The organism is Neolewinella aquimaris, from assembly GCF_014197245.1.
In the GTDB taxonomy this organism is placed as follows: Bacteria; Bacteroidota; Bacteroidia; order Chitinophagales; family Saprospiraceae; genus Neolewinella; species Neolewinella aquimaris.
In genome coordinates, this window is the sequence record NZ_JACIFF010000001.1 from 631,972 (window position 1) to 689,642 (window position 57,671).

Sequence of the window (57,671 nt, forward strand, 5' to 3'; positions counted from 1 at the left end):
AGCCTTGAATGCAAGCTTTTTACTCAGGCGGAAATTCCGTGGGAGGAAATCGCCTTTACCTCCTCCGCCTTCACGATCCGCAACTACTTCCGTGACCGCGAGCGGGGAACCACGACGCTGTACCAGGGATCCTACCCGGATCGGGGATTGATCAATCCGTAACCCGGCGAATAGCTTCTTCCAGGTCCGCAGGCGTGTCTACTCCGATCGACGGCAAGTCCGTGAGTCCGACGTAAATGCGGTAACCGGCACTGAGCCAGCGCAGTTGTTCCAGCGATTCGTCTAGCTCGAGTGGGGCCGTGGGTAGTACCGTGAGCTGCTGCAGTACCTCCGCCCGGTAGGCGTACAGACCGATGTGCTGGAGGTGCTTTTGCTGGTCGATCCACCGGCCGATGGGTACTTCGCGTAGAAACGGAATGGCGTGTCGGCTGAAGTAAAGGGCCCGCCCCGCTTCGTCCCGTACCACCTTCACCACATTGGGAGAAAGCAGGGCATGCTCGTCCCGCATGGGTGTGGCCAGGGTGCAAATCGATAGTTTCTCGTCCCGGAAGGGATCGACTACCGCCGCGATCTGCTCGGGTTGGATGAACGGTTCGTCGCCCTGGACATTCACCACAATCGATGCTTCCGGGAAATTCCTTGCCGCTTCCGCTACCCGGTCCGTACCCGAGGGATGAGTAGCCGCGGTCATGACGACCGCTCCACCAAAGTCCTCGACGTGGCGAAAAATGCGTTCGTCGTCCGTTGCCACGACTACCTGATCTAAAGACTCGCACTTGACTACGGCGGCATATACCCGTTGAATGAGGGTTTGTCCTCCAATATCCACCAGCGGTTTACCGGGTAGGCGGGCACTGGCGTAGCGGGCGGGGATTACGGCAAGTACCACTAATCAAGCTGCATTTCCGGAACGTCTCCCTCCACGATCAATCTGCCCAGAGTAGCGTCTTGTATTTCCCGGACGGTGACCCCGGGTGCGCGTTCCAGCAACCGGAACCCACGGTCTGAGGTGACTTCCAGCATGGCCATATTGGTTACAATCTTCTTCACGCAGTTGACACCGGTAAGCGGTAGCGAGCACTCGGGCAACAGCTTCGATTCGCCGGCCCGGTTGGTGTGCATCATGGCGACGATGATGTTCTCCGCCGAGGCAACTAGATCCATGGCGCCGCCCATTCCCTTCACGAGCTTCCCCGGTATTTTCCAGTTGGCGATGTCGCCCGTGTCCGACACCTCCATTGCTCCGAGGACGGTCAGTTGAATATGCTGTCCGCGAATCATCGCAAAACTGGTGGCACTGTCGAAGATGGCCGCACCCGGCAGGGCGGTGATGGTCTGTTTTCCGGCGTTGATCAGGTCGGCATCCTCCTCTCCCTCGTAGGGAAACGGCCCCATTCCGAGAATGCCGTTTTCGGATTGAAAGGTCACGTCTACGCCTTCGGGAACGAAGTTGGCCACCAGGGTAGGAATGCCAATACCGAGATTGACGTACCAGCCGTCGCGTAGTTCACGGGAGATTCTGCGGGCGATTCCGGTCTTATCTAGCATGGGGTCGGGTTGTGCGCTGTTCGATGCGTTTTTCGTACTGATCGCCCTGGAAAATGCGCTGTACGAACACTCCGGGCGTATGAATGTGGTTGGGGTCGAGCTCGCCGGACTCGACGAGTTCCTCTACTTCGGCGATGGTTATCCTGCCGGCGGTAGCCATCACGGGATTGAAGTTGCGAGCCGTACCCTTATAGATAAGGTTACCGTCCGTATCACCCTTCCAGGCCTTTACGATGGCGAAATCGGCGGTCAGGGCGGTTTCCAGGATGTGGGGTTTGCCGTTGAACTCCCGCACTTCCTTGCCTTCGCCGACCTCCGTTCCGTAACCGGCCGGAGTGAAGAAAGCGGGAATACCGGCGCCACCGGCCCGGCAACGTTCAGCCAGGCTGCCCTGCGGGATCAGGTCTACCTCGAGGTCGCCGCTCAGCATCTGCCGCTCGAACTCGGCGTTCTCCCCGACGTAGCTCGCGATCATCTTGCGGATCTGACGGCTTTGCAGTAGTAATCCCAGCCCGAAATCGTCGACCCCGGCGTTGTTGGAAATACAGGTGAGGTCGGTGATGTCGGAATCGGCGAGGGCGTTGATGCACTTTTCCGGTATGCCACAGAGGCCGAACCCTCCCAGCATGAGGGTCATGCCACTCTCGATGCCGGCGATGGCGTCCCGGGCACTGGCTACGCGTTTATTCATGGTTGCAAGATCGTTATTCCTCCTCAAGGAGGCGGTTGTCAATTCGTTTTTTCGTTTTGGCTCCGAGTTTACGCAGCTTCTCGGCCCGACCGATCAGGGTAGCCCCGTACTTGCCGCCGGTGCTGAGCTTCCCCAGCGCGGAATGGTAGGAGTGCTGGGCCTGGTCCAGCCGGTGGCCGATCTTCTTCAACTCCTCGGTAAAGGATACGAAGCCGTCGTAGAGCAATCCACTCTGCCGCGCGATCTCCAGCACGTTCTTCTTCTGGTTTTCCTGCTTCCAAATGTAGCTTACGGTGCGCAGGGTAGCAAGGAGGGTGCTCGGCGTGACCAGTACGATGTTTCGCTCGAGCGCCTCGATGAAAAGATTCTTGTCCGTCGTCAGCGCGAGTCCGAGGGCCGGCTCGATGGGTACGAATAAAAGCAGGTAATCGGGTGAGTTGATCTGGTACAGGCGGGTGTAGTTTTTTGACGCCAAGTCGATGACGTGCTGCCGTACACTGCGCAGGTGGGCAGCGGCCTCTACCCGACGTTCCGCCACGGCGTCGGTAGAATGGGTACAGTACCTTTCGTAGGCCGTCAGCGAAACTTTGCTGTCGACGACCAAGTGCTTGTTGTCCGGTAAGTTTATGATGAAGTCCGGGCGCTTCTGCCGGCCGTTTTCGTCCGTGAAGCTCGACTGTGCCGTAAAGTGTACTCCGCTCTCCAGCCCACTGGCCTCAAGTAGGGTAAGTAACTGCCACTCGCCCCAGTCGCCCTGGGTTTTGGTGTTGCCGCGCAGGGCCCCGGCCAGGTTATTCGCCTCGGCACTGATGCGCTGGTTGAGCAGTTGGAGGTGCTTGATCTCCTCCCGCAGGGAAATGCGGTCGCGGGTTTCTTCCAGGAACCGGCGCTCGATTTGCTGCTCGAATCCGTGGATGCGTTCCTTGAGCGGACTGAGCAGTCCGTCGAGTTGGTTGGCGTTCTGGGTTACGAACCGTTCGCTTTTCTCCTGGAAGAGTCGCTCCGCCGTGCGTTCGAACTGGGCAACGGAGGCCGCCTGCAGTCGGACCATTTCGGCCTGCTGTCCCGACAAGCGTTCGTTCAGGGCACGGTGCTCGGCACGCAGGGTAGCCAGGTCGCTGCGCAGGGTAGTCTCGACCGCGAGTTTTTCCTGCAGGTTTTCGTAGTGGAGGTCCGCATCGCTCCTTAGCTGCTCATATACTTCACGCAGAACGTACCCGGCCTCGACCCGGTCCCGCTCCAGGTGGGTGCTGCCTAAGCGGTAACGGGTATATAACCAGGCAACTACCCCGCCGATGACCATGCCGGTCAGCAGCGAAAGAAAGTAGGGTAGGGCGGGGGCTGTATCCATGGCGACAAGGTAGTGAGCGGCCGGGGAGGTGACATAATTTCGGCGGAGAAAGGCCGTTTGATTAGGGTCATGAAGAAAACCCTGTTCGCCCTATTGTGCGCCACCGCCCTGCTTTCCGCCGCTCCCACGGAATCGGAAAGTTGGACGGACCAACTCTTTTCCTGGTTCACCGAATTGTTTGTCGCCGCCTACGCAGAGCCGTTACCGAATGTGCAGGCCGTGCCCGTGGAGGCAACCGAAACCGTTTCACCGGATGCCGTCGCGCTGCTATCCGCCATTCCTCGTTCCGACACCGTCGCCATCACCTCCAACTGGCCTTACCTAAGTGCGGATGCCGGCCAGGATGTGGCCCGTCGGGAACGGCTGCTTGAGCAAACCGTACTGCTGACCAATCCTACGGGATCCCTGCCGTTTAGCGGCCTTTCCGCCATTCGCATCGTCTACCCCAGTGGCAAACGACCCGATCGGCTCATCGAGATGGCCCGGCGGTTTACGTCGGTTCAGGCCGTTGCTTTTACCGATGTCCTTGCTCCCGCGCTCGCCGCCGCCCCTTCCATTCCTACCGTTGTGATAGCGGACGACCCGCTGGGCGGGGTGGATGCCGGCGACCTTTGGTACCGCTCGCTGTACGGATATGCGGGTATGACCCTGGTCCACTTCGGAGACGTTTCCCTGATTGACCGGGTGCCGGCTAGCTGGTCTGTATTGGTTTGCCCCGTGCGCGCGAAGGAAAGCGAGGCCTTTGTGGCCCAGGTGCTCTTCGGCGCTCAGGCCATTACCGGCCGTTCCGACCGCCCCATACTTGATTTTGGTGTCGATAGCGGAATATCCCTGCCGCAGCAACGACCCGGATTTCGTGAACCGGAGCTACTCAAGGTAGACCGGGAGCAACTGGAGCAGCTGGACCAGACCATCAACCGCGCCATTCGCTACCGGGCCACTCCCGGAGCCCAGCTTGCGGTCTTGCGGGGCGGGCAGGTGATCTACGAACGGGCGTACGGCAAACAGTCCTACGGCTCCGGTAGACCCGTCACTCCCGGTGATCTGTACGACCTCGCCTCCGTGACGAAGGTGGCCGCTACCTCGCTGGCAATCATGAAATTGTACGATGAGGGAAGGATCGATTTGACCGCAAAACTCAGCGAATACCTGCCGGAATTTAAACGGACCGCACCCGGTAGGTACACCATTGCCCAGTTGCTCGCTCACCATACCGGCATGCAGGCGAACCTGCCGTTGTATCCCTACGTAGGTGCGAATTACCTGGTACCTGGAGGACAGGAAGGTTCCGTTCGCCTTAGCACCAATCGTTGGCTCGACGGAAGCGTACCGGGCCACATTCGGCGCGATCTGCGCAAGATCGACCGCACCCGCCGTCCGATGTACCGCTACAGTGATGTAAATTATGTATTGTTACAATTTGTGGTTGAGGCGATTACGGGTACTGGCCTGGATGCTTACGTTAAGGAGACGTTTTACGAACCGCTAGGTCTTACCCACCTTACGTTTAATCCGATTGCGGATCACCCGGCGCGGCAGCTCGTACCGACCATCACCGATAAGTGGATGGACAGGGGAGTGCTGCGGGGATTTGTACACGACGAGGGGGCGGCCATGATGGGGGGAGTTGCCGGTCATGCGGGACTGTTCGGCAATGCCCGCGATCTCGGGATACTCTTCCAGTTCTTACTCGACGGGGGTGAATTTAACGGCCGGCAGATTATTTCGCGGGAGGCGGTTGCGCTGTTCACGGCCCGCAATCCCTTCAACCACCGGGCCCTCGGTTTCGACCGCCTGAGCAGCGGGTATAAAAGCGTCATCGCTGCCGGGGCCTCCGAAGCCAGCTTCGGTCATACCGGATTTACCGGCACCTGCGTCTGGGCCGATCCGGAGAACAACCTAGTTTTCGTCTTACTGACCAACCGCATCCACCCGGATCCGGCAAACAAGAAATTGCTGAAGTACGGCACCCGCAGTAAAATGCAGCGGGACCTGTACCGCGCCCTTAACTCTTTCGGCAACGAGCCGGCTTGATCAGGCCAGTCCCTCGCGGAAGGGCACGAACCGGCAGTAGCCCAGCATTTCTTCTTTGTGCTTGCCGTTCGCACCTTTGGTAATGCGCAGCAGTTCCTGGTCTTCTTCCTCCGGACCGACGGGAATCACCATGATGCCACCCACCTCTAGTTGTTCCAGCAGCGCTTCGGGCACTTTGGGTGCGCCGGCCGTCACCAATATGCGACTGAACGGTGCCATTTCCGGAACACCCCGGTAGCCATCGCGCAGGAAAAACCGAATGCCGCGGTCCAGGCGCAGCTTTTTCAGGGTAAGTTTTGCCTTGCGGTACAGCGGTTTGTGCCGCTCGACGGTGAAGACCCGCCCGCCCAGGAGGGACAGAATGGCCGCCTGGTAGCCAGAACCGGTGCCAATTTCGAGGACCTTTTGCCGCGGCAGGAGTTGCAGGGCGGTGGACTGCCACGCTACGGTCGAGGGTTGACTGATCGTCTGTTCGCAATCGATGGGGAAGGGCTCATCGCGGTAGGCCCACTCGCTGAAGCTGCTGTCGAGAAAGGCGTGCCGGGGCACATTGGCCATTACTTCCAACACCTTCGGGTCGAATTCATTGCGGCTGGTCAACCGCTCGATGAGTCGCTTGCGCTGTCCCCGGTGACGAAATCCGTCGTCCATGCTACTTTAGTTGGCCGGCCAGGTTGGCCGGGGAGTAATTTACGTTTTTCAGCACCTTATTATCGTCGGTCCGGTACACCAGGTACACGTCGCCCGAGCTTTCTACGCGACCCTCCTGGTTCAGCGACCGGTAGTGGGCCAGCGTAGCTTCCGCTTCTTCCCGGCTCGCACAGGTTTTGCTCATGTTCGAACGGTGAACTTCCCCGAAGAGCGCGGGAAATTTGTCGCCGAGCCCGAACTCGAGCACCGCTCCGCTGAGCACGTACTGAAGGTCGGCCAGTGCATCCGCCACCTCCACAATATCCCGCTGCGCGATCGCTTCGCGTAGTTCGTCGAGCTCCTCCTGCAACAGATTTACGCGCAAACGGCAACGATCTTCGGGCGGGATCGCGGGAGCGGAGAGAATGGGTAACCGAAAGGTGCGGTGAAACTCGGCTACGTCACCAAGTGAGTCGGGGCTTTTCATGAAGTGGGTTTGTCCACGGGCAAATATAGCCACAACGGCGTTGGCGTGACCCCGGTTACCACAATCTGAATGCCCGTGGAACATTATTAAAACTGCTGAGTAGATGCGTCGGCGTGATTTTATTGTACTTGCAAATAATACATGAATGCGCTATCCCAATCGGGCTACCTTAAATGAAATTCTAAAATACGGCAGAATTTAGAATTAAAATTGTGTTTTTACCGGTATTGCGGTACTAAAAATGACGATATTAAAATGCGTGGCGGTTTTGACGGCCCGTCGTCGATCAAATAGGTTTAAGATAAAGGTGCGTGGAACATTGGTATACTACACAGTTGCCTGTATCTTGTGATGCGGCTGAACGCAGGAAGGCCTTTCGATTTAGGACTTCCCATCGCCACCGCTAACCCCTTCTGACGTATGCAATACCAACACGAAACCCCCCACCATCCCGGCCTTTACCGTCCTCACCTGGAATCGGATGCCTGTGGAACCGGATTCATCGCCAACCTGGATGGGGAGCCGAAGCACAGTATAGTAAAGGACGCCCTGGCCATGCTGGCCAATATGGAACACCGGGGTGCCTGCGGCTGTGAACCGAATTCGGGCGACGGCGCCGGTATTCTGACCCAGGTCCCGGATGAGTTTTTCCGCCGCAAGTTGTCCGAGATGGGCAAGGTCCTGCCGGAATTCGGCAAGTATGGCGTAGGCCAACTGTTCCTGCCCGCCGAGAAGGAACTCAGCCAGCGCTGTCGGTTTCTCTTCGAAGACTACTGCGACGAACTGGGCTTCGACGTGATCGCCTACCGCAAGAATCCCTTCGATGCCGATGAGGTAGGCGTGACCAGCAACAGCGCGAAGCCCCGGATGGAACAGATTTTCGTCAAGCCGCGCACCCACCTCGAGCCCGCCGACCTGGAGCGCAAGTTGTACGTACTCCGCAAGTTCGCTACCCACCGCATCCACGTCACTTACCCCGAGACCCGGGATCAGTTTTACCTCTGCTCGTTCAGCTACAAGACCATCGTATATAAAGGACAGCTGACCACCTGGCAGCTGCCCGGCTTTTACGGCGACCTACAGGACCTCGGCTACAAAAGCGCCATCGCCCTGGTGCACAGCCGCTTCTCCACCAACACCGTACCGAAGTGGAAATTGGCCCAACCCTTCCGGATGATCGCCCACAACGGGGAGATTAACACCGTACAGGGCAACGTGAACTGGTGGCGATCGAAGGAGAGCATCATCCGTAAGACCTCGAAGTTTTCGGAGGACGAGCTCAATATGATCTTCCCCGTTTGCGGCACCAGCCTGTCGGATTCCGCGAATTTCGACAACGTGCTGGAGTTCCTGACCATGAACGGTATGAGCATTCCCCATGCCCTCATGATGATGATCCCGGAAGCTTGGCAGCACGACGACGCCATGCCCGACTTCAAGAAAGCCTTCTACGAGTACAGCAAAGCCCTCATGGAGCCCTGGGACGGTCCGGCTTCGATCTGCTTCACCGACGGTATTCTGGTGGGGGCAACCCTCGACCGTAACGGCCTGCGACCGAGCCGCTACTGCCTCCTGAACGACAATACCCTCATCGTAGCCTCGGAGGCCGGCGCCCTAAAGGTGGACCAGCGCAAGGTGATCAAAAAGGGCCGGCTACAGCCCGGACGCATCCTGGTGGCCGATCTCCAGGAGCACCGCGTCATCGGCGACGAAGAACTAAAGGAAATCATTTGTAAGCGGCTTCCCTACCGCGACTGGCTCGACGAGTACCGTCAGGACATCAAAAACCTCCCGCTCTCGCGTAAGGCGGAGATCCGGATGGACCAGAAAACGCTCTTCCGTCGCCTGCAGCTCTTCGGCTACACCAAGGAGGACCTCACGGTGATGCTCGAGCCCATGATCAAGGAGGGAAAGGATCCGATCGGATCTATGGGCAGCGATACTCCCCTGGCCGTGCTCTCCCTCCAGAGCCAGCACATCGCCAACTACTTTAAGCAGCTCTTTGCCCAGGTGACCAACCCGCCGATCGACCCCATCCGGGAGCGCAGCGTCATGTCTGCCTACGCCATGCTCGGTAGCTCGGAGAACGTGATGGAACCCTCGGCCAAAAACGCCCGCTACATTCACCTGGATTCGCCCATCCTCACCAACGACGATGTGGCGAAGCTCCGTGAATTGCACCACCGCGATTTCCGGGCAACGGCAATCAATATTGTCTTTCCGGCCGACGGTCAGGAAGGAAGGCTACACGCCGCCGTCGAGCACATCAAGGCACAGGCGGAGTCGATGGTCCGCAGTGGATACAACATTCTCATCCTCAGCGACCGCGATGCCGACAGCCACAATGCGCCCGTACCCAGCCTGCTCGCAATGGGAGCAGTCCACCACCACCTTGTGGAACTCGGCCTACGCGCCAAGACCAGCGTCGTGGTAGAAAGCGGAGACATCCGCGAAACCCACCACGTGGCTACCTTAATCGGTTACGGAGCCAGCGCAGTAAATCCCTACATGGCGTACGCAGCACTAGCCGACCTTCACGCCCGTAATGTCTTTGAAGACGAAGGCTACGAGCTGAAGGAGGTGATCAAGATCTACCGCAAGGCCGTCACGAAGGGCCTGCTCAAGATCATGTCCAAGATCGGTATCTCGACCCTCCAGTCTTACCAGGGAGCGCAAATCTTCGAAATTCTCGGACTAAACCGCAAGGTAGTGGACGATTGTTTCCGGGGATCGATCAGCCGGATCGAGGGCATCGGCTACGACGGCCTGGCCAGCGAAGTGATCGTCCGCCACGAACTTGCCTACCCGAAAGAATTTGTCGCTAATCCGAAGTTGGAAGTAGGCGGCGTCTACCAGTGGAAGCGCCGCGGAGAGGCGCATACCTTCAACCCGAAGAGCATTCACTACCTGCAGATCGCCGCCCGCAAGAACGACGAGGAGGCTTACGGGAAGTACCGCGACGAGATCAACAATCAGACCAAAAAAGCACTTACCCTCCGCGGGCTACTCGCCTTCCGGAAGGGAGATCCCATTCCCATCGAGGAAGTGGAACCGGCCGATGAAATCATGAAGCGCTTCGCCACCGGGGCGATGTCGTTCGGCTCCATTAGCTGGGAGGCCCACACTACGCTGGCCATCGCGATGAATAAGATCGGCGCCCGCTCCAATTCGGGTGAAGGCGGAGAAGACGAAGTGCGCTTCGAGCTCGACGACCAGGGCCGCAATATGCGCTCGGCCATCAAGCAGGTCGCTTCCGGACGCTTCGGGGTGACGAGCCACTACCTGACCAACGCCGACGAGCTGCAAATCAAAATGGCCCAGGGCGCGAAACCCGGCGAGGGCGGCCAGCTGCCCGGACATAAGGTGGACGACTGGATCGGTCGCGTGCGCAACAGTACGCCTGGTGTCGGACTGATCTCTCCTCCGCCCCACCACGACATTTACAGCATCGAGGACTTGGCACAGCTGATCTTCGACCTCAAGAACGCCAACCGTCGCGCGCGCATCAACGTGAAACTGGTCTCCAAGGCCGGAGTAGGAATCATCGCCTCGGGTGTAGCAAAGGCCCACGCCGACGCCATCCTGATCAGCGGTCACGACGGAGGCACGGGGGCCAGTCCCCTGAGCTCCATTCGCCACGCCGGACTTCCCTGGGAGTTGGGCCTCGCGGAAAGTCACCAGACGCTGGTCAGAAACAAGCTCCGCGACCGGGTGACCCTACAGACCGATGGACAGCTCCGCACCGGCCGCGACCTGGTCATCGCTACGCTATTGGGGGCTGAAGAATACGGGGTCGCTACCGCCGCCTTGATCGTCGAGGGCTGCATCATGATGCGCAAGTGCCACGTGAACACCTGTCCCGTCGGCATCGCCACCCAGAACCCGGAACTGCGCAAACGCTTCACCGGCGATCCGGATCACGTCATCAACTTCTTCCGCTTCCTCGCCGAGGACATGCGCTCCATCATGGCCGAACTCGGCTTCCGTACCGTGAACGAAATGGTCGGTAAGGTGGAGCACCTGAAAATGAACAGCGAGGTAGAACACTGGAAGTACCGCAGCCTTGATTTGAGTCCTATTCTGTACAAGGAAGTGGCCGACGACTCCGTCGGGCTTTACAAACGGGTCGAGCAGGACCACGGCATCAGTGACGTGCTGGACCGCCGCCTCATCACTTCGGCCAAGTTCGCACTGGAAGAAATGGAAGCGGTGACGGGAAGCTTCGACATCAAGAATACCGACCGCAGCGTCGGCACCATGCTCTCCAACGAGATCAGCCGCCGCTTTCACGGTGAGGGACTGCCGGACGGCGCCATCAAGTTCCGCTTCCGGGGATCGGCGGGGCAGAGTTTCGGCGCCTTTGGTGCCAAGGGCCTACAGTTCCTGCTGGAGGGAGAGGCCAACGACTACTTCGGAAAGGGACTCTCGGGCGGCCGCCTGATCGTTGTACCCGACCGGGTATCGACCTTCGATCCCCACGAAAACATCATCATAGGCAACGTCGCGTTCTACGGGGCAACCTCCGGTGAAGCCTACATCAAGGGGATGGCCGGCGAACGATTTGCGGTAAGAAATTCCGGTGTCAAGGCCGTCGTCGAAGGACTCGGCGATCACGGCTGTGAGTACATGACCGGAGGCGTCGTCGTCGCACTCGGTGACACGGGCAAGAACTTCGGTGCGGGAATGAGCGGCGGCATGGCCTACGTCTACGACCGGGAAAAGACCTTCAGTGAGAAGCTCAATACCGAAATGGTGGACATGGAAGCCCTCACGCCCTTCGACAAGAATCTGCTGCAACAGATGGTCCGGAACCACTTCACGTACACGAGCTCCAAACGTGCGCTGGACATGCTCAACAACTGGGACGAGCATCTGGCCCACTTCGTCAAGGTGATGCCGCGCGACTACAAAGCGGTGCTCGCCAAAAAGGGGGAAGAACCCAACGTACAGGTCAAAATCGCCGAACTCGTCTGATCGATTGCCCCCCCCTTCCGTGGCGCCGTCCGAGGTCGATCGCCACGACACCATTAGCTAACCATTCCGGTCCGTCCGGAAGCTGAAAAAACCTTTACCATGGCTGATCCAGCTGGATTTCTAAAGTACGACCGCGAACTCCCCGACAAGCGGCCCGTCGAAGTACGTAAGACCGACTGGCAGGAACTCTACGTAGAAATGTCCGAAGAGCGTACCGTCACCCAGGCGGCTCGCTGTATGGATTGCGGCGTGCCCTTCTGCCACAGCGGTTGTCCCCTCGGCAACATCATTCCCGAGTTTAATGACGCGGTTTACGAGGAAGACTGGCGCGAAGCCTTCGAAATCCTCAGTTCGACCAACAACTTTCCGGAATTTACCGGCCGTATCTGCCCCGCACCCTGTGAGACGGCCTGCGTACTGGGCATCAATCAGCCGCCGGTAGCCATCGAGCACATCGAGAAGTCGATTGCCGAAGAGGCGTTCAAGCGGGGGTACGCCCGTCCCAATCCTCCCGGAAGCCGAACGGGGAAGAACGTTGCCGTAGTGGGTTCGGGTCCTGCGGGACTGGCCGCCGCCGCTCAGCTCAACAAAGCCGGGCACAACGTCACGGTTTACGAGAGAAACTCGCGAATCGGTGGACTCCTTCGCTACGGAATCCCCGACTTCAAACTGGAAAAGTGGGTGATCGACCGGCGGGCAGAACTTATGGAAGCCGAGGGCGTCAAGTTTCGTACCAATGCCAATGTCGGAGAGAACGTCGACGCAAAGAAACTGGTCGATGACCACGACGCCGTCGTACTGGCGGGTGGATCGACCATTCCCCGCGATATCCCCAGTCCCGGCCGGGAAGCACAGGGCGTCTACTTTGCCATGCAGTTCCTCGAGCAGAACAACAAGCGGGTAGCCGGGGACGACCTGAGCGACCTGTTTGAAATCCACGCACGCGACAAGGACGTAATCGTGATCGGCGGTGGCGACACCGGTGCCGACTGTGTGGGAACCAGCAACCGCCACGGCGCGCGCTCGGTCACCCAGATCGAAATCATGCCCATGCCGCCCACCCAGCGTTCGGAAGACAGCTGGCCCAACTGGCCGATGATCCTGCGCACCTCTACCAGTCACGAGGAAGGTTGCGAGCGCGAGTGGGCCGTGCTTACCGAAGAATTCCTCAAGGACGAGGAGGGCAAGCTGCGTGCCGTCAAGACCGTAAACATTCGCTGGGCCAGGGACCAGACGGGCCGCAACACCTTCGTAAAGATCGCCGGTACGGAACGCGAACTGCCCTGTCAGCTGCTCCTCATCGCGGCCGGCTTCGTCCACCCCCAGCACGAGGGCCTCGTCAACGACCTGGGCATCGGTCTCGACGAGCGCAAGAACGTCGCGGCCAACCCGACCAAGGGCTACCAGACCTCCGTACAGAAAGTCTTTGCCGCCGGCGATATGCGCCGGGGTCAGAGCCTGGTCGTGTGGGCAATTGCCGAAGGGCGTGAGTGCGCTCGCTCCGTCGACTCCTTCCTGCGGGGAGGCGAATCGGTACTGGAAAGTCGCGACGAGGGGAGGCTCGAACTGGATTTTGCCTAGGTACGCTGCTTTTATTCCGGTTTTCATTGCACCTGCGCGCCGCCGCCCGGTTGAACGGGTAAAACAACGAAGCAATGAAGTACCGAAAACTCGGAAAAACGAATGTTGAAGTAAGCGAGATCAGCCTCGGCACCTGGCAGGTCGGTGGAAAGTGGGGCGACCCCTTCGACGATAAAGTCGCCGATCGCATCATCAACGAAGCCATCGACCGGGGCGTAAATTTTATCGATACGGCCGACGTCTATTCCGACGGCCTCAGCGAAACGGCCGTCGGTAGGGTAGTGCGCAGCCGCTCGGAATACATCTACGTGGCGACCAAGTGCGGACGGCAGATCAATCCCCATACGGCGGAAAACTACACCGTAAAGGCACTCCGGGGGTACGTTGAGGACAGCCTGCGCCGCATGAAAATCGACCGCATCGACCTGATCCAGTTGCACTCCATACCCAACGATGTCTACTACCGCCCGGAAATCTTCGGCCTGTTCGAGCGACTGAAGGAAGAAGGAAAGATCCAGCACCTCGGCGTGAGCGTGGAGAAGGTGGAGGAAGCGATCAAGGCGATGGAGTACGAAAATGTTGCTACGGTGCAGATCATTTTCAATCTCTTCCGGCAACGGCCCGCGGAACTCTTTTTCGACTTAGTAAAGAAGCACGACATCGGCGTGATCGCCCGGGTGCCGTTGGCCAGCGGGCTCCTGACCGGACGCTTCGACAAACAGACCACCTTCGGGGAGGGGGACCACCGCAACTTTAACCGGGAGGGGGAAGCATTCGACCGGGGCGAGACCTTCAGCGGGGTGAATTACGAAGAGGGGCTTAAGGCCGTCGAGGAACTAAAACAATTGTTTCCCGGGGAAGACAACCTGGCCCCCGTGGCCCTGCAGTGGATCCTGAGTTTCCCCGAGGTCAGCTGCATCATCCCCGGGGCGTCGAAGGTCGAACACCTCACGTCCAACATTTCGGCCGCCGAGCGTGAGCCGCTGACCGACGAACAGCTTGCGGCCATGAATGATATTTACAATCGTATGGTGCGACCGTCGGTCCACCAACTCTGGTAAAGAGAAAGGGTCCTGCTGACATCAGCAGGACCCTTTTCAATTACAGGTGGCTTAATACTTAGCTGATCAACAGCAGGGTGATAAGCAGTACGACGAGGCTGCCGGTGATGGCGATGGCGACATCCTGGCGGCGGGCCGGGGGAAGCGCGGAGCGACGGGAAGCCAGGCGGAGGCCGTTGGGATTGCCCAGTTGGTGTGCCTTTACCGCACGGTTTACGCGACGGTTCAGGAGGGTACTGCGGGTCGGGCGGGGTGTTTCGAATTGGTTCATGCGATGGTAATTTTCCGGGGTTTCTGAATTCGCCCGCAAAGGTCGCGGTATTCCCGGACCCTTACAACCCCATGGGCGAACATTATTCGGCTGGACGGGTCATCATATCCACCAAGCCCAATAAAATACTGATTACCACAAAAAGTAGGATGTTGTCGTTGACTTCCGCGCCCGGGACGGATTTAAATATCAAGCAAGAAGGTGTTATTTTTTCTTCTTTTTCTTGCCGAGTACGCGTTCCGCTTCCTGCATAAGATCTTCCAACCCCATGGCATCGCCACGACTGAAGGCCAGGGTCTCGCGGTATTCGTTGCGATCGAGTTTCACTACCCGGATTTCGTTGCCGGTATAGTCCTCGATGCGCCGCAGCAAATCGTGTTCGGCGGGTGCGCAGAATGAGTAGGCCACCCCCCGTAATCTGCCGCGTCCGGTTCGTCCCACCCGGTGCACGTAGTAGTCCGGCTGTTCGGGCAGGTCGTAGTTGATGACGTGGGTTACGTCGGGGATGTCGATGCCCCGGGCGCTCACGTCGGTCGCCACCAGGATGCGCTCATCGCCGTTGCGAAATGCCTCCAGGGCCGCCTCTCGCTCCGCCTGTTGCAGGTCGCCGTGCAGCGTCAGGGTGGTCAGCCCAACGCGTTCCATGGCTTTCGAGACCCGTTCGGCCCTTACGCGGGTGCGGGTGAAGACCAGGATTTTTGCTTCCGGGCGTTCCTTTACGAAGCGCTCGAGGAAGAAGCGTTTGTCGTCCATTTCCACGAATACGACGGAGTGGTCGACGTTTTTACTCACCGGATCTTTCGGCGAGATTTGGATGCGGATGGGGTTACGTACCAGCGAATAGGCCAACTTTTTGATCTTTTCGTCGATGGTAGCGGAGAAGAACAGCGTCTGGTGCTTGCGCTTCAGGTGACCGATCACGCCGCGGATGTCGTCGATGAAACCCAGGTCGAGCATCAGGTCGGCCTCGTCCAGCACGAGAATATCGACCCGTTCCAGTCGCAGCAGCTTGCGTCCGAGCAGGTCGTACATCCTACCCGGCGTGGTGATGAGGACGTCAAGTTCCTTGGTCAACTGCGCAATCTGGGGCTCGATCTCGACACCTCCCGTGAGTCCCAGCACCTTCACCGGCATCCCGCTCGCTAGAGCGGTGAATACTTCCGTCAGCTGCAGGGCGAGTTCGCGGGTAGGTACCATCACGAGACAACCGATGCCCGATTCCCGCCACTGGCTCTCCTTCCGTTCGTGCAATTTTTGCAGTATGGGGATGGCGAAGGCGGCTGTTTTGCCGGTGCCCGTTTGCGCGATGGCCAGCACGTCTTCCCCCTCCAGGATCGGCCGGATGGCCCGGTACTGGATGTCGGTCGGCCGCTTCCACCCCTGCTGGGCGATGCTGCGTTTTAACTCGGGCGACAGGGGGTAATCGGTAAATTTCATCGTAACGTGTTTGGCGGGGCCGCGGGTGCAGGGCAATTCGAACGGAGCCGTGCGAAATGGTTTGGCGCACCGTGCCGGCCAGGTATATCTTTGTCCCTAACCGCCGCCCAATGTACGACAACGCCACCGCCCTCCTCCTGGTCGACCTTCAGGTAGATTTTATGCCCACCGGCATGCTGCCGGTGGGCGATGGCGACGCGGTAGTCCCCCTGGCCAACGCCCTCATGCCGAAGTACCGGACTGTCGTAGCCACCCAGGACTGGCACCCCGCAAACCATAAATCCTTCGCCGCCAATCACCCCTGGCGCAAACCCGGTCAGGTGATCGACCTCAACGGACTGCCCCAGGTGCTCTGGCCCATCCACTGCGTACAGGACAGCTGGGGCGCGGAATTCGTATCCACCCTAGACACTTCGGCGATCACCGAGGTCTTCCGGAAGGGGACCGATCCCGAGATCGACAGCTACTCCGGATTCTACGATAACGGCCAACGAAAATCCACCGGACTGGCCGATTGGTTGAGGGGCCGGGGCATCGAGGAAGTGCACGTCATGGGCCTGGCGACCGATTACTGCGTGAAGTACACTGTGCTGGATGCCCTTCGCGAAGGCTTTCGTACGCTGTTGATCGAAGATGGATGTCGGGAAGTGGAACTGGTACCGGGTGATGGTGAACGGGCGGTGCAGGAAATGCGGGAGGCCGGGGCCAAAATTGCCCGCCACGCCGAATTGGGGTAATTACTTACTTTGGGAGCGCACAACCTGTAGATCATGATATCGCGCTTTTTTCCCCTGCTTCTGTCTCTTCTAATTTACGCGTGTGGCTCAGATGCCACCCCCACCACCGAAGCTACCGTAGTGGAGCATACCGAGGAAGTTGCCGGTTTCCGAGCCAACCCCCAGGCCCTCGAAAAACGCGAGGTGCCCACCATCGCCGTCGGAGAAAAAGCGCCTGACTTCGAATTGCCCGGAAGCGACGGTGAAATGCACCGACTTGCCGACTACAGCGATGCCGAAATCATCGTGCTGGCTTTCACTTCTAACCACTGCCCGACCGCCCAGGCTTACGAGCAGCGGCTGATCGATTTTCAGCGTGATTACCAGGACAAGGGCGTACAACTCATTGCCATCAGTCCCAACAGTCCCCTTGGACTTCTTTACGAGGAACTCGGGTATACCGACCTTAACGACGACTACGACGTAATGGAGGAAAGGGCCGAGTACGCCGGCTTCAACTTTCCCTACCTCTACGATGGAGATGACCACCGAACGTCGCTTGCGTACGGTCCGGTGGCTACCCCCCACTTATTTATTCTGGATCAAGAACGCGTAGTCCGCTACACCGGTCGCATCGATCGCAGCGAGAAACCGGGCAGTGCCCACGCCGAGGACCTCCGTGCCGCTACCGACGCTCTTTTGGCCGGCAACCCCGTACCGGAACCCACGACCAAAACCTTCGGTTGCTCCACCAAATGGTCCTGGAAAACGGAATACAACGAGCAGGCGCGGGAAACCTGGGAAGCCCGGCCGGTAACCCTCGAAACGGCCGACGTAGCGAAGATCAAGGAATTGGTGGCCAACGAAGGTGGCGATAAACTGCGGTTGATCAACGTCTGGGCCACCTGGTGCGGTCCCTGCGTACTTGAGTACCCGGAATTTCTAGTGTTGCAGCGAATGTATGGGGCCCGCGATTTCGAGTTCATTTCCGTTTCTGCCGATAAACCGGCCGCCGAAGAGCGGGCGCTCGCGTTTCTGGAAAAAGTCCATTCCGGCGTACCTAACTACCTCTTCGCTGGCAAGGACATCTACGAACTGGTCGAAGCCATCGACCCGGACTGGAACGGTGCCCTCCCGTATACTTTACTGGTTGCTCCGGACGGAGAAGTGGTCTACCGCCACCAGGCCGAGGTAGACTTCCTCGAACTAAAGCGGGCCATCGTGGAGCACGAAATGATGGGCCGGGTATACTAGCCACGAATGCACCAAAGGATTACGTACCTTTGCGGCCGCTAAGCGCAAGTGCATGAAAACCAAAACACTGAGGCCGGACAAGGTCAACGTCGTCACCCTGGGCTGTTCGAAGAATCTAGTCGATTCGGAGAACATCATGACCCAACTGAAGGCCAACGACTACGACGTCAAACACGACAGCAACGAGGCGGCCAATATCGTCATCGTCAACACCTGCGGCTTCATCGACCTGGCTAAGGAGGAAAGCATCAATACCATTCTCGATTACGCCGACCGGAAGACCCGCGGCGAGATCGACCGGCTCTACGTCACCGGCTGCCTTTCGCAGCGCTACAAGGATAACCTGGAACAGGCCATTCCGGAGGTCGACGACTACTTCGGTACCATGGAGTTGCCCGGATTGCTCAGTCGCCTGGAAGCCGATTACCAGCACGATCTGATCGGGGAGCGCTTCATCACCACCCCCGAGCACTACGCTTACCTTAAGATCAGTGAAGGTTGTAACCGTACCTGCTCCTTCTGCGCTATTCCGCTGATGCGGGGAGATCACGTTAGCCGGCCCATCGAGGAGCTGGTCCGCCAGGCAGAGCACTTCGCGCGCACCGGGGTAAAGGAACTGATGCTGATCGCCCAGGAACTCACCTACTACGGTCTCGACCTCTACAAGCGCCGCATGCTGCCTACGCTACTCGAGGCGCTGGCCGCCGTAGACGGCATCGAGTGGATCCGTTTGCACTACGCATACCCCTCCAAGTTTCCCCGGGAAATCTTCGAGGTGATGGCCGCCCAGCCGAAGGTGTGCAACTACCTGGACATTCCCCTGCAGCACGGGTCCGATGCCGTCCTGCAACGGATGCGCCGTCAGGTCACCCGCCGGGATACTACCGAACTCATTCGCTACGCCCGTGAGGCCGTTCCCGGCATCGCCATTCGTACCACCTTCCTGGTCGGCTACCCCGGCGAGACGGAAGCCGAGTTTGAGGAGATGTGCGACTTCGTGCGGGAGATGCGTTTCGAGCGACTCGGAGTGTTTCAGTATTCCCACGAGGAAGATACCCGCGCCTACGAAGTGGAGGACGACGTACCCGCGGAGGTAAAGGCGCGGCGCGCCAGCCAACTGATGGAGATCCAGCAGGAGATCAGTTACGAACTGAATCAGGCGAGGGTAGGGGAGATCACCCGCGTGCTGATCGACCGCAAGGATGGGGAAAATTACGTCGGCCGTACCCAGTACGACAGCCCCGACGTAGACAACGAAGTGCACATCGATGCCGGCACCGCTTACCTGCGCACCGGCGATATGGTTACGGCGCGCATCGTTTCGGCGACCGAGTATGATTTAATCGCCGAACTGGTTGCGGGCTAATATTCGGTGACCTACTTTTGCCTCCGCTTGAATGAGTACCGGCCGCTATGGCGGAATTGGTAGACGCGCTGGATTCAAAATCCAGTTCCTCCGGGAGTGTGGGTTCGATTCCCACTGGCGGTACTTTTTACGGACCGGCAAAAAAGTTTGTCGCCCTAGTTGTAAATTCTTCCCGGCCGTATATCTTTGCGGCCCCGTTACTCGCCGGAGTGATGAAACTGGTAGACATGCACGTTTCAGAGGCGTGTGCTTTTACGAGCGTGGGGGTTCGACTCCCCCCTCCGGCACAGAACTTCCTAAGTTCTTTCTGGCCTCGATCCTTCACCGGATCGGGGCTTTTTTATTGGGGCCGACGCTCCTCGCCGTTGACGCGCATCACAAAGGCATCTTCGGTGTAGCGGGACCGAATGTCGGCCAACGCCCGATTCAGTTCCGCATCCTCCCGGTAGGTGATCCGTACGCCCACGCGGGTGTTTCTGCCCTCCTTGTCGGTATAGGGCGTATAGCCCGCTTCCCGGAGACGGCCCGTCTGTTTGTCGACATTGCGTTGCCGACCGTATAGTCCGATGGCGATGATGGCCTCATTCATTACGGGCGCGGCGGGCGGCGGGGTCGCAGGAGCAATTTTCGTAGGGGATTCATTGTGTTTCGGTGGGGCTTGCGGACGGATCTGATTGGCGTCGACGGTCGGTGGGGGCACCGCCGGGATGGTAGGTCCCGGAGAAACGTTCAGCCTTTCCGCGGGAATATCCCGACTGACTTGGGCATCCGATCCGCCAACCAGTGTACCGAAGAGTCCGGCGATCCGAAACAGCAGGAAAATTGCCAGGACCAGTCCGACCAGGCCGGTGGTGTACCAGATGATGCGTCGGGTGCGGTCGGAAAGCTCGGTACCGGCGGTCTTGGACCGGCGGGGCAAGCGGGGCGTCCGGCGTTTGCGTTCGTTTGCCGGTCGCTTTTCCTTCCGTAGGATCGGCTTCAGAGCGACTGCCGGTAGCCCAAAACTGTCCTTGCTGAAGTTTTCGGCCATCGGTGAAAATCGTATTTCACCGTCGGACAGCCTGTATAGTCTACCGATGCCTTCCAGCACGACCGTGCCGCCCGCTTCGAGCTTGTGGCGGGTAGACTCAAGGAAGGCCTTCAGGTCCGGCAGGTGGGGTACTTCCCGTTCGAGCCTGCCGTCGTCGACGACCAGATTTGCGTTGAAGTCGACCCGGGCCGAGGGGGGCTTGGCCTTCCCTTCGATCAAACTTACCAGGGCGGGTTGGCCCACCACCAGCAGGGTCCCAATGCCCGGTAGGCATACCCTTCCCTCTTCGATGAGGATGGATCTGAGCGCGGTAAGTACGTCTCCGTTCATGGAGCAAAAGTAGTGATTAAGCCAGTACCCGCCCGGGACCGAACTGCCCTAGTTGTAGCTGGGCTCCTCGCGCATTGAGGCGATTACCGAGAAGGTATCGCCCTTGTTCTCCATAACCTGCGACCACAGTTTCTCCGGGTCACTCTTGAATAAGTAATTCGGATCCATGCGGGCAGTGACCCAGCTCCCTCCTTCCAGTTCCTCCTGCAGCTGGCTGTCCGACCACCCGCTGTACCCGACGAAAAAGCGAATGTCGTAGGGCGTGATCAACTTCTGGTCGATCAGGAAGCGCAGCTTTTCGTAGTTGCCGCCCCAGAATATGCCTTCCATGACCTCGTCGCTTCCCTCCAGCAGATCCCCCTTGCGGTGGAGGTAGTGTACGGTGTCGGTGCCGACCGGACCGCCGAAGTACACCGGCGCATCGAACTCCGGGAATTCCTTTGCCAGGGCGTCGACGCGCATATTGACCCGCCGGTTCATGATGAAGCCGAGGCTACCCTCGGGGTTGTGCTCTACGACCAGGACGGTGCTGCGTTTGAAGTTCGGATCGAGCATAAAGGGTTCGGCGAGGAGAATCGTACCGTTCTTGATCTGTGCGGACATGGGAGGCGGGTTGGTATCGCTAATTTAACGATCAGTCGGCGGACTTGGTTTGTTAAGCAAAATTTACCGTTCGTATCACGCAACTGTCTGTTTTTGGGCTGCTGTCCCGACAATTACCTTCCGGGCTCAGCGGCCTGCGTAACTTTGTCCCATGGAAAAACTTATGCGGCAGCACTGGTGGAAACTCCTTGCGGTGCTGATCCTGGTTTACGCGCTCGTTGCCGGCCTCCTCGTCCCCCTAAAACCCAATCTGCTTTCGGTAACCCCGAATGCGGCGACTCCCGGATCGATCCAGTCGTTCGACCTGCTCGGCTACAATACCCGCTTTCAGGAGGACGGCGGTAGCAGTCGCGCTTGGTTGAACTACGGCGAGGGCTACGCCATCGAGGCTACCGAGGTGAAGGTCACGGACGACCGACGCGCGACCGCCACCTTTGTCGTGCCGGATTACCTGCCCACCACCGAGACGGGCAGCAAGAAGCTCTCGCTCATCGTATCCGGAGCGGCCAATGGTGCCTTTGTAGTGCCGGACGCCGTGATCGTCCGTCAGCAACAACCCCCCGGCGACCTTGCCGCCGTACGGGCGGAGTGGGAGCGTACGGCCATGCAGAAGGGCGACCTGATCGCCAATCCCTCCATGACCTTCCCCTACCGGGGCCTGCTGAGCGAGACCATCCGCAACACCTACTTCCACGTGAGCCTGTGGTTTGCCATGATGTTCCTCTTCATCGCGGCCGTGGTGTACGCCATCCGCTACCTGGTCATCAAGTCGCGGCGGGGTACGCATACGTTGGATACCACGGTGGGGTTAACCGATCTGAGTCCCCTGGAGCGGACCGATCAGTGGTCGGTCGTATTCACCGGCGTGGGAATGCTGTTTGGTATTCTGGGCCTACTCACCGGGGCGGTGTGGGCAAAATACACTTGGGGCAGCTACTGGAACTGGGACATCAAGCAGTTCACTACCCTCATCGCACTGCTGATCTACGCCGGCTACTTCGTGTTGCGAGCAGCCTTTCCCGATCCGGAGCAACGCGCAAGGCTGGGTGCCGTGTACAATATTTTCGCCTTCGCCTGTCTGATCCCGCTGATCTACATCCTGCCCCGCCTGAGCGCGACCAGCCTGCATCCGGGGGCGGAAGGCAATCCGGCAATGGGCGGTGAAGACCTCGACAGCACCATGCGCATGGTATTTTATCCCACCATCATCGGCTGGACCCTCTTCGGCGGCTGGATGGCGGGAGTGGCCTACCGCGCGCGCATCGTCGGCGAAAAACTGCTGCGGCGGCAAGAATCGTTGTAGCATGAGGAGTGTGCCCCTAATCAGTCTGCTGCTGCTCTTTGCCCTCCAGCTCTCCGGGCAGCGCATCGAAACGGAACTGATCTGCGAATGGGTGCCGTCCAACCAGCAACCGGCGGGGCGGGGGAAACTGTACTCCGGCAAGCGAATGCTGGCGAAGGGCGTCTACCTGCTGGTTTTTGCCGACTCCATTGCCACCGCCCAAGCCTTTGATCGCCTGCGTGCCGATCCGGCAGTACGTAACGTCCAGTACAATTGGCAGGTCAGTCCACGCAGCCTGCCGGACGACCCCCTGTACGTTCAGCAATCCAACCTGGCGCGCGCCGGCTTCGAGGAAGCCTGGGAGGTGACCGTTGGCGGATCCTCCCCGAATGGTGTTCCCATCGTGACCGCCGTCCTCGACGGAGGGTTTGATGTCGGTCACGAGGACCTCCGCAACAGCCTCTGGAACAACCGAAGTGAGGTGGCCGGAGACGGCATCGACAACGACGGGAACGGATTTATCGACGACGTCCACGGGTGGAATTTTGTCGCGAATGCCGGAGAGTACGGCTCCGATACTCACGGCACCCAGGTTGCCGGCCTCATCGGGGCGGAGGGCGACAACGGAATCGGTGTAGCGGGCACAAACTGGAGGAGCGAACTCATGCTTTTCTCCATCACGACGGTTGCGGATATAGTGGCGGCGTACGAATATGTGATCAGTCAAAAATCATTGCACCTGCGCACCGCCGGCCAGATGGGCGCCAATGTGGTAGTCACGAACGCAAGTTTCGGCATTGAAGGAGCGACGTGTGCGGACTTTCCGGTGTGGGGCGGGATGTACGATAAGCTCGGTGCGGTCGGCGTACTTACGGCGGCCAGCGCAGTCAATGCCGCCCGTGATGTAGATCTGGCGGGAGACATGCCGACCGACTGCCCCAGCGAATATCTGATTGGCGTGACCAACCTCGATCAAGACGACCGCCTGTTTTCATCCGCAGGATTTGGCAGCGAGCACGTAGACCTCGGCGCGCCGGGAGAGGGCAGCTACACGACGCGTCCCAACAATCGATACGGGAACTTCGGAAGTACGAGTGCGGCCGCACCCTACGTTACGGGGGCCGTCGCCCTGCTGTACGCAACTCCCTGTGCGTCCTTTCAGAACTTGGTTGCAACCGACCCTTCCGCGGCCGCGCTGGCAATCCGGCAGGCCATTCTCGCTTCGGTCGACGCAAATCCGTCCCTGCAGTTCAGGTCCAGCAGTGGCGGTGCCCTCAACGTCGCTGCCGCACAACAATTCTTGCTCACCCGCTGCGTGGAGGAAAACCCGACGGAGCTGATTCTGCAGAGTGTGTACCCAAATCCGAGCAGCGGCCGGGTCAACCTGATCACCAATTATCCCGTCCCGGACGGGGCACAACTGGAGGTGATCGAGATCCTCGGGAAAGAAGTGGGCCTGTCCCCCATGATGCGTTCCGCCCTGTTTCCCGCCTCCCTCGAAGTCGATTTATCGGACTGGCCGGCGGGCTGGTACCTACTACGGCTAAGGGACGGAGACCGTACGGCTACGGCTACACTTCTTCGGCAATAGCCGCTTTTGCGAGATATATTTACGGCCTGAAAATAAAATAGCAATATTTGTAGTCCGATTCGCTGCGACGAACATGATTAGCCAGCCATTGTTTTATGGCCTACTTCCGGTAACGCACCGGCGGTTTAAATCTCTCAACCTTATACTATGCAAAAGATTACCCTTCTCCTTCTCGTTCTTGCCGTTGGACTCTCGTCCTGCGTAAGCAAGAAAAAGTACGAATCCCTACAGACCGATCTTGCCTCCCGCGATTCACTCCTCTCCCAACGCGACCAGGAGCTTAACCGCTACGCGCAGCAACTGGCCGAGTGCGAACGCCGCGAGACCCAGATCAAGAACCAGTACGACAACGCCCAGGCCCAGGCCCAGATTCGCCAGGAGCAAATCGAAGACCTGCGTAAGCAACGCGACGCCCAGATCGAGCAGGTCGGCGACCTAACCGTCCTCAGCCAGGGAGCCAACCAGAACATCGGCAAGACGCTGGAGCAACTGGAAGGTAAGGACCGCTACATCCGCCTGCTGCAGGCCGCCAAGTCCAAGGCCGACTCCATCAACCTCGCCCTCGCCGTAAACCTGAAGAGCGTACTGCGTGAAGGCATCGAGGATGCAGACGTGGACATCAAGGTCGACAAAACCGTCGTTTACATTAACCTGTCGGACAAGATGCTCTACAAGAGCGGCAGCTACCAGATCACGGAGCGTGCCGGTGAGGTGCTCGAAAAGATCGCCCAGATTGCCAAGAGCCGCCCCAACCTTGACCTCATGGTCGAAGGCTACACCGATAACGTCCCCATCAACAGCGCCTGTGTCAAGGACAACTGGGACCTTTCCGTCCTCCGTTCCACTGCCGTTGTTAAGGCCCTTCAGAACAAGTACGACATCGATCCCAATCGCCTGATCGCCGCCGGTCGTGGTGAGTACAACCAGCTGGTAGCCAACGACACGCCGGAAAACCGGTCGACCAACCGTCGTACCCGCATCATTCTGCTTCCCCGCCTGAACCAGTTCTACGATCTCCTCGATCCCAAGCAGGTTCCGGAATAGGCACTAAGGTCTAAGCTTTCTACTACCATTTGCAGAACCCCGGAATGCTACGGCAATTCGGGGTTCTCTTTTTTCAGCCGGACCCTAAGCACCCTTTCATCCCCTTCCCTGACCGCAAAGGGAGCGGCAATCCGGTGACCGACGACCGCCATAATGGCCCCGTCGGCAGCGCAGAGCACACGAAGGTCATCGCGTTCCCACACCGGTACCTTAGCGTCGATCAGCACGTCTTTCAACTTCTTGCTACCCGTCATGCCGTAGGGCTGAAAGCGATCGCCACTACGGCGGGGACGCAGGAGCAGCGGCAATTCGGTAAGCCGGCAGTACTGGTCGCGACCCGTAAGTTTACCCGGTCGGGAAACGATGCTCAGCTCGATCGTACCCTGTGGGGTGGCAATACCAACTGGCAATTCGCTAATTGTAACTTCTTGAGAATTAGCTACGGAAGGAATGGATTCAAAAGCTATCGCCGAAGGTGTTACCCTCGCCCGATGAGCAGCTCCCGAAATGATTCGCGACCCAGTCACGGTGAGCATCTGACGGTAGTCCTCCTCCGTAAAGTGCATACCCGCAGTATGGTACCTGAGCAGGGTGGTGACGTCTGCCTGGTTTAAGTGATTCGCCGACTGACGGTCGAACACTAGCGTATTTTCCACCTGACGTAAATATGATGTTCCGGCTGCCTCCAGACCGATTCTATAGAATCGCTCTGCGGAGCGCAAGTTTGACAGGGTATCGCCGAGGCTGCTCTCCGTTAGACCTAATTCCAACAATAGCGGTGACAGCCGATGCCGGACACGGTTTCTGAGGTAGTCGTCCGTAGGATTGCTCGTATCCTCCCGCCACTCCACGGAATGTTCCCGGGCGTATTGCTCTATTTCACTGCGAGTGGATCCAAGAAAGGGCCGGACGAGGGGAAAGGCTGTTTGTTCCGGCATTCCCTTGATTCCGCTGATGCCGGTACCCCGAATAAGATTAATGAGAAGTGTCTCCAGCGAATCCTCCAGGTGGTGGGCGGTAACGAGTAAGTCACAAGAGTACTCATCCAATATTTTCTCAAAATAACTATACCGTAAGTCCCGTGCCACCAACTGCGTATTGCCCGAATGTTCAGCCATATCGTACGAACGCACCGCAAGAGCCACGCTCAAGCGATCCGCCAGCCGCCGGACTACTTGCTCATCCAGCACCGAAGCCTCACCGCGTAGGTTGTAATTGCAGTGCGCGATAACGATCTTGAACCCTTCACGGTGCAATAGGTGGGCGAGGGTAGTGCTGTCCATACCGCCACTCACGGCAACGAGGAGCTTTTCGTCACCCTTCAGTAGCCGCTCTTTCTCAACAAAGCGGCGAAACGTCCGAAGTAGATCATCCCCCTTCATACGTTGTGGTACTTTTCGTTGCGCAGGATGGTCATGGCACGGTACAGTTGTTCCGTAAAGAACAACCGTACCATTTGGTGGCTGAAGGTCATCTTGCTGAGGCTGAGCTTCGCGTCGGCTCGCTGGTACACCGACGGGGCAAATCCGTAAGCTCCGCCCACCAGAAAGACCAACCGCCGGGCGGGCCGCTGCAACTCCTTCTCCATGTACGTAGCAAACTCCACGCTGCTCAGCAGCTCCCCCGCCTCATCGAGCAGGACGAGGCGATCTTCCGGAGCAATGCGTGACTCGATCAGTTCCGCCTCCTTCACAAGCAGCTGATCCGCCGAAAGCTTACCGGCCTTGCGCACATCCGCAATCTCCTCAAACGAGATCGGCAAATAGTGCGACAGCCGTTTCTGGTAAATGGCCTCGCCGCTGCGTAGGTACGCCTCATTGGTCTTCCCGATGTACATCACCACTACTTTCATATCGACAAAGCTACTACCGAGAGGGAGAGCTCGTCGGCCCTCGTCGGCCGCGCCCTTTGTTGCGCAGCAACCAAAACGTCTCGGACCAGAGGCCGCTTGACCAAAGATCTGCGAAAAAATCTGCGCGTTCTGCGTAATCCGCGGTTCAAAACGTCTCGGACCAACAGCCACCCGACCTGAACCACCCCAACGACCTCAACTTCATCCGTGCACGAATCTGTGAAAATCCGCGCAATCCGTGGTGCCCCCCATGTTGCGCAGCAACCAAAACATCTCGGACCAGAAGCCACCCGACCTAAGAAACCCACAATGCACTTCACCGTATTACCTTGCACCTGCGCACCCGCCCAAACGCTTATGACCTACAACCGCTACCGCATCACTTGCCAAGAACAAGTCAGCGACGTCCTGCTGGCCTACCTGGCCGATGCGGGCTTCGATTCCTTTGAGGTGACGGAAGTGGGACTGGATGCCTACGCAGATGCGAGCAACCACCCCCAGTGGATTGAAGTATTGAATGAATTGGACGGCCGCTTTGCGTTCACCTATACCTGGGAAGAATTGCCGGACAAAAACTGGAACGAGGTGTGGGAGAGCGGATTTCAGCCCATCCAAATCGGCGACCGCTTGTTGATCCGGGCAAGCTTCCACCCCCCACGGCAGGGCATGCAGCACGAACTGGTGATCGACCCTAAAATGGCCTTCGGGACCGGTCACCACGCGACCACCCATATGATGTGCGAGCGCGTACTGGACTACTTTGCCGAGGAGCCGGTAAAGGCGGAAAACGTGCTGGACTTCGGCTGCGGCACCGGGGTGCTCGCCATCCTGACAAAGCGACTCGGGGCGGGTAGGGTAGCGGCGGTGGATATCGAACGGCCCGCCTACGATAGTACCCTGGAGAATGCCGCGACCAATGGCGTGGAACTGGATGAAGTGATACACGGCCAGCTGGAAGATGTACCCATCGGCAAGCCCTACGACCTTGTACTGGCAAACATCAACCGCAACGTACTATTGGATTGTAGCGCGGCGTTGTACCAACGCATTAGTGCGGGTGGTACGGTGTACATGAGCGGCATCCTGGACAGGGACGAAACCCGATTGGTGGACCATATGGTCCGGCAGGGGTTCAGGCACCGGGCCACCTACGCGCGAGAAGACTGGCGGGCCTTTGACTTCACCCGCGATTGAACAACACATTTATGCGCTTACTCCTTTCGCTTCTTTTGCTCGTCGGAGCAACGACCGTGGCCACCGCACAACTCGCGGAATTGGCACCCGGAACCGCGCTGCCCGAGTTCGAACCCGAACTGGAAATCTTCATGACCGCCACCCGGAACACCCGGGCAAAGGAAGCCTACGCCAATTTTGTCGGCGTACTCTACGGAGGGGGATTCTCACCCGAACAGCAGGCGCGCATCGTGAACAGCATCATCGGCCTCGCGAGCCTTAAGATTCAGAGCGACCAGGGAATGGCCAACTACCTGGACATTCAGAAATTTCTGCAGGGGAAGGAGAAGGAACGCGCCTTACTTTTCAAAGAATTTCACGATATGCTGGGACAGACGCTTGCCCAGCCGGAAGTATCCGTAGCCGCGCTGAATGCTACCCTGGCCAACGCACTGGTCTACCTGAACTCCGCCCGACTCGACCGAAAATCGGGACCGAACGGCTGGATCGTTGCCGGCGGCAAGCCCCATTTCACCTTCGAAGATCATCCCGTATTGCGCATCGATACCGTGCAACGACTCATGGGTGTGACGACGGGCGACAGCATCACCATTCAGGAGACGCAGCTGTTCGTTAACCTCGGACAGGGCACCGTGACCGGGAAGGGGGGGCGTACCGACTGGCGCCGTGTGGGACTGTCCAGTGACGTTTTCGTCCGCCTGGTCGACTACCACTTCGACACCGACCGGGAATTGCTGACGTCCGACTCCGCTCAGTTTCAGTATCCCGCCTACTTCGGAGACCGTATTCTGTACGGTCAGTTCAGGGACCGGCTGCAGTCGGGGGGCGCCCGGCCGGGTGGCGACGTACCCGCCTTCGTAAGTACCCAAGGCTACATCAATGTCGATAACGTCGGAGAAGGGATGAGCCTAAGCGGTAATTTCGAGTTGCGGGCAAGTAAAGTGTACGTGCTCAGCGACGAGGGGCAACGCGCCGTGGTATCGCTTCAGGTGGTTGACGGGGAGGACAACCGCAAGGTGAGGGGACTGAGTACCCAATTCACACTAGAGCCCGGAAAGCGCATTACCGCCCAGAAGGTGGATCTATCGGTATTTTTCGGCCAGGATAGCCTCTATCATCCCAGCGTGAGTATCGATGTCGATGTTCCCGAGCGCCGGGTGGAATTGATCCGGACCAAATCCAGCTCCGATCAACTGCCCTTTTTTCATAGCGGAAATGGATTTAACATCAATGCCGATAACATCAGCGTGTACCTGAATCAGGACAGCGCCGTAGTCGGCCGCAGGACGGTAAGTTTCCAGGAAAAGGGCGACGTGATCTTTGAAAGTGAGAATTTCTTCAGTGAACGAGATTACAATCAAATTCGGGCGCTGTCGGGCTTCAATCCGCTGGAAGTGATCTATCGCTACCAGTCCTCCCTCTACGGGAACACCGATACGATTGGCATCAACAGCCTGGCTACTGAATTCAGGTCCGACCTTACGGGAAAGGACATCGAGTCGGTCATCTTCGACCTACAGGACCGCGGCTTTCTGAGCTACGATGCAGAAACAGGCAAAATTGCCCTCAAACCCAAGCTGGCCCACTTCGTCCTCTCGCAGCGTAAGGCCAAGGATTACGACCGCCTGCGCTTAGTGAGCAGCAGCCCGGTGGAAAACGCCTTTATCGACCTGAAGGGCGGAACGATCCGCGTGGATGGGGTGCAGCCAATCTCACTTAACAACCGCAAGCAGATTGCAATCAAGCCCTACGCCGGCCAGGTTTCGATCGTGGGGGACCGCAACCTCGACTTCGGGGGGCAGGTATACGCCGGTGCCGCCATCCTGTCGGGAAAAGACTTTCACTTCAAGTACGATCCGTACTACATTCAGTTCGACTCGGTTAACTACATCGACCTGTTCCTGCCGGAAGGCGGAGAGGTAAAGGAGGGGGCAAGGAAGTTGTCCACCGCCAGCCGCATTGAAAACGTCAGCGGGTACCTGCTCATCGACGCTCCGAAGAACAAGAGCGGATCGGAAGACATCGGCTACTTTCCCTCCCTGCAGACCCGGGGTCCGAGCTACATTTACTACGATCGGGCCGACACGAATTCCCTTTACTCCCGCGATAGCTTTTACTTCGAACTGGCGCCCTTCAGCATGAATAACCTGGACAGCCTCACGGAGCTGAATCTGGAACTGAAGGGAGAGTTGGTCAGTGGAGGCATATTCCCCCGTATGGAGCAGACCCTCAGCGTGCAGGACGACGGCAGCCTCGGCTTCGTCGGTGAGACCGATAGTCAGGGAGCGGCGGCCTACGGCGACCGGGGAACCTATACCGGACAGGTCACCCTGAATAACACGGGACTGGCCGGCAGCGGCACCTTTAAGTACCTGGAGGCCGAAATTCAGAGCGACGACATCCGGTTCGGCGTCGACAGCACGACGGCTACCACGGAATCTTTCTCGCTTGCCCGCTCGGTGACCGAAGAACGCAGCGTACCCCAGGTGGAGGGATCGAGAGTAAACGTTACGTTCCGTCCCTACGGCGATTCCCTGGCGGTGGTTCCTGCGGAGGGAGCCTCTTTCCAATTGTTCGGCAACCCCGACCGGGCATTTAACGGCACCCTGGTGCTTACGCCCGATGCGCTGCGGGGCACCGGCGTATTCGACTGGCCGCAGGCTCGCATTACGAGCGACTACTTCAGCTTCGGCGCCGATCAGAGCATGGCCGATACCGCGACGGTAGCCATCAAAAGCCAACAGAACCGCGACGAGATTGCCCTGGCGACCTCCAACGTAGCTACGGAAGTAGACTTTGCCGCCGGTATCGCGACCTTCCGCAACAACGGTACCGAGCTTGCCACGGAGTTGCCGTACATCCAATTCAGAACGAGCAGCGACCGCTTCGACTGGAATATGGAAAGCGGAAACATCACCTTCGAGACCCAGGCCGGTAAGGACCGGTTCACCAGCATGAATCCGGATCAGGACAGCCTAACCTTCACCGGCAATTCCGCGGTCTACGACAACCTGGCCAGCCAACTCGAGGTGGGAGGAGTGCCCTTTGTGATCAGTGCGGACGCGAAAATATACCCCTCCGACAGCACCATTCTCGTGCAGCCCAATGCCAAAATTGGCCAGCTGACTAACGCCCGCATCGTAGCCGATACCCTTAACCAGTACCACGTCATCAACCGGGCGACGGTCGACATTGCTGGGCGTAAGGAGTACACGGCCTCCGGCTTTTACGAATACAAGGTTGGACCCCACGAGCAGGAGTTTGAGTTGCAGAACATCGTCGGCACCCGGATCGGTAAGGGGCTGCAGTCCGAAAAAGCCACCGCTACCCGCGCAGAGGGTCAGATCGATGAGGATGCCACCTTCTACATCGACGACAAAACCCGCTTTTACGGCACCATCAGTCTGGACGCCGGCAGTGAGGGGCTTGCCTTCGACGGGTTTGCCCGGATCGAGGACGACAAGCTCGCCGCCGCCGAATGGTTCGTGGTTGAGAGCGAGGGCGATAAGACCAATCTCGTCCTCAGCACCAGTTCCGCCAGCGGTCCGGACGGTAAACCCCTCAACACCGGCTTCTACCTCAGCAAACCGGAACGCCACATCTACCCCAGCCTCATACAAACCCTGCACCGCCGGGTCGATCACCCGATTCTGGACGCCAGCGGGGTGTTCACCTACGACGAAGCACAGCAGCAGTTCCTATTCGGCGACAGCAGCCGCGTCAACAACCCAGCCGGGACTGAAGGAAACCTGATGATCTACGACACCCAGTCGGGGCTGATCAGCGGGGACGGCGAGCTCGGAATCGGAGGGCGCCTCAAGTACATCGGCATGCGCAGCTACGGCACCATCGCCATGGAGCTGCCCGAACAGTTCGCGCCGGAGGAAGCACCTGAGTCGGTAGCCCTAGAGGAAAATGAACCCGCCGCCGATTCCACCGCAACGGACGCCCAGCCCGGCACCCTGACCGACAATATGTTCCTGCTCGAAGAAGAGACCAAGGATGCTCCCGCTACCGACGTGACTGAACTCAGCCTCACGGTAGACGCTCCCGAAGCCGAACTGTACCCGGAAACCAACGTGGAACTGATGGCGGCCATCGACCTCATCCTTCCCGAGCGCCTTGTTCAGCTTATGGCGACCGATATCATCTCCGGTGGGTACAGTGCGGAAGCCCTGGGTATCAACGCCCGCATACCCTTCGCCACGGCCGGTATCAAGAGCTTGTTTCCCGCCGGTGCCGACCGCGAGCGGGCCATTGCCGGACTCGCTGCCGATGCCGTCGATCTGCCACCCACGATCAATCGTCACACCTTCCTGTTTTCCGACATGAAGATGCGCTGGAACACCGATTACCAGTCGTTCGTAAGCACGGGAACGCTCCACGGACTGGCTTCGATCGGCGGGCAGGGGGTCAGCAAACGGATCGAAACTTACCTGGAGGTGAAGATGACCACCGGCGGCGATGACCGGTTGTACCTGTTCATCAAGTCGCCCAGTGAAACCTACTACTTCTTTGGGTTTAAGGACGGCATCCTGAACGTCGCAAGCAACAACAACAGCTTCATGAATGCCTTTCGTGAACTGAAGCCAAAGGACGTGGTGCTGGAGATGGAGGACGGTCAGACCTACGAGATCGTTGAAGTTACGCCCGGAACGGCCCAGACTTTCCTGCGGCGGGCCCAGGCGGCCTTTGCCGAAACGGCGGACTAGCGCATCCGTGCCCGCTTTACGAGGTACTGCTGGAGTACGGTGCGGAATCCGCCCTTGATGTCCGCCAGCACGTAGTCGACCTTGTACTGCAAGCACTTCAGGCGCAGTCGCTCCTGGTAGGCGGCGACCTGCTCGACGTAATATTCCTTCACCTGCTGGGGTTGCAGCTTCACCCGTTCGCCGCTCTCCATGTCGATGAACTCGTAGGGCCGATTCTCGAATTCGAAGTCGATCTCCCGCTGCTTATCGATGGTGTGGAAGAGGACGACCTCGTGCTTCGCGTGCTTGAGGTGCTGGAGGGCGGCGAAGAGGTCCTCCTCCCGTTCCGTATCGTCAAACATATCGCTGAAGATCACGACTAGCGACCTGCGGTGAATGCTATCGGCAATCTGGTGCAGGGCCTGGGCGGCCGCGGTCTTTACGTCGTGAGTTGGGTAATCTAATTGTTGCTGCAGGTGGGTGAGCATCAGCCGGTAGTGGGTGGTGCTCGACTTCGGACGGGTGTGCAGATCCACGCCTTCGTTGAAGAAGGTAAGGCCGAATGCATCGCGCTGTTTCATCAGCAGGTTCATCAGGCTGGCCGCCGCCAGGGCGCTGAATCGAATCTTGTTGACGTGATCCTCGGACCGTCCGGTTACTTCCGGAAAGTACATGCTCGAGCTGGTGTCGACGACGATCTGGCAGCGCAGGTTGGTTTCCTCCTCGTACCGTTTGGTGTACATCTTATCGGTGCGCGCAAAGACCTTCCAGTCGATGTTGCGGGTCGGCTCCCCCTGGTTGTAGATGCGGTGTTCGGCGAATTCTACGCTGAAGCCGTGGAAGGGGCTTTTGTGGAGGCCGATGATGAAGCCCTCCACCACCTGGCGGGCGAGCAATTCGAGGTTGCCGAGGTTGCGTACCTGGTCGTTGGTAATGAGCTGCATGGAATAACTTAAGGCCGCGTTGGGCGTTCGTCGAATAGAACGAAAGGTAAACCTTTCAACGTACTAACTTCGGATCATGTTAGGAAAAGTAAAACAGTGGCTGGGGATCGAGGGCGTCAAATTGGAGCTGATCCTGCCCGATGATTTTCACCCCCGCCAGGGCAGTCTGGCCGGCACCATTCGCCTCACGAGCAAGAACGCCCAGCGGGTATCGGCCATCAAGGTGGTCATGGTGGAAAAGTACTCACGGGGAAAGGACGACAGTCAGCTCGTAGACGAGTACGAACTCGGGCGCCACATCATCACCGATCTCATCGAGGTACCCGCCGGCGGAATCCCGGTAGAAGTCACCTTCCGAATCTCCTTCACCCCCGTAGATTCTCCGATCGACGAGTTCGCCAGTAAGAACGTCCTCTACGGCGGCCTGGCCTGGGCGGCCAAAAAGCTGAGGGGCGTCCAGTCGGAATACCGGATCGAGGCGGAAGCACAGGTGCAGGGCGTAGGCCTTAACCCCTTTGACAAACAGGTACTTACCCCCTAACTGCTCACGGCTCCGTTGGGCGGCGGCGCGCGGGTGCAATGATCTTTCCCTCTAATGCAAATTACGCGAGATGACGCGTAAAGAACTCGATGGTGCGGGACCAAGCCAATTGGGCCGCGGCTTCATCGTAGCGGGGAGTAGTATCGTTGTGAAAGCCGTGCTGCACGCCGGCGTACACGTGCGCCGAATGTTCCTTGTCGTTTTCGATCAACGCCCGGGCGTAATCGGGCCATCCGGCATTTACGCGCTCGTCTAGGCCTCCGAAGTGTAATTGCAGGGGGGCAGTGATACGGGGTACTTCCTCCGCCGACGGCTGCTCTCCGTAGAAGGGCACGGCAGCCGCAAGTTCCGGCACCCGTACCGCCATATTGTTAGCAACCGACCCCCCGAAGCAGAAGCCCACGACGCCCACTTTTCCGTTCACGCCAGACAAGCCCCTGAGGTGAGCGTAGCCGGCAATGAAGTCTTCCAGCATCTCCGCGCCGTCGCGCTGCCGTTGCAGCGCGCGTCCGTCGTCGTCGTTGCCCGGATAGCCGCCCAGGGGAGTGAGGGCGTCCGGTGCAAGTGCCGTGAAGCCGGCGAGGGCGGCCCGGCGGGCCACGTCTTCGATGTGAGGATTGAGTCCGCGGTTTTCGTGGACGACGAGCACCCCGCCGGTTGGTCCCTCCGCATCGGCCGGCCGGGCAAGCAGCGCCCTGATCTCGCCTCCACCGTCGGGTGAATTATAGGTCACGTACTCCGTGGTGATGCGCGGATCGTCGGGTTGTACCTGTAGCGCGGTAGCGTATTTCGGTTGTAAGTAGTCCAGGATGCCCTTGACGGTAAGCCCGCCCACCGCAAAAACGCCGAGGCGCTCGATGAAATCCCGCCGCTCGATCTGGCTGTGCACGTAGCGGTCGAAGAGACGGTAGATTTCCGGATTTAACTCAGCCTTATTAATCTTACTCATATTGGGTATTTTGGTGTCGGTTTGGTTGGCATTCCCCGAAAGTGACGGAAATTATCCACCTACTGCTCCCGTAAGATATGCAAAAACCTCATTCCGCTACTTTCCGGAAACCCCTGCTTTTCAGTAATTTCATGGGACCTGCGACCCCGCCAAAAGGGGCGAAAGTATGGAAGGTGAACCTAAGATACGGGGTGGGGTAGGTCTACCGTAAGAAACGAATTTTGGGGGCCGCAAACGTTTTTTCATCGACCGGGTTGTACAGTAAGAATTCACCACATGACGCTGAGAGATGCCGTTAGATCGGCGAGTAACACCGTGTCGCGGGAAGCCCGGGAGGAGGCCTGCATCAGCAGCGACCCTACGGAAGATCGACGACGAAGAGCACAATCCTTCGCGCGGGTAATCGACTCCGAGGTGGGCGGTACCTGGATGCGGCGTTCCCGTGGCCTAGAGCGTGATTTCGAGCGCGGCGGGATCTACCTGAAGTTCGAGGGGGATAACCCCACAGGTACCCAGAAGGACCGTATTGCCTTCGCCCACGTGCTGGACGCAATCGAGCGGGGCTTTCACACCATCGCCTACGCCACCTGCGGCAATTACGGCGTGGCCGTGGCCCTGGCCGCAAAACTGGCCGGACTGCGGTGCGAGATCTTCGTCCCGGCCGGCTACCACACCAAACGACTAAAGGAAATGGAGGACCTCGGCGGGCGACTCCACCGGCCGGAGGGAACCTACGAAGATGTCGTCGCCCACAGCAGTAGGGTAGCTAAGCGGAATGGCTGGTACGATGCGAATCCGGGCAAGCAAAACTCCACCCTACAGTTGCGCGCGTACGCTCACATCGCTCAGGAAATATTCGAAGACCTGCGTCGGGTTCCGGACGTGGTGGCCGTACCCGTATCCAATGGCACCCTGCTGGCCGGCATCCATCAGGGCTTCGCTGAGCTGCTGGCCCGGGGCACGATCGACAAGCTCCCCCGCATGATCGCGGCTTCATCCACCCACAAGAATCCCATCGTCTCGTCGTTTCTCGCGGGCAGCCGGACGTGTCAGGACCTGCGTCCCGAACAGATCAGGGAAACTACCATCAACGAGCCGTTGATCAACTGGCACAGTTTCGACGGTCAGGAAGCCCTCGATGCGATCTTTGCGAGTGGGGGAACGGCGCGGCACATCTCGGATGAGAAAATGCGTAAAATGTCGGCCTACCTGAGCAGTAAGGAGGCGCTGCAGGTGCTTCCCGCCTCTACGGCCGGGCTGATTGCCCTGCTGGAATTGTCCGATCCCACGAACGAACTTAGCGTTGCCGTACTGACGGCCAAAAGATAGAACAGTACATGAGCATTACCCCCCTTGATGGCAAGGCCATCGTTTACGCCCAGGGCGCCTTCAATACCCCTAACGGAAAGACGGCCCACGGGCTGGCCCGCTTCACCCGCCGCTACGCCGTACTCGGTATCATCGACGACAACTATCGGGGGCAGGACAGCGGTCAGGTACTGGACGGAAAACCCAACGGCATCCCCGTGTTTGGCAGTTTGCGCGAGGCCCTGGACCAGCTTTCCGAACGACCGGACTACTTCGTGATCGGGCTGGCTCCGGACGGAGGGCGACTTCCCGCGGCCGGACGCTCCGCCGTCGCCGAAGCGATCGCAAACGGCCTGCACATTGACAGTGGCCTGCACGACTTTATTTCCAACGATTCAACCTTGGCGGACGCAGCGCGGGAGCAAGGCGTTACGATCCGCGATGTGCGCAAAACACCCGATCGCGATAAGCTCCACTTCTTCACCGGTGACATCGAGGAGGTAGACTGCCTAAAGCTGGCGGTACTGGGAACGGACAGCGCCATCGGCAAACGAACGACGGCCTGGCTGATCGTTCACGGACTGGAGAAAGCCGGCTACGGGGCACAAATGATCGGTACCGGTCAGACCGGCTGGATGCAGGGCGCGAAGTACTCCATGATCATGGACAGCTGCATCAACGACTTTGTCTCCGGCGAAATCGAGCACGCGGTGGTAAGTGCCTACCGCAACGAGCAGCCGGACGTGATTGTGATCGAGGGACAGGGATCCCTGATGAATCCCGCCTATCCGGGAGGATTCGAGATTCTGGCCGCCGGTCGACCCGATTTCGTGATCCTGCAGCATGCGCCGACCCGGCAGGAGTACGACGGTTTTCCCGGTTACCGCCTTCATTCCTTGCCCGAACAGATTCAGGCGATCCGGGTCGTTTCCGGGCGGGAGGTGCTGGCCGTAACCCTGAATCACGAAGGCCTGAAGCCGGAAGAAATCGCGGATGCGTGTAAAAAGGTGACGGAGGACACGGGATTGCCCTGTTATGATGTCCTGGCGAATGGTAGTGAGGAACTGGTACGATTGATCGCCGGCAAGCTACCTTCGCCGGATGCGCATTACCCACGTTGATTACCAACGGTACGACCTAGAGCTGACCGAACCCTATACCATTGCCTACCAGACCATTGGGTCGGCGACGAACTTCGTGTTGATCCTGGCGACAGATCGGGGACTGATCGGCTACGGCTGCGCGGCTCCCGACCTGGTCGTCACCGATGAGTTAGCGGCGGACGTAGAACGCGCCATTACCGACATCATCGCGCCGGCATTGATCGGACAAAAACCCTACCACTTTGCCCGACTTCTGGAAGAGTTGCGATTGGTGTTGAAGAGTTCCGCCCTGGCCATGGTGGATGCCGCCCTCTACGACTTGGTCGCCAAACAGGCCGATGTGCCGCTCTATCAGTTTCTGGGGGGCTACCGGTCGTCCATCGCTACGAGCATTACCATCGGTATTCTGTCTCAGGAAGAAACCATGGTGCGGGCGCGGGAGTACGTCGATCGGGGCTTTGGCATCCTGAAGGTGAAGGGGGGACTGGACTACCGCGAAGACATTGCCCGCCTACGCCAAATCCGGAAGGCCTTTCCTAAGGTAACCCTGCGCTTCGACGGCAATCAGGGGTACTCCCTCGAGCAGGCCCTGAGCTTCATCAGTGCCGCCCAACCGATCGGGATCGAAATTCTCGAGCAGCCAACGAGCATCAACGAAGAGGCCGTGATGGGCACCCTTACGCGGGATTCCCCCATCGCCCTAATGGCCGACGAGAGCCTAAAAACACTGGCCGACGCCTTCCGGCTTTCCCAGCACGAGCTGACGGACATGATCAACATCAAAATTCAGAAGGTCGGAGGTATCTGGCCGGCCCTCCACATCAATTCGGTCGCCAAGTCGGCTGCCAACGACGTGATGGTAGGATGCCTGGATGAATGCAGCTTGGGCATTGCCGGCGGCCTACACTTCGCGCTGAGTAGGCCCAACATCGCATTTGCGGACCTGGATGGTCACCTTGATTTTCGGGACGATCCCTTTGGTCATCTCTTCACCCTGGAGGGCGGGATCCTGCGGCCCAACGGAAAGCCCGGACTGGGACATTGATCGATTACGTAAACCGTTCCGTGACTTCGAACGAGAGCGTTTCCTTGGTCGTGGGATGCACGAATTGGATTGCTTCCGCGTGGAGGTGTAGTCGGTCGTCGGCCTGCCCGTACAGGTCGTCACCGACGATCGGACAATTCAGTCCACCGGGGTGGGCGGCGTGGACCCTTAGTTGATGCGTTCTGCCGGTAACGGGCCACATGTGGACCAGCGTTCGCCCCTCCCGGCGTTCGATGACTTCCCACTCGCTACGGGCATTTTTTCCGTGATCGGCGCACACGATCTGGCGGGGCCGGTCGGTCAGGTCGCCCCGTAGCGGCAGGTCGATCGTTCCCCGGTCGCCCGCTACTTCACCAGCCAGGAGAGCTGCGTAGCGCTTTTTGACCGTACGGCGGAAAAACTGCCGTTGGAGTAGTTTGTGGGCCTCCTTTGTTTTAGTGACCAGCATGAGTCCACTGGTCGACATGTCCAGCCGGTGTACGATGAGCGGCCCGGTCGCCATAGGATACATCTTTTTAATCCTGAGCCAGACGGAATCTTCGATGTGCTTGCCGGGGACGGATAGGAATTCAGAGGGTTTGTTGACAACCAGCAGCAGATCGTCCTCGTAGAGGATCGAGAGTTTTTTACCCACCGCGGGATTTTCGAGGAGGGGATTGGGGTCCACGTCCAGGCCCTGCAGCATATGTGTCAGGATGGGCTCGCACTTGCCCCGGCAGGCGGGATAAAAGTGGCCGTGCTTGCGGATTTCCGAAGCGGGCGACTGTCCCCACCAGAACTCCGCCATGGTTACGGGCTCCAATCCGTGCAGGTAAGCAAACTGCAGCAATTTGGGGGCTGCACATTCACCGGCACCCGCGGGTGGGGTCAGAAATACCGTCTGTGCGAAAATGGAGGCAAGGTCCCGCAGTTCCAGATCGGCATTCAGAAACGTATAGCGTTCGAAGATGCGCCGTTGCAGGGAAGCGGACATCTCGCTACGTCGATCGCGCAGTGTAACAAGCTCATGCGTATACTCATCCAGCTTTTTCTTTTTTAGTTCAACCTGATGTTCGACTGCTCGCTTTAGGTCCTTAAGTCCGTAACTCAGTCGAATACTTTCTTGGGATAGCGTGAATTCCAGCGCCGCCTGTGCTTCTGAAGTCTGTGATACCGCGGCCTCGCGCAGGCTCCGGCGGTTTTCCTTCGCACGTTTGATGTTACGGCGTTCCTGCTGCAAGCTGTTGGCGGCAGTATCTACCGCTGCGGCATATTCTCGCTTGGCTTCAGCGTATGCAGGGCACGTTTCAAGTACCGCAATTGCGTCCGATACCCGGTTAATTTCTGCTTCTCCCCGCTTGTAGAAACCTTCCGAGTCGAGGAGATCGAAGACGGGCGGTACGAATCCCGGCAGGTCATTGGAATCGGCAAGTTTGCCGGAGTAGGCCGCTAGGTAGTAAAGGTCTCCTTCGCGGTCGCGCACCACCAACACCCCAAACATTTTGCCACAGCCACCCATGTCCGAACTCGTTAATCCAAAATCATGCTCCCAGTTGCGCTCACCGTCGCTTAGGTGCCGTTGCAGATCGGCGGCGGCTAGGAGTGCTAACGCGTGAGGCCGGTAATGGAAGGGAAAATTAAAGCGGGGTGGGGGAGCGGGCAGTTGCTCAGTAGCGGGCAACGGATGCAGGAGGGTATCGAATGTCGGCATGAGCGCGCAAATATAAGGGTTGGCGCAAGGCTAGTCGACAGTCGTTTGTAAACGCATAAAATCGAGTATATGCATCTAACAAACGACTGTTCATCCTCCGCTGCCGGTACTTGTGATCCAGACTGATTCGATTACCGCTAAATTTACCGTCACCATGACAACCAGCCCCGAACTTGATCTCGCCTTCGACTTCGTCAGCACGACCGGCCGACACTTATTTCTTACCGGAAAGGCGGGCACGGGTAAGACGACCTTTCTGCACCGCATTCGTCGGGACATCAGCAAACGAATGGCCGTAGTCGCTCCCACTGGAGTAGCGGCGATCAACGCGAAGGGGGTGACGATCCACAGCCAGTTTCAGCTTCCCTTCGGTATTCTGACGCCGGACCGCATGTCCGCCGAGTTGCGACAGAAGCAATTCTCCCGCGAAAAGGTCAAGGTGATCAAGGCCCTCGACCTGCTGGTGATCGATGAGATCAGTATGGTGCGCTGCGACGTGCTCGACGCCATCGATGCGGTACTCCGCAAGGTGAGGTTCTCCGATGAACCCTTCGGCGGGGTACAGTTGCTCATGATCGGCGACCTACACCAACTGCCGCCCGTAGTGCGGGACCAGGAAATGAACGAAATGCGGGAGCACTGGTCCACCCCCTATTTCTTCGGAAGTCAGGCCCTGCAGCGATCCACCTACCGCACCATTCAACTGACCCACATATTCCGTCAGAGCGACGGCGACTTCATCGAATTGCTGAACCGGGTGAGAAACGACGACCTGAACGAGGAGGTGCTGAGTCTTCTTAACCAACGGTTCCGTCCGGACTTCGATCCCGCGGAAGGCTCGGGCTACATCACCCTGACTTCCCACAATGCGGCCGCCCGGCGCATCAACGGCGAAAAACTGGGCCGCCTCCCGGGGAAAGCGTACCAATTTAGGGCAGAGGTAGAGGGTAAATTCCCCGCGTCGATGTACCCCAATGAGGAAACCCTCGAATTTAAGGTCGGTGCCCAGGTGATGTTCAACAAAAACGACGGCCCGGCGCAGCAGTACTACAACGGCAAGATCGGGCGCATCACGGCCATCGACGGTCCGCTGATCAAAGTGAGTTGCGGAGAAGGGGAGCCAACCATCGAGGTGCTTCCCGTCGAGTGGGACAATCGCAAGTATGAACTAGACGCCGGCACGCGGGAAATCAAGGAGACGGTGATCGGCACCTATACTCAACACCCGCTGCGACTGGCCTGGGCCATTACCATTCACAAGAGCCAGGGGCTTACCTTCGATCGGGTCGTGATCGACGCCGCCGATGCCTTCGCTCACGGGCAGGTGTACGTGGCGCTGAGTCGGTGCAAAACCTTCGAGGGGATCAGCCTGCGCACAAAAATTGCCGACCGCAGCGTAAAGACCGACGCCGTAGTGCAATCCTACTCCGACCGGGCCGATAAAAATAAAGTCTCCGCCAGTGACCTGGCGGCGGACCGTGCCGAATACGAGCTGCAGTGTCTCACCACCATTTTCTCATTCGAACCGCTCGATCGAACCGCCCGCCACCTCATCCGGCAATTTCTCGAGCACGAACGTTCGCTCTCCGGTGACCACTTGCCGAAACTCCAGGACCTGAGCGTGCGAATCCGGGAACAGTTGGTGGGGGTAGGGAATAAATTCATTCCCAGATTAGGTCGGTACGTCAGCCAGGGTATCCTTCCGAGTAATGCACCCGATCTACAACAACGATTACGCGACGCGGCCACTTATTTTCTTCCGCACCTACGGGAAATAGAGGGAGAACTAACCTCCGTTGCGGTAGTCAGCGACAACCGCGCGGTCGCAAAAACCGCGACGGAAGTACTAACGGCACTACAACTTGCTGTCTTCGTAAAAATCAGTCTGTTCAAATTGCTCGACCGCGGCTTCACCCCCACGGAGTACACCCGCATCGGTGCGGATGCCGAGATGGACTTTCGCAACCGCCGCTCTCCGGAGAAGAAGGTTGCCGTCCCGGCGGGATTGGCCCATCCCGAACTGTACCGTCTGCTGGTCAACTGGCGCAATGGTGAGGCTGCAAACAGTGGCAAACCTGCCTACGTCGTCACGCCCACCGCTACCCTTGCCGGCATCGCGGCCCGTCTGCCTACTACCCAGGCCGGCTTGCTCTCCGTTTCCGGATTCGGAAAACGGCGGTTTGCCGAGTACGGCGAGCGGATTTTGGCGATAATACAGCAGTACGCCCGCTCGGGAGGGCACCCTACGGACCTGCAGGAGGAAGTTATTCCCGCTACTTCAACCATCGCCGACGACCTGACGGGTGGAAAACGAAACAGCGACCAAATTTCCCTGGCCCTGTACCAGGATGGAAAAACACCGGCGGAAATAGCTCAGGTTCGTAAAATTACGGAAGGCACCGTTATCGGGCACCTGGCCGGATTTATCACTTCCGGCGAAGTGCCGGCCAATGCGATCATCGGGGGGAATAAGCTCGCCGCACTCACGCCCTACTTTCAGGATCGCGAAGTGGAAAGCCTGAGGGAAGTGTACCACCACTTCAAGGAAGCGTACACCTACCACGAACTGAGGGTGGCAGAACAGGAATCACTCCGGCTCCGGAAATTAGCTGCGGCGGAGGAAGAAGTATAGGAGGAGCAGGATAGGAATGGCGCAAACGGCAATTGTCCAGCCGCCAAGGTGCCAATTGCGTTCCGCTACGGGGGGTAGTATTTCCACTACTTCCAGCAATTGGTTCACGTCCAGATCGTGCAAGACCTGCTGGTGACCGCCGTTCCAGGTCACTCTGATCGAGTCGACCCGCTCCGCATCCCCCAGGCCGAAGTGGAGGATCGGGGAATTCTGGGATAAGTGGCTCGACCCTCCACCGTCCACCTCCCGCAACAGTTGGCGGCCACCGGAGAATACCGTTGCCCGTGCCCCCAGGCCGTTTAAATCCGACTGGGTGCCCCGCAACTTTACTTTGAGCCAGTTGCCGCCGGGTGCGTCGTTGCGGAACAACCGCGTGGTCGAGGGTACGGGGTAACCGTCCAGTACCGCGTTCTGACAGACGACCAGAATATCAAGGTCTCCATCGTTTTCCAGGTCGAAAGTGATCGATCCCCGACCAATCCCGTAGTCCGCCAGCCCGACCGCTCGGCCCTTCTCCTCAAACGTTTGTCCGACATTGTCGAAGTAGAAATTGGCCATCGGTACGCAGTTGGGATTCAGGTCGCCGTTGGAGACGAAGAGATCCAGGTCGCCGTCGTGGTCGAAATCCGCGAAATTTGCGCCCCAGCTGATGGAGACGTAGTTCATGCCCAGTTCTTCCATCTGGTTGCTGAAGGATTTGCCGTCCCCCTGAGCAACCATGAAGCGATTGAATTTAATGTTGGTCACGAAGTAGTCGAGCAGGCCGTCGGCGTTGAAATCCCCGACAGCGGAGGACATGGCGTTGATCCTCAGGTCCATTCCCCGTGATTTGGCGACATCGCGGAACGACTCACGGGGAAACTCGTTCTCCATCAGAAAATTTGGAGTAGCCTTATAACCGAAGTCGTGATTAACGAGGATGTCCTGGTCTCCGTCGTTATCGAAATCGGTAAATAAGCCACCAAACCCAAAGCCCCGAAAAGCGAAGCCGTATTCTTCGGCGACGTTCCGGAACAACGCTCCCGCCTCGTTGCGCAGCAAATAGGGATGTGCGGTCTGGTTCGCACTTACGATGGTAGCATCGCTTATCCCACTAAGCGTACCCTCGTACTCGATGAAGTAATTCCCGACGTACAGGTCCGGCCACCCATCCACATTAAAGTCCCCAAAACTTCCCCCCGTACTAAAGGAATACAGGGGAGTCAAACCGTACGCCTCGGTCGCATCGACGAAGGTGTGATCCGCCTGTCCCAGAAATAGCAGGTTTCTGGCCCGGGGAATGATCTGTAGGCTATCGCTACTCGTAATCGTGGTGATGAACAGGTCGCGGTACCCGTCCCGATTAACGTCGGCGGCGACCACCCCCTGGGTTACGAAGTGACGGGTCAGCTCAAGACCGGAGCCCGCCATCACGTCGGTCATCGTTCCGTCGCCGTTGTTCCTCAGTAGCTGGTCGTCGTTAAGTCCACCGGTGAGGTAGACGTCCTCGAACCCATCCTGGTTATAGTCGATCACACAGGCGCCACCCCCGAAGAGCCCTTCGAATACCTGGAACTGGTGCACGACGCCGGCGGAGTCCGTGACGTCGGTAAATTGTGGTTGGGCTTCGGCGACAAACGTCCAGAGGAAGCAGGCGACAGTAGCGAACCCTTGTATTAACCTTTGGTCCACCGTAGCGCATTTACGTTCGCTCCAATCTTGGCCCCGCGCTCCAGTCCGACATCGTTGTCCTGCGGCGTATGAATCCCCCCGTAAAGCCGGGAATCCGCCGTCTCGCGCGCCACGTCACTGAGCCGGCTGAAGTTGCGGGGGAGGAAATCGACGTCCCGAACCTCGTCGCGCAGTCTGCCTTCGTGAGCGCGATCCACGATTACCTGTTCGTCGCCGTGAAGATCGCTGAGCACGGCCGCGGCGGCCGAGGCCTGAATGGCGTGCCCGGACGGAAAGGCCGGGAAGGGTGGGTCGGGCCAGAAGGATTCCCACTTCGGATCGATGAAGCGGGGAATAAACGTATTGGGCCGCTCGGTGAAAAACTCAAACTTCCACTTCCAGCAGTTGATGAATGCATCGGCTACGGCCATTCCGGTTCTGGCGTAGGTCTCGGCGCATTCGATGAGCGAGGCCTGCTTCTGCTCCAACACCAGGGTAGCTATGTAGTAGGAATGACCGGGCGGCGTGAAGGTCTCGTCCGGATCGTCCCCCCACCACAGGGCCGCTTCCTTCTGCGCGCGGGTCAGTTGGCGGTCGGTGTCGTACACTACCTTAAATTGCTCGTAATACGCCGAACCGGGTACCGTGTCGTAGGGGATAATTTCCGGTCGCTGCATGTTGTAATTGGCCGGCAGGAACGGACGGTTCGTGCCCCACTCGGGGTGCAGGGGATGGTGACTGAACGACTGGGCGTAAAGCGGCGGCTTCCAGCCTCCCGGCCGATCCGGATGCACCATTGCTTTATTGAAGTTGCGGAGGTACGCCCGGTGCCCCCCGTCACTCTTCGACCACTCGAAGATCATCTCCGCGATTCGCCTGCCGAAGTCGATCGAGCGATCCGCGACCTCGCCAGCTACCTGCCCGCGAGCGAAGCTTTCCACCGCTGCCTCCAGACTATCGATACTTCCCTTATTCGCGTCAGAGGTGTGGTTGTACAGCGAACGGAGCATGGTGGCCTGACCGGCACTCAACGCCAGTGGCCAAAAGTATTCCGCGCCGGGATCTGCCGGGGGCAGGTGGGTAAGGCCACTCAGTTGCCCCACCAGCGACTGCCGTTCCGGGTAACCGTTCACCACCGACTCGTACATCGTCACCCCGAGGTACCCCAGACAGCGTGAGGCGTAGGTCGGCGAATTTCCCGGTGTTCCCTTGGTTACGGCCAAGCTAAGTTTGGCCCACTCCGTAGCTACCTCCGTTTCGGTATACTGTCGATCCAAACCGCAACTCGCAAGCATCAGGCACAGCAATAGGAGGGCGGCGGCGCGCAGGTCCAGTGAAGAGAACATGTTGTTTACGCTATTCCAATACATTTACCGCTCTATTATACCCTTCTAGCGGCCGTCCGGTAATCCCGAAGAGCAGCCAATTGTCAATCTCTACAACGCTGCGTACGGCTCCCCGAAGACGGAAGCCCGAGCGCGTCTGTGGCACGTAGTCAAAACTACCGTCCCCCAATCCCCGCAGCAGGACGCCGGCATTCGCATCGGCCGGTCCGAACCGGAGCTTCGCCCGTAACTCGTTGCCACACAGCAACAGGTCGGGCACGCCGTCTACGTCAGCATCCACTACCGAAATGGTGTGGACCGGTGCCAGCTGGGCTTCCGATGGTAGGGGGGCAGACCGAAAGGTACCATTTGCATCCATTAAAAACAAAGCGGTAGTGAGTCGGGTGGCGCGGAGCATTTGGTTGTCGTTGACATCCCCCAGGTGGGTCAGGAGGGCCGCGGCGTTCGTTGTAGCGTAGCTCTCGTAGCTTGTATACGTGCTGCGCAGCCCGGACAGCTGTCCCAATAATTCATCCCGGGTCGCGTCGGGAAAATTACCCTCCCGGTCGTGATAAAACAGCAGGGGATCGATACTTCCGTCCCGGTTCACATCGTCGTCAAGCACGGTCGCCGGCGCATCGGAGGATACCCGGTAAAGGTTATTGCTACCCTCGTTCCCAACCACCAAGTCGACCCGGCCATCCCCATTCAGGTCCGCGAGTGTTAGCACGTTCCACCAGCCGTAGGTATCCTCACCCGGTAGGTACCGCTCGGTCTGATCGGTAAGCTTCCCCGATTCGCGAGAAAAAACGGTAATGGGCATCCACTCGCCAACCACGATGAGCTCGTCGCTGCCGTCGCCGTCGAGATCGTGCCAGGCCGCATCGGTAACCATGCCCGGCGCAACCAAGTCCGGTGCTACCTGCTCCGTCACTGCTTCGAAATTGCCGCCGGTCTCCCGCTGCCGCAAGAGGTAGGAAGGTGGTGCGGATGGGTATGCCCCGGGAATGACGCGCCCCCCCACGAAAATCTCGATGCCGGATTCCGTATCGTGCACGGCCACCACGCCGGTGCTAATGCGACGCTCGGGAAGCAGTCGGGTATTGACCCGGAAGTTTCCAGTGCCATCATTGAGGTAGATCCGGTCCAAGAGTTCGGGGGCATCCGGGCCGAGGTTGTGGTAGCCTCCGCTGGCCACGTACAGATCAGCAGATCCGTCGCCGTTAAAGTCGTGTACATTGAGGTCCGTCACCGCCACCTCCGCACCGGAAAAGGTAGAATACTGGGAAAATTTTCCCGCGCCGTCCTGTATAAAGCAGGTGCTGGGCTGGCCATTTCCGCCGCCAATCACCAGGTCGAAACGGCCGTCGCCGTTGAAGTCGCCACCTGCCAGTACCGGGCCGGTGGCCGATAGGCTCCGGGGCAGCAAGCTCTGGCGGTCAAAATCCCGGACCGTCGGTTCGCGGTCGGTCCAGTCCACCAATTCCTCCGCTCTTTGGTAGAGTGGAAACTGAGCAAGTTCTGATCCTGCCTGTGCCGATTGCCGGGTAGCATCCGCGTAATTTAGCGTGATCAGGGTATCGACCGGTAAATCACGAAGGGTTTGTGCCAATCCACCCGGCCAGTTTACGGTAAGGCGTTGCACCTGCGTCCCCGCCCCGAGTCCGAAATGCAGCCTGTTGGGTCCGGAAGAAAGATAGCCCCGGTTAGGAAACAGCTCCTGGACCTGGGTGATGGAGTCAACGGTCAGGCTAACCTTAGCGCCTACGCCGGTTGGATTTAGCGTACTTCCCTTTAGGTCGATCTGCAGGTAATGCCGGTCGGTAGCACTGTTGTTGCGGTAAATGAAGGCGGGCTGGTTGATGTTGTTTACCACGATATCGAGGTCGCCGTCGTTGTCCAGATCGACGGTGACGGCGCCCGTGCTGTTGGATGGGCGTTGCAGGCCCCACTCCGTGGTTAGGTCCGTGAATTTGCCGTCCCGGTCGTTGCGGAACACGTGGTTGGATACTTCGGAGGCGGGCATCACTTTGAGGAGTTCGAGCACATCGCTGCGTTGCATACGGCCCTTTTTTGCGACGTAGTCGTCCATGTACTTGATGAAGTCCTGGTTGGTGTAGTCGCGTACGTATCCGTTGGTGACGTGGAGGTCCTTCCAGCCGTCGTTGTCGAGGTCAGAGAGCAGTGCTGACCAACTCCAATCGGTAGTGGCGACACCGGCGTACTGACCGACTTCGGCGAAACTGCCGTCGCCGCGGTTGACCTGGAGCATGTTGCGCATGTTCTGGTGGTGAAACCCACTGGCTAGGTTGAGGTCGTGACGCGAGCGGTTATCGTCCGCCATCAGCAATTTGCGGCGGCGGTTATCGGCCGGGAGCATATCGAGGGTGAAGAGGTCGGGGAGGCCGTCGTTGTTTACATCCGCCACATCGCTTCCCATGGAGAAGTGACTGGTGTGGCCCATGCGTTCGCCGAGCTGATCGGTGAAGGTCCCGTCGCCGTTGTTGAAGTAGAGGTAGTCGGGAACTTCGTAGTCGTTGGAAACGTAGAAGTCGGTCCAGCCGTCGCCGTCCAGGTCGCTCAGGGCAAGCCCGAGGCCGTAGCTCAGGGCGGACCCGTTTATGCCGGCGGCCTCCGTTACGTCGCTGAATGTTCCCCGGTCGTTGCGGTATAGTCGGAGTCCGCGCTCCGGGTCGGGGACGGCGAGTAGCTCCCTGGTTTTGGCGACGTTGAGGATCGGAAGGGACCGCGGGTTGTGGTTCAGCAGAAGGACGTCCAGATCGTCGTCTCCGTCGTAGTCGAAGAAGTAGGCCTGATTGGTAAACGACGGTGCGTCGAGTCCGTATTCCGCGGCGGCTTCCCGAAAACTCGGGATACCCTCGGGGGAATTTCCCTCATTGATGAAGAGCTGGTTGCGCCGTTTGTCGGGGGGCAGCATACCGGAATAGGAGAGGTAAATGTCCTGGCGGCCGTCGGCATTGATATCTACGATGGCGACGCCGGTCTTCCAGGGCCCCGGTCGCCCGCCTGCCTTGCTCTCTTTGGTGACGTCGGTAAAGCTAAGGCCACCCTGATTGAGATACAGGCGGTTGTCCCCCATGTTGGAGGTGAAGTACAGATCGGGGAGGCCGTCTCCGTTGAAGTCGCCCGTACCGACACCGCCCCCGTTGTAGAAGTACTCGTAGACGAGGATATTGGTATTCGGCCCTTCGGTGAGGGTGTTTTGAAAGGTAAGGCCGGTGGCTTCCGCCGGGAGCAGCGTAAACTGTTCCGGCGCCGTAGTCGACTCACGCTCCGACTGATGACACCCGAAGAGCATCAGCAGGAAAAACAGCACGACCGGCGTCGGGTCGGTGAATCGCATACGGCGTGGGTTAAAACAGGAAGATCCGTCTCCCAAACTTGTGGAGAGACGGATCTTCAAGTGAAGGGTAAATGCTAGAAACCAGGGTTCTGCACCAGGAGGGGGTTCCGACTGATCTCGTCGCGGGTGATGGCCCGGAAGTACATCTTGTCGTTCCAGTTGCGATTTTCGTTCTCGGTATTCTCGGCCACTTCGTAGGTGTACTCGTATACCTCGGGATCGTACTTGTAGGGAACGTGCGGTTGCTTACCGGGGCGCAATTTGGCCCTAACGTCGATTACCTCGATCACGTCTCCCTGCGTCTCCGCGGCAATGAGCCAGCGGCGTGCATCGTGGTAGCGGTGCTCTTCGTAAGCGAGTTCAATGCGCCGCTCGTTTTGGTACCGTTCCATCAACTCGTTTCCGGATGCGGTGACTGCGGGCATGCCCACGCGGAAGCGAATCTGGTTGAGCCAGTTGCGGGCTTCCTCCTCTTCGCCGAGTTCCAGGCTGGCCTCCACGTAGTTAAGGACGACTTCCGTATAGCGGATAAAGGGCCAGGGAACGACCTGAGCGTTGGACTGGTTGTCCTTCAGTGCTGGATCCGGATCGATGAACTTGCGTACGTAATAGTGGGTACGGCTGCCGTTCCAGTTTTCGATCGGAGACTCGCGGGTATCGACCCCGTTGATGGTGCCGCCGTTGCCGTCGTCGTAGTAACCAGTCTGGATCTCATTATAGGGCTCGATTCCCACTACGTCAGCGGGCCGGGGCTTCCATCCGGCGCCGTCGTACATCACGGTTGCGTAGAAGCGGGGATCGCGGTTCTCGAAGGGGGCGGAAGCCATCTCGCTGTCGCTCCAGTCGAAGGAGGAGCCGTCCATCATTTCGTAGTCATCGACCAGCTGCTGAATGGGAGTGTTGCCCGCCCAGTTGTGGTAGCCGTTGGGGCCGTTGTTGATGCCGAAGTGAATGGGTCCCAGTGGCCAGTTGCTTTCCTGGGTGTAGAGTGGGGTGGTGGTACGCTGAAGAATCAGCTCGACGGCCGCGGCGGCATCGCCTACCGAGCTGCCCCCACCCATGGAGAGCGAGATGTAGTTCTGCATGCCCTGTTCGGCGGAGACCGGTTCGGTCAGTCCCATCTTATAGCCCGTACCGGCATCGAGTGCTGCCTTGGCGGCGTCGCGGGCGGCGGTCCAGCGGGCGGTGCGATCCCCTCCGGTGTAGGCCAGCAAATCTATATTGCCGTAGCCGGCGATGGTGGAAGACTTCGCCTCGAAAGAGGCGGCGTCGTGCATGTCGCTGGCGGCGTAGAGTAGGATGCGCGACTTGAGCGCCTGTGCGGCCAGCCGTGAGGTACGGCCCGGTGTCTCCGGTTTGCCCTCCAGCATGGCGGCGGCCTTATCGAGGTCCTCGACGATGAAGTTTACCGTTTCTTCCCAGCTGGATCGGGCAATGGTGTAGTCTTCGTTCAGTCCGTAGGGAGTCTTGATGAGCGGTACCCCGCCGTAGAAGCGAGCCAGCTGATGGTAGTAGTAGGCACGTAGGAAGTGGGCCTCCCCGAGCAGGCGGTCGCGGAGCTCGTCGTTGTCGAAGGTCGAGGTAGGAAGTTCCTGAATGGCAATGTTTGCCTGGCGAATAGCCAGGTACATGACGTCCCAGCGGTAGGTCGGGCTCATCCAGCCGGTGTTGGCGGGTGATTCGGTGCCCTCGGTAAAGGTATTGATGTTGCGACCCGCGTGGGTGAACATGGCCTCGTCCGTGATGGATGCGAGCATCTGCTCTTCAAAACCGCCGTAGCCGAGAAAGGAGTAGACGTTGTAGATGAACGCTTCGGAAAGCGGACCGTCGGCCCAGGTTGCATCGCTGGAAATACTATCCAGGGGTTCGGTGTTCAGAAAATCCGTATCGCAGGCGGAGATCAGTAGGACGGCAAAGATCCCAACCGTCGACAGCAGGCGGTAGCCGGCGTTTTTTATAGTATTCATGATCGGTTGTGGTTGCATGATTAGAGAGTAATATTGAAGCCTACGTTGATTACCCGGGTCTGGGGGTAATAGACGCCGCCGCTGTTGGTTGCTTCGGGATCGAAGAAATCGAGACTGTCGAAGGTGATCAGGTTGTACCCATTTACGTAAGCGCGAAGGCTGCGGATTGGCAGTTTGCCCACCAGATTCGTCGGCAGGGTATAACCGATCTCGGCATTCTTCAGGCGAACGTAGTTTTTGCTGAACAGCCAGTAGGTATTGTTGCCGTAGTTGCCGCCCGTGTAGTACGTGTCGCCGCGGCTGGCCAGGCGTGGATCGGTGCTGCTGGGGTTGTCGATGCTCCAGCGATTCTGGTAGCTGTACTTTAGGTAGTTGCCGATGTCGCCGGATTCGGTCTGTACCCGTAGCGACGAGCCCCTGGCACCCTGGAAGAGCATGGAAAGGTCAAAACCCTTGTAGCTGGCCGAAAGGTTGGCACCGAAGTTAAAGGTCGGCGTGCCGTTATCGTCGATCCGTACCCGGTCGTCGCCGTCGATGATGCCGTCACCGTTGATGTCTTTGAACTTCATGTCGCCCGGAAGCAACTGGCCGGTAACGGCGCTGTAATCCAGTTCGTTGTTGTTGATCTCCTGCTGGTCGCGGAATACACCGTCGGACTCATACACGAGGTAGGCGCCGATGGGCTTACCCTCCTGGAGCTGGTACTCGGGCGCACCGGGGATCTCACTCATGAACAGTACTTTGTTCTTAGCGTATCCGCCGTTGATGCCAAAGCGATACTTAAAGGCATTGCCGGCATTGCTGTTGTAGCCCAGGTTGTACTCGAAGCCCTTGTTCTCTACCTCGCCGGCATTGACGGGGGGGAGCAAGCTGTTGATGCCGGAAGAGGAGGGCGTGGAGCCGGTCTCCTGGATCAGAATCTGCGTCCGGAGGTTGCGGAAGTATTCCAGGGTCACATCCACCCGGTTGCCGAAGAGCACGGCATCGATACCGAAGTTCAGGTTGTTGGCCCGTTCCCAGGTGAAGCTGGGGTTGGCCAGCAGCTGTTCCTGCAGCGTGGTTTCTACCACCCCGTTGATGGGGTAGCTGCCGAAACCGTAGGTGGAAAGGAAGGCGTACTCCTGCAATTCATCAGGGTCCGCAACACCGTTTCCGTTGGAATCGAAAAATACCTGGTCGTTGCCCATCTGACCGTAGCTGGCGCGCAGTTTCAGCAAGTCGACGCCGGGAACGTTGAAGAAATCTTCACTGGTTACGTTCCATCCGGCAAGGATACCGGGGAAGAAACCGAAGCGATCCTGCTCCGGGAAAATGTAGGAACCGTCGTAGCGGAAGATGAATTCTACCAAGTACTTGTCCTGGTAGTCATACTGGGCGCGGCCGTAGTAACCCAGGCGGGCGCGGTTGTACCCGGAGCCTCCGGTGTCCTGGTTCAGCGATCCACCCGCGAACAGCTGGTCGACGGCGGTGGAGATGTAGTTTCTGCGGTAGGCAAAGTAGCCTTCACCCTCGTAGGTTTCGCGGGTTACGCCGACCATCAGTCCGAGGCTGTGTCCACTTCCGATCTCCGCGTCGTAATTAAGACGTGCCGATAGGTTGGTGTTGAGGGTAGTGTTGTTGCCCTGTCGGAGGCGGGGGTCGGTGAAGTTCGAGCGGGTGGCTCCTTCCAGCAGCGGGGTTACGCCGTCGGCTTCGTAGCTGACGCGGTCCCAGTAGTAGAGTTTCCAGGGGGTCTGCCACCGCTTGTTGCTTTCGTTGCTGTGGTCGACCGCGGCCGATAGGTTCAGGGCCAGGCCTTCGATCCAGGGGTTGGTCAGGTTGATCGAACCGTTGGTCTGGATGTAGTCGGTCGGGTTATCCTGGTAGCCGGTCGCGTTGGTGGTGATGACGTAAGGGTTCTGACCGTTTTCGATGTCGGGACCGGGAAGGCCGTTGGGCCATACTTCGGGTTCGGTCGGACGACCGCGCATCAGCATCCGGAAGATGGAGCCGGCGCTTTCGGTGGGAAAACGGCGATCCTCACGGCGCACCATCATGCCGAGGCTGGTGGTGATGTAGTCGTTGATGTCGGCGTCGAGGTTAATGCGGAAGTTGTACTGCTTGTACTTCGTGGCCGTGTTCTTGTAGAAAGCGTCTTGGGTGGTATAGCCGAGGGAAGCCAGGTAGCGGAGATTTTCCGTGCCGCCGTTCACCTGCAGGTTGTGACGTCCCTGGGGAGCCCAGGTTTGGAAGGCATCGCCGAACCAGTCGGTATCGGGGTAACCCCAGGGGTCGCTGCCCTCGCCGTGTAGCCGGACCGCCTCGGGGCTATAGTTTGCGTTGAGTGTACCGACGCCGTCGGTGGGGGAGTCGTAGGTGCCGGTCGTCTGGATCGCCTCCCAGGCCGCGCCCCATTCGTCGACGGGGATGCTCTGGTAGATCGGCAACTCATTCATGATGGTCGCGTACTCTACGGCGTTGGACATTTCGGGAACGGTGGTGGGCTGGGCCCATCCCTGGTTGAAGTCGTAGGAGATGGTCGGCTTACCCGTGGTACCACGCTTAGTGGTAACGAGGATGGCCCCGTTGGCGGCACGGGCTCCGTAGATGGCGGCGGAAGCGTCCTTAAGTACGGAGATCGATTCGATGTCCTGAGGGTTCAGGCGGGAAAGTCCTCCTTCGCGGTCGGGTATTCCGTCGATTACGATGAGCGGGCTGCTGTTACCGAGGGTGTTCTGACCGCGAATGTTGATCTGAGCGTCGTCGGCTCCGGGTTCGCCACTGGTCTGGATGACCACCACACCCGGCAGGCGACCGGCCAGCGATGCACCCAGGTTTACGGAGGGGGAGCGTTCGAGGGCCCCGCCTTCCAGCGCGACGACGGCTCCCGTAACCGTGGCCTTTTTCTGTTTACCGTAGGCGACCACGACTACTTCATCCAGCAACTCGCCACTGGCCAGCCCCATGGAGATGTTGTCGTTCATTCCTACCTGCACCTCACGGGTAGCATAGCCGGTGTAGGAGATGACCAGCGTCTCGTTGTCGGCCGCTTCGATCGTGTAGTTGCCGTCGAAATCGGTCACCGTACCGCGGGTGGTGCCCTTAACGAGGATACTGGCTCCGATGAGTGGGTCACCGCTGCTTTCATCCGTCAGCGTACCGGAAATGGTCCGGGTTTGGGCGGTGACCGCCAGGGAGATCAGGAATATCGCGGCCGTAAGGATGCCACGAATAAGAAAGTTGAATTGCTTCATTACCTAGGAGTGTTAAATGATCGACCTTAAGCCCGAGCGCCGCCGGGAAGCGGACATTCGGGAAGTGTAAGTTGTAGGCTTTTACTTGGTTGGCCAGGTAACGTCGGCCGGGGGTTAAATCAGGACAAACGGAACTTCACGGTATGTAAAGATACGATTACACAAATAAACGACAAGTTGTCAATAACTACGCAACACAATCGCCATAAATGAGGGTTTCACGAAAATATGTGTAAAAATCACACTAACTACCGTGATATTTTACTCATCCTAAATTTTCTTTATTTGAAATTATGGCTATTTCCGTCCTAGTCGATGAAGACAACTCTGCCGTTTGCTACCACGAACTCCAATTGCCCCGCCTCATCGTACACTAATAAATCGGTGGCGCCCCCGATAAATATGCTGCCGGACAAGCGCTCCCGACCGGAAAGTAAGCGCAGCCGGTCCGCCGACGGATGGTGGGGTAGGGGAGCAGCCGACCGAACGGCCGTGTACCCCTGGGCGTACAACTCTCCGGGACTGAGGGTTGTGATGTGTTTGGAGGTCAATTCTCCCGGGTACTCCTTACCCACTTCAACCCGTTTACCGGCAAGATCGAGTCGGTTAAACGCGCCAAAGGTGTGCAGGTCGCCCAGGTCACTGATGTAGGCCCGACTGGTAAACTCGCGGTTGTCCGGTCCGACCGGGGTTTCCGACCGCCTCATTCCAACGTCCATTACGTACCGCTTGCCGCCCCGTTCGATGCCGACGTTCTCTAAAATCAGTTCGTGCATGCCGTTCGATTGGTTTTCGGGAATTTCCCAGTATTCCCCAACGGAATGGGTCTCGTAGCTCCCGGTGGCAATGCCGTGCAGCCCCGCGATGAGGCCGAGTAGGTTCAGGCGACGGATCTCCTGCTTTTCCGGATCACCCGGGTAGCCGCCCGATTCGATCAGGATGGTCCGGGTTCCCCACTTTTGCAGGTTGTCGCCAAAGGCGCGGGGCTCGAAGTCGTCGTTGTAGCGGCCGACCTGGTCGGGCACGTCCTTCTGCCACAGCGCGTTCATGAGGGCGATGACCTGCGTAGCATCTTCCCGCTTGTCGTTCATCGATTTTTCCCAGTCGTAGGCCGGCGCTAGGATAGACAGAACGCACCCCTTTTCCGCAGGAAAGCCCGCCGAATAATAGATGCCCTGGTCGTGTAGGTTGAAGCCCCAATCCGCGTCCAGGCGATCCCGCTCGTTCTTGAGCAGTTGGGCTTCGGGACTGGTCAGGTGCAGCGCGTCGCGGTTCAGGTCGATGCCAAGTGCGTTGCGCCGGTCGAAGCGGGCTGCTCCGTCGGGATTCAGCATCGGCAGAAAGGTCAACTGCAGTTGGGTAGCAAACATTTGCCTCAATGTGTCAAGTCCGTCGCCCGATCCCCGTAACCAGTTGAACAAGTCGAAGAGGGCGGCGGTCGCGGTGGGCTCGTCGCCGTGCATTTGCGACCACAGGAGAACCGTCGTAGGCCCTTCTCCCCAACTGACGCGCCACAGCGGTCGGTCTTCCACCGATCGGCCGGGAACGTCCACGGTAAACCCGGGGGAAAGCGCATCGATCAGTGGTTGGAGATCTTCCTGCTTGAACCTGCGCGTGGTAATCGTCGGTTCGCGGTAGCGATCGAGGGATGCGCGCACCTCCAACTCCGGGAATTCCGGTTCGGCCGGCCGTACCGGTACTTGCGCCCCGCAAGAAAGGGTGAATGCAACAAAGTGAACGAGCGCCAGAACGCGTAGCATACACAAGGGGTGGTACATAGCCTGCTGTTTTATGGATTGCACGGGACCCGCGGCCCCGCCCAACTGTTAGTTTGGTTACTTGCTCAGGTCGAGCAGTTTGATGTTGCGGAAATCGATGGGGTGACTTTCCGCCTGCAGGGCAATGTAGCCCTCGGTCAGGATTTCGCCCTCCCGCTTCACCCAATTTTGCCAAGAGTCGGTAAATCCGGCCTGCTCCCAGTGGTCCTGGCTTCCGCTGCGCCTGGTAAATCCGCCCCCGATCTGGGGTTGTTTGAAGCTGAGCACGGTGTCGCCCTCGATCAAAAAGTGCATGGCTTCCCCTCCCAGCACGACGGCTTCGGCCTTCACCCAACCGTCGCCATTGTAGGTCCGTGAGGACGAGGAGATACAGTGACGGTAATCGATGGTATCGCCCATTACGACCGCCGTTCCGGGGGTACATACGTTGCCGGTGGTGCGCGGGCCCTTGCCGAGTCCCCCCAGCAGCTGCAGCTCGACGGATACCGGAAAGGTCTGACCGTAGTCGTTGCTTGCGGCACTCTGGCTGTGCAGCATGACCCCGCTGTTGCGCACGTTCCACTCCGCTCCGCCGGGAGTCTGCTCTCCGGTAAACCGGTACTCAAACTTCAGTTTATAGTGTGAATACGGTTGACGGTAGTACAGGTGTCCGTAGGCGTCGTCGAAGCTTTCGTAGTCGTCGTAGCTGATGCGAATCATGTCGTCCTCCACGCGGAACGTATTGCGAAAGTTGTCATTTAAGGGGCGGCCGGCTATCTTGATGTCCCAGCCGGTCAGGTCGGTCCCGTTGAAGAGCGGGATCCAGTCCTCGGCCGTGGGGCGCGTGACCGTGCAGGCTAGCAGGAGAGCAGTGACGAATAACAGGGTAAGCTGGCGCATAGAGGCAAGGTTTGGCGGGAACGCGGGTGCAATGACGTTAAATGCAGAGCCGCCGTACCGGGACCAAACCTACGACGTTGCAGTTATAATAGGTATAGCATACGGCAAAGTATGTCAGGACACACTCGAGATTGAATGGCTTTTCCCCGCGTTAACATAATCCTCTGGATTTTACTCCTGCTCGGATGTAGTGGAGCCGTGCTGGCGGGACCCAGTCGGGACAGCACCGTACTGGCCGTTTTGCC

The 57,671-nt window shown here is 58.6% G+C and carries 41 protein-coding genes and 2 tRNA genes (2 of these 43 only partly in view); 21 read left to right on the top strand and 22 right to left on the bottom strand.

The window, feature by feature from the left end; translation table 11 throughout:
* On the top strand, positions 1 to 162 hold the final stretch of the coding sequence (locus GGR28_RS02610) for an NUDIX hydrolase (protein ID WP_183494156.1). 390 nt of this gene lie to the left of the window's left edge; 162 of the gene's 552 nt are visible here — the last part of the coding sequence; the start codon falls outside the window, past its left edge; its stop codon occupies positions 160 to 162.
* On the opposite strand, the gene kdsB is transcribed toward GGR28_RS02610, so the two are convergent.
* Genes kdsB through rmuC form a run of 4 tightly spaced genes read right to left on the bottom strand, consistent with a single transcriptional unit; the run spans position 152 to position 3,590 of the window.
* Positions 152 to 889, bottom strand: a complete 738-nt coding sequence (kdsB, locus tag GGR28_RS02615) for a 3-deoxy-manno-octulosonate cytidylyltransferase (RefSeq protein ID WP_183494157.1) — start codon at positions 887 to 889, stop codon at positions 152 to 154. The two genes, GGR28_RS02610 and kdsB, sit on opposite strands and share 11 nt — an antisense overlap.
* Positions 889 to 1,548, bottom strand: a complete 660-nt coding sequence (locus GGR28_RS02620) for a 3-oxoacid CoA-transferase subunit B (protein WP_183494158.1) — start codon at positions 1,546 to 1,548, stop codon at positions 889 to 891. Before GGR28_RS02620 ends, kdsB begins: the two co-directional genes overlap by 1 nt.
* Positions 1,538 to 2,239: a CoA transferase subunit A gene (locus GGR28_RS02625; RefSeq protein WP_183494159.1), complete on the bottom strand. Its 702-nt coding sequence runs from the start codon at positions 2,237 to 2,239 to the stop codon at positions 1,538 to 1,540. Before GGR28_RS02625 ends, GGR28_RS02620 begins: the two co-directional genes overlap by 11 nt.
* 13 nt (positions 2,240 to 2,252) lie before the next feature.
* A complete protein-coding gene (gene rmuC / locus GGR28_RS02630) occupies positions 2,253 to 3,590 on the bottom strand; it encodes a DNA recombination protein RmuC (protein ID WP_183494160.1) in 1,338 nt (445 codons plus the stop codon).
* 69 nt (positions 3,591 to 3,659) lie between these two features.
* Here rmuC and GGR28_RS02635 point away from each other — a divergent pair, with 69 nt between their 5' ends.
* Positions 3,660 to 5,624 carry a serine hydrolase domain-containing protein gene (locus GGR28_RS02635; protein WP_183494161.1) on the top strand — a complete coding sequence of 655 codons (1,965 nt, stop codon included), beginning with the start codon at positions 3,660 to 3,662 and terminating at the stop codon, positions 5,622 to 5,624.
* Here the strand turns inward: GGR28_RS02635 and GGR28_RS02640 are convergent, their stop codons facing one another.
* Positions 5,625 to 6,275 carry a protein-L-isoaspartate(D-aspartate) O-methyltransferase gene (locus GGR28_RS02640; RefSeq protein WP_183494162.1) on the bottom strand — a complete coding sequence of 217 codons (651 nt, stop codon included), beginning with the start codon at positions 6,273 to 6,275 and terminating at the stop codon, positions 5,625 to 5,627.
* A 1-nt stretch (position 6,276) separates the two neighbouring features.
* Positions 6,277 to 6,741 carry a pyrophosphohydrolase domain-containing protein gene (locus GGR28_RS02645; protein WP_183494163.1) on the bottom strand — a complete coding sequence of 155 codons (465 nt, stop codon included), beginning with the start codon at positions 6,739 to 6,741 and terminating at the stop codon, positions 6,277 to 6,279.
* A 420-nt stretch (positions 6,742 to 7,161) separates the two neighbouring features.
* Here GGR28_RS02645 and gltB point away from each other — a divergent pair, with 420 nt between their 5' ends.
* The 3 genes from gltB (at position 7,162) to GGR28_RS02660 (ending at position 14,357) form a co-directional block, all read left to right on the top strand.
* Complete coding sequence (gene gltB, locus GGR28_RS02650) at positions 7,162 to 11,715, top strand: glutamate synthase large subunit (RefSeq protein ID WP_183494164.1); 4,554 nt, start codon at positions 7,162 to 7,164, stop codon at positions 11,713 to 11,715.
* A gap of 99 nt (positions 11,716 to 11,814) precedes the next feature.
* Positions 11,815 to 13,296: a glutamate synthase subunit beta gene (locus GGR28_RS02655; RefSeq protein WP_183494165.1), complete on the top strand. Its 1,482-nt coding sequence runs from the start codon at positions 11,815 to 11,817 to the stop codon at positions 13,294 to 13,296.
* A gap of 74 nt (positions 13,297 to 13,370) precedes the next feature.
* Positions 13,371 to 14,357, top strand: coding sequence for an aldo/keto reductase (locus tag GGR28_RS02660; protein WP_183494166.1), 987 nt, complete (start codon positions 13,371 to 13,373; stop codon positions 14,355 to 14,357).
* Positions 14,358 to 14,415: 58 nt separating this feature from the next.
* Here GGR28_RS02660 and GGR28_RS02665 read toward each other — a convergent pair whose 3' ends face one another.
* Together GGR28_RS02665 and GGR28_RS02670 are read right to left on the bottom strand one after the other, a co-directional pair.
* A complete protein-coding gene (locus GGR28_RS02665; protein ID WP_183494167.1) occupies positions 14,416 to 14,628 on the bottom strand; it encodes a hypothetical protein in 213 nt (70 codons plus the stop codon).
* 204 nt (positions 14,629 to 14,832) lie between these two features.
* Positions 14,833 to 16,065, bottom strand: coding sequence for a DEAD/DEAH box helicase (locus GGR28_RS02670; protein ID WP_183494168.1), 1,233 nt, complete (start codon positions 16,063 to 16,065; stop codon positions 14,833 to 14,835).
* A gap of 110 nt (positions 16,066 to 16,175) precedes the next feature.
* On the opposite strand from GGR28_RS02670, the gene pncA reads away from it, so the two are divergent.
* From pncA to GGR28_RS02695, 5 genes are all read left to right on the top strand, one after another.
* Positions 16,176 to 16,802 (top strand): bifunctional nicotinamidase/pyrazinamidase, encoded by a 627-nt coding sequence (gene pncA, locus GGR28_RS02675; RefSeq protein WP_183494169.1) that lies wholly within the window; start codon positions 16,176 to 16,178, stop codon positions 16,800 to 16,802.
* 33 nt (positions 16,803 to 16,835) lie between these two features.
* Positions 16,836 to 18,035 carry a redoxin domain-containing protein gene (locus GGR28_RS02680; RefSeq protein ID WP_183494170.1) on the top strand — a complete coding sequence of 400 codons (1,200 nt, stop codon included), beginning with the start codon at positions 16,836 to 16,838 and terminating at the stop codon, positions 18,033 to 18,035.
* 52 nt (positions 18,036 to 18,087) lie between these two features.
* Positions 18,088 to 19,401, top strand: a complete 1,314-nt coding sequence (rimO, locus tag GGR28_RS02685; RefSeq protein WP_183494171.1) for a 30S ribosomal protein S12 methylthiotransferase RimO — start codon at positions 18,088 to 18,090, stop codon at positions 19,399 to 19,401.
* 41 nt (positions 19,402 to 19,442) lie between these two features.
* A tRNA-Leu gene (locus GGR28_RS02690) sits at positions 19,443 to 19,524 on the top strand.
* Positions 19,525 to 19,604: 80 nt separating this feature from the next.
* Positions 19,605 to 19,688 (top strand) — tRNA-Leu (locus GGR28_RS02695).
* 53 nt (positions 19,689 to 19,741) lie between these two features.
* On the opposite strand, the gene GGR28_RS02700 is transcribed toward GGR28_RS02695, so the two are convergent.
* Entirely contained in the window at positions 19,742 to 20,761 is a 1,020-nt protein-coding gene (locus GGR28_RS02700) for a hypothetical protein (RefSeq protein WP_183494172.1), read from the bottom strand.
* A gap of 48 nt (positions 20,762 to 20,809) precedes the next feature.
* Positions 20,810 to 21,364, bottom strand: coding sequence for a YqgE/AlgH family protein (locus tag GGR28_RS02705; protein ID WP_183494173.1), 555 nt, complete (start codon positions 21,362 to 21,364; stop codon positions 20,810 to 20,812).
* Positions 21,365 to 21,515: 151 nt separating this feature from the next.
* Between GGR28_RS02705 and GGR28_RS02710 the strand changes: the two genes are divergently transcribed.
* The 3 genes from GGR28_RS02710 to GGR28_RS02720 all read left to right on the top strand — a co-directional run bounded on the left by GGR28_RS02710 (position 21,516) and on the right by GGR28_RS02720 (position 25,281).
* Positions 21,516 to 22,667 (top strand): cytochrome c biogenesis protein, encoded by a 1,152-nt coding sequence (locus tag GGR28_RS02710; RefSeq protein ID WP_183494174.1) that lies wholly within the window; start codon positions 21,516 to 21,518, stop codon positions 22,665 to 22,667.
* Positions 22,668 to 22,677: 10 nt separating this feature from the next.
* A complete protein-coding gene (locus GGR28_RS02715; protein WP_183494175.1) occupies positions 22,678 to 24,237 on the top strand; it encodes a S8 family serine peptidase in 1,560 nt (519 codons plus the stop codon).
* Positions 24,238 to 24,384: 147 nt separating this feature from the next.
* Positions 24,385 to 25,281, top strand: coding sequence for an OmpA/MotB family protein (locus tag GGR28_RS02720; protein ID WP_183494176.1), 897 nt, complete (start codon positions 24,385 to 24,387; stop codon positions 25,279 to 25,281).
* A 47-nt stretch (positions 25,282 to 25,328) separates the two neighbouring features.
* Here GGR28_RS02720 and tilS read toward each other — a convergent pair whose 3' ends face one another.
* Both tilS and GGR28_RS02730 read right to left on the bottom strand, forming a co-directional pair.
* The gene (gene tilS / locus GGR28_RS02725; protein WP_183494177.1) at positions 25,329 to 26,663 is read right to left on the bottom strand and encodes a tRNA lysidine(34) synthetase TilS; all 1,335 of its coding nucleotides are present in this window, start codon (positions 26,661 to 26,663) and stop codon (positions 25,329 to 25,331) included.
* A complete protein-coding gene (locus tag GGR28_RS02730) occupies positions 26,660 to 27,133 on the bottom strand; it encodes a 23S rRNA (pseudouridine(1915)-N(3))-methyltransferase RlmH (protein WP_183494178.1) in 474 nt (157 codons plus the stop codon). Before GGR28_RS02730 ends, tilS begins: the two co-directional genes overlap by 4 nt.
* A 309-nt stretch (positions 27,134 to 27,442) precedes the next feature.
* On the opposite strand from GGR28_RS02730, the gene prmA reads away from it, so the two are divergent.
* Both prmA and GGR28_RS02740 read left to right on the top strand, forming a co-directional pair.
* Positions 27,443 to 28,327 (top strand): 50S ribosomal protein L11 methyltransferase, encoded by an 885-nt coding sequence (gene prmA, locus GGR28_RS02735; RefSeq protein ID WP_183494179.1) that lies wholly within the window; start codon positions 27,443 to 27,445, stop codon positions 28,325 to 28,327.
* A gap of 11 nt (positions 28,328 to 28,338) precedes the next feature.
* A complete protein-coding gene (locus GGR28_RS02740; RefSeq protein ID WP_183494180.1) occupies positions 28,339 to 33,039 on the top strand; it encodes a hypothetical protein in 4,701 nt (1,566 codons plus the stop codon).
* Here GGR28_RS02740 and GGR28_RS02745 read toward each other — a convergent pair.
* Positions 33,036 to 33,962 carry a DUF58 domain-containing protein gene (locus GGR28_RS02745; RefSeq protein ID WP_183494181.1) on the bottom strand — a complete coding sequence of 309 codons (927 nt, stop codon included), beginning with the start codon at positions 33,960 to 33,962 and terminating at the stop codon, positions 33,036 to 33,038. The two genes, GGR28_RS02740 and GGR28_RS02745, sit on opposite strands and share 4 nt — an antisense overlap.
* A 76-nt stretch (positions 33,963 to 34,038) precedes the next feature.
* Between GGR28_RS02745 and GGR28_RS02750 the strand changes: the two genes are divergently transcribed.
* The gene (locus tag GGR28_RS02750; RefSeq protein ID WP_183494182.1) at positions 34,039 to 34,503 is read left to right on the top strand and encodes a sporulation protein; all 465 of its coding nucleotides are present in this window, start codon (positions 34,039 to 34,041) and stop codon (positions 34,501 to 34,503) included.
* A gap of 61 nt (positions 34,504 to 34,564) precedes the next feature.
* Here GGR28_RS02750 and GGR28_RS02755 read toward each other — a convergent pair whose 3' ends face one another.
* Positions 34,565 to 35,452: a dienelactone hydrolase family protein gene (locus GGR28_RS02755; protein ID WP_183494183.1), complete on the bottom strand. Its 888-nt coding sequence runs from the start codon at positions 35,450 to 35,452 to the stop codon at positions 34,565 to 34,567.
* A 276-nt stretch (positions 35,453 to 35,728) separates the two neighbouring features.
* On the opposite strand from GGR28_RS02755, the gene GGR28_RS02760 reads away from it, so the two are divergent.
* From GGR28_RS02760 to GGR28_RS02770, 3 genes are read left to right on the top strand one after another with little or no spacing between them, the layout of a single operon-like run.
* Positions 35,729 to 36,781: a pyridoxal-phosphate dependent enzyme gene (locus tag GGR28_RS02760; protein ID WP_183494184.1), complete on the top strand. Its 1,053-nt coding sequence runs from the start codon at positions 35,729 to 35,731 to the stop codon at positions 36,779 to 36,781.
* 8 nt (positions 36,782 to 36,789) lie between these two features.
* Complete coding sequence (locus GGR28_RS02765) at positions 36,790 to 37,881, top strand: DUF1611 domain-containing protein (RefSeq protein ID WP_183494185.1); 1,092 nt, start codon at positions 36,790 to 36,792, stop codon at positions 37,879 to 37,881.
* Positions 37,862 to 38,908: a mandelate racemase/muconate lactonizing enzyme family protein gene (locus GGR28_RS02770; protein ID WP_183494186.1), complete on the top strand. Its 1,047-nt coding sequence runs from the start codon at positions 37,862 to 37,864 to the stop codon at positions 38,906 to 38,908. Before GGR28_RS02765 ends, GGR28_RS02770 begins: the two co-directional genes overlap by 20 nt.
* A 4-nt stretch (positions 38,909 to 38,912) precedes the next feature.
* Here the strand turns inward: GGR28_RS02770 and GGR28_RS02775 are convergent, their stop codons facing one another.
* Positions 38,913 to 40,598 carry an RluA family pseudouridine synthase gene (locus tag GGR28_RS02775; protein ID WP_183494187.1) on the bottom strand — a complete coding sequence of 562 codons (1,686 nt, stop codon included), beginning with the start codon at positions 40,596 to 40,598 and terminating at the stop codon, positions 38,913 to 38,915.
* 154 nt (positions 40,599 to 40,752) lie between these two features.
* Between GGR28_RS02775 and GGR28_RS02780 the strand changes: the two genes are divergently transcribed.
* A complete protein-coding gene (locus tag GGR28_RS02780) occupies positions 40,753 to 43,230 on the top strand; it encodes a helix-turn-helix domain-containing protein (protein WP_183494188.1) in 2,478 nt (825 codons plus the stop codon).
* Here GGR28_RS02780 and GGR28_RS19280 read toward each other — a convergent pair.
* From GGR28_RS19280 to GGR28_RS02815, 7 genes are all read right to left on the bottom strand, one after another.
* Positions 43,204 to 44,901, bottom strand: coding sequence for a CRTAC1 family protein (locus GGR28_RS19280; RefSeq protein WP_319936691.1), 1,698 nt, complete (start codon positions 44,899 to 44,901; stop codon positions 43,204 to 43,206). The two genes, GGR28_RS02780 and GGR28_RS19280, sit on opposite strands and share 27 nt — an antisense overlap.
* The gene (locus GGR28_RS02790; protein WP_246416189.1) at positions 44,886 to 46,250 is read right to left on the bottom strand and encodes a vanadium-dependent haloperoxidase; all 1,365 of its coding nucleotides are present in this window, start codon (positions 46,248 to 46,250) and stop codon (positions 44,886 to 44,888) included. Before GGR28_RS02790 ends, GGR28_RS19280 begins: the two co-directional genes overlap by 16 nt.
* Complete coding sequence (locus tag GGR28_RS02795; protein WP_183494189.1) at positions 46,237 to 49,569, bottom strand: VCBS repeat-containing protein; 3,333 nt, start codon at positions 49,567 to 49,569, stop codon at positions 46,237 to 46,239. The genes GGR28_RS02790 and GGR28_RS02795 overlap by 14 nt, the downstream gene beginning before the upstream one ends.
* 74 nt (positions 49,570 to 49,643) lie before the next feature.
* Entirely contained in the window at positions 49,644 to 51,536 is a 1,893-nt protein-coding gene (locus GGR28_RS02800) for a RagB/SusD family nutrient uptake outer membrane protein (RefSeq protein WP_183494190.1), read from the bottom strand.
* Between the two features lie 20 nt (positions 51,537 to 51,556).
* Positions 51,557 to 54,769, bottom strand: a complete 3,213-nt coding sequence (locus GGR28_RS02805) for a SusC/RagA family TonB-linked outer membrane protein (RefSeq protein WP_183494191.1) — start codon at positions 54,767 to 54,769, stop codon at positions 51,557 to 51,559.
* 308 nt (positions 54,770 to 55,077) lie between these two features.
* Positions 55,078 to 56,547 (bottom strand): M14 family zinc carboxypeptidase, encoded by a 1,470-nt coding sequence (locus GGR28_RS02810; RefSeq protein WP_183494192.1) that lies wholly within the window; start codon positions 56,545 to 56,547, stop codon positions 55,078 to 55,080.
* 57 nt (positions 56,548 to 56,604) lie between these two features.
* Positions 56,605 to 57,426: a 3-keto-disaccharide hydrolase gene (locus GGR28_RS02815; protein WP_183494193.1), complete on the bottom strand. Its 822-nt coding sequence runs from the start codon at positions 57,424 to 57,426 to the stop codon at positions 56,605 to 56,607.
* Between the two features lie 135 nt (positions 57,427 to 57,561).
* Between GGR28_RS02815 and GGR28_RS02820 the strand changes: the two genes are divergently transcribed.
* Positions 57,562 to 57,671: the 5' portion of an ATP-binding protein gene (locus GGR28_RS02820; RefSeq protein WP_183494194.1), read on the top strand. Its footprint extends 2,704 nt past the window's final position; only the first 110 of its 2,814 coding nucleotides appear in the window; it begins with the start codon at positions 57,562 to 57,564; the stop codon falls past the right edge of the window.

What these genes read in the sequence shown, in the direction of transcription:
- GGR28_RS02620 (WP_183494158.1), bottom strand. Translation starts at nt 1,548, where the DNA reads ATGCTAGATAAGACCGGAATCGCCCGCAGAATCTCCCGTGAACTACGC.
- GGR28_RS02625 (WP_183494159.1), bottom strand. Translation starts at nt 2,239, where the DNA reads ATGAATAAACGCGTAGCCAGTGCCCGGGACGCCATCGCCGGCATCGAG.
- rmuC (WP_183494160.1), bottom strand. Translation starts at nt 3,590, where the DNA reads ATGGATACAGCCCCCGCCCTACCCTACTTTCTTTCGCTGCTGACCGGC.
- GGR28_RS02635 (WP_183494161.1), top strand. Translation starts at nt 3,660, where the DNA reads ATGAAGAAAACCCTGTTCGCCCTATTGTGCGCCACCGCCCTGCTTTCC.
- GGR28_RS02640 (WP_183494162.1), bottom strand. Translation starts at nt 6,275, where the DNA reads ATGGACGACGGATTTCGTCACCGGGGACAGCGCAAGCGACTCATCGAG.
- GGR28_RS02645 (WP_183494163.1), bottom strand. Translation starts at nt 6,741, where the DNA reads ATGAAAAGCCCCGACTCACTTGGTGACGTAGCCGAGTTTCACCGCACC.
- gltB (WP_183494164.1), top strand. Translation starts at nt 7,162, where the DNA reads ATGCAATACCAACACGAAACCCCCCACCATCCCGGCCTTTACCGTCCT.
- GGR28_RS02655 (WP_183494165.1), top strand. Translation starts at nt 11,815, where the DNA reads ATGGCTGATCCAGCTGGATTTCTAAAGTACGACCGCGAACTCCCCGAC.
- GGR28_RS02660 (WP_183494166.1), top strand. Translation starts at nt 13,371, where the DNA reads ATGAAGTACCGAAAACTCGGAAAAACGAATGTTGAAGTAAGCGAGATC.
- GGR28_RS02665 (WP_183494167.1), bottom strand. Translation starts at nt 14,628, where the DNA reads ATGAACCAATTCGAAACACCCCGCCCGACCCGCAGTACCCTCCTGAAC.
- GGR28_RS02670 (WP_183494168.1), bottom strand. Translation starts at nt 16,065, where the DNA reads ATGAAATTTACCGATTACCCCCTGTCGCCCGAGTTAAAACGCAGCATC.
- pncA (WP_183494169.1), top strand. Translation starts at nt 16,176, where the DNA reads ATGTACGACAACGCCACCGCCCTCCTCCTGGTCGACCTTCAGGTAGAT.
- GGR28_RS02680 (WP_183494170.1), top strand. Translation starts at nt 16,836, where the DNA reads ATGATATCGCGCTTTTTTCCCCTGCTTCTGTCTCTTCTAATTTACGCG.
- rimO (WP_183494171.1), top strand. Translation starts at nt 18,088, where the DNA reads ATGAAAACCAAAACACTGAGGCCGGACAAGGTCAACGTCGTCACCCTG.
- GGR28_RS02700 (WP_183494172.1), bottom strand. Translation starts at nt 20,761, where the DNA reads ATGAACGGAGACGTACTTACCGCGCTCAGATCCATCCTCATCGAAGAG.
- GGR28_RS02705 (WP_183494173.1), bottom strand. Translation starts at nt 21,364, where the DNA reads ATGTCCGCACAGATCAAGAACGGTACGATTCTCCTCGCCGAACCCTTT.
- GGR28_RS02710 (WP_183494174.1), top strand. Translation starts at nt 21,516, where the DNA reads ATGGAAAAACTTATGCGGCAGCACTGGTGGAAACTCCTTGCGGTGCTG.
- GGR28_RS02720 (WP_183494176.1), top strand. Translation starts at nt 24,385, where the DNA reads ATGCAAAAGATTACCCTTCTCCTTCTCGTTCTTGCCGTTGGACTCTCG.
- tilS (WP_183494177.1), bottom strand. Translation starts at nt 26,663, where the DNA reads ATGAAGGGGGATGATCTACTTCGGACGTTTCGCCGCTTTGTTGAGAAA.
- GGR28_RS02730 (WP_183494178.1), bottom strand. Translation starts at nt 27,133, where the DNA reads ATGAAAGTAGTGGTGATGTACATCGGGAAGACCAATGAGGCGTACCTA.
- prmA (WP_183494179.1), top strand. Translation starts at nt 27,443, where the DNA reads ATGCACTTCACCGTATTACCTTGCACCTGCGCACCCGCCCAAACGCTT.
- GGR28_RS02740 (WP_183494180.1), top strand. Translation starts at nt 28,339, where the DNA reads ATGCGCTTACTCCTTTCGCTTCTTTTGCTCGTCGGAGCAACGACCGTG.
- GGR28_RS02745 (WP_183494181.1), bottom strand. Translation starts at nt 33,962, where the DNA reads ATGCAGCTCATTACCAACGACCAGGTACGCAACCTCGGCAACCTCGAA.
- GGR28_RS02750 (WP_183494182.1), top strand. Translation starts at nt 34,039, where the DNA reads ATGTTAGGAAAAGTAAAACAGTGGCTGGGGATCGAGGGCGTCAAATTG.
- GGR28_RS02755 (WP_183494183.1), bottom strand. Translation starts at nt 35,452, where the DNA reads ATGAGTAAGATTAATAAGGCTGAGTTAAATCCGGAAATCTACCGTCTC.
- GGR28_RS02760 (WP_183494184.1), top strand. Translation starts at nt 35,729, where the DNA reads ATGACGCTGAGAGATGCCGTTAGATCGGCGAGTAACACCGTGTCGCGG.
- GGR28_RS02765 (WP_183494185.1), top strand. Translation starts at nt 36,790, where the DNA reads ATGAGCATTACCCCCCTTGATGGCAAGGCCATCGTTTACGCCCAGGGC.
- GGR28_RS02770 (WP_183494186.1), top strand. Translation starts at nt 37,862, where the DNA reads ATGCGCATTACCCACGTTGATTACCAACGGTACGACCTAGAGCTGACC.
- GGR28_RS02775 (WP_183494187.1), bottom strand. Translation starts at nt 40,598, where the DNA reads ATGCCGACATTCGATACCCTCCTGCATCCGTTGCCCGCTACTGAGCAA.
- GGR28_RS02780 (WP_183494188.1), top strand. Translation starts at nt 40,753, where the DNA reads ATGACAACCAGCCCCGAACTTGATCTCGCCTTCGACTTCGTCAGCACG.
- GGR28_RS02790 (WP_246416189.1), bottom strand. Translation starts at nt 46,250, where the DNA reads ATGTATTGGAATAGCGTAAACAACATGTTCTCTTCACTGGACCTGCGC.
- GGR28_RS02795 (WP_183494189.1), bottom strand. Translation starts at nt 49,569, where the DNA reads ATGCGATTCACCGACCCGACGCCGGTCGTGCTGTTTTTCCTGCTGATG.
- GGR28_RS02800 (WP_183494190.1), bottom strand. Translation starts at nt 51,536, where the DNA reads ATGAATACTATAAAAAACGCCGGCTACCGCCTGCTGTCGACGGTTGGG.
- GGR28_RS02805 (WP_183494191.1), bottom strand. Translation starts at nt 54,769, where the DNA reads ATGAAGCAATTCAACTTTCTTATTCGTGGCATCCTTACGGCCGCGATA.
- GGR28_RS02810 (WP_183494192.1), bottom strand. Translation starts at nt 56,547, where the DNA reads ATGTACCACCCCTTGTGTATGCTACGCGTTCTGGCGCTCGTTCACTTT.
- GGR28_RS02815 (WP_183494193.1), bottom strand. Translation starts at nt 57,426, where the DNA reads ATGCGCCAGCTTACCCTGTTATTCGTCACTGCTCTCCTGCTAGCCTGC.